This is a genomic window from Romboutsia faecis, from assembly GCF_014323405.1.
Taxonomy (GTDB): domain Bacteria; phylum Bacillota; class Clostridia; order Peptostreptococcales; family Peptostreptococcaceae; genus Romboutsia_E; species Romboutsia_E faecis.
Genome location: NZ_JACRWE010000008.1, coordinates 57,672 through 115,342, shown reverse-complemented (window position 1 = coordinate 115,342; position 57,671 = coordinate 57,672). Strand labels below are relative to the sequence as shown.

Annotated in this window: 71 protein-coding genes and 1 riboswitch (2 of these 72 cut by a window edge); of the genes, 12 read left to right on the top strand and 59 right to left on the bottom strand. The window is 29.2% G+C overall.

Annotation, left to right across the window (positions count from 1 at the left end):
- From H8923_RS14500 to H8923_RS14370, 27 genes are all read right to left on the bottom strand, one after another.
- A protein-coding gene (locus tag H8923_RS14500) for a hypothetical protein (protein ID WP_153972652.1) crosses the window boundary here: on the bottom strand, positions 1 to 26 show its beginning. The gene continues 283 nt to the left of window position 1, outside the view; the window shows 26 of its 309 coding nt (coding positions 1-26); it begins with the start codon at positions 24 to 26; the stop codon falls past the left edge of the window.
- On the bottom strand, positions 23 to 355 hold the full coding sequence (locus H8923_RS14495; protein ID WP_153972651.1) for a phage head-tail connector protein: 333 nt from the start codon (positions 353 to 355) through the stop codon (positions 23 to 25). The genes H8923_RS14500 and H8923_RS14495 overlap by 4 nt, the downstream gene beginning before the upstream one ends.
- A gap of 2 nt (positions 356 to 357) precedes the next feature.
- Positions 358 to 1,416 (bottom strand): phage major capsid protein, encoded by a 1,059-nt coding sequence (locus tag H8923_RS14490; RefSeq protein WP_153972650.1) that lies wholly within the window; start codon positions 1,414 to 1,416, stop codon positions 358 to 360.
- 12 nt (positions 1,417 to 1,428) lie between these two features.
- Entirely contained in the window at positions 1,429 to 2,178 is a 750-nt protein-coding gene (locus tag H8923_RS14485) for a hypothetical protein (protein WP_153972649.1), read from the bottom strand.
- 1 nt (position 2,179) lies between these two features.
- Positions 2,180 to 2,608, bottom strand: a complete 429-nt coding sequence (locus H8923_RS14480; RefSeq protein ID WP_153972648.1) for an XkdF-like putative serine protease domain-containing protein — start codon at positions 2,606 to 2,608, stop codon at positions 2,180 to 2,182.
- Position 2,609: 1 nt separating this feature from the next.
- On the bottom strand, positions 2,610 to 3,449 hold the full coding sequence (locus tag H8923_RS14475) for a phage head morphogenesis protein (RefSeq protein WP_153972647.1): 840 nt from the start codon (positions 3,447 to 3,449) through the stop codon (positions 2,610 to 2,612).
- A complete protein-coding gene (locus H8923_RS14470) occupies positions 3,442 to 4,980 on the bottom strand; it encodes a phage portal protein (protein WP_153972646.1) in 1,539 nt (512 codons plus the stop codon). The genes H8923_RS14475 and H8923_RS14470 overlap by 8 nt, the downstream gene beginning before the upstream one ends.
- A complete protein-coding gene (gene terL / locus H8923_RS14465) occupies positions 4,980 to 6,398 on the bottom strand; it encodes a phage terminase large subunit (protein ID WP_153972645.1) in 1,419 nt (472 codons plus the stop codon). The genes H8923_RS14470 and terL overlap by 1 nt, the downstream gene beginning before the upstream one ends.
- The gene (locus H8923_RS14460) at positions 6,391 to 6,849 is read right to left on the bottom strand and encodes a transposase (protein ID WP_334298850.1); all 459 of its coding nucleotides are present in this window, start codon (positions 6,847 to 6,849) and stop codon (positions 6,391 to 6,393) included. Before H8923_RS14460 ends, terL begins: the two co-directional genes overlap by 8 nt.
- A 17-nt stretch (positions 6,850 to 6,866) precedes the next feature.
- The gene (locus tag H8923_RS14455) at positions 6,867 to 7,019 is read right to left on the bottom strand and encodes a hypothetical protein (RefSeq protein WP_153972643.1); all 153 of its coding nucleotides are present in this window, start codon (positions 7,017 to 7,019) and stop codon (positions 6,867 to 6,869) included.
- 152 nt (positions 7,020 to 7,171) lie between these two features.
- Positions 7,172 to 7,660, bottom strand: coding sequence for a hypothetical protein (locus H8923_RS14450; protein ID WP_153972642.1), 489 nt, complete (start codon positions 7,658 to 7,660; stop codon positions 7,172 to 7,174).
- A 16-nt stretch (positions 7,661 to 7,676) separates the two neighbouring features.
- Complete coding sequence (locus H8923_RS14445; RefSeq protein WP_153972641.1) at positions 7,677 to 8,075, bottom strand: RusA family crossover junction endodeoxyribonuclease; 399 nt, start codon at positions 8,073 to 8,075, stop codon at positions 7,677 to 7,679.
- Positions 8,076 to 8,095: 20 nt separating this feature from the next.
- A complete protein-coding gene (locus H8923_RS14440; protein WP_153972640.1) occupies positions 8,096 to 8,521 on the bottom strand; it encodes a single-stranded DNA-binding protein in 426 nt (141 codons plus the stop codon).
- An 83-nt stretch (positions 8,522 to 8,604) separates the two neighbouring features.
- The gene (locus H8923_RS14435) at positions 8,605 to 9,012 is read right to left on the bottom strand and encodes a hypothetical protein (RefSeq protein ID WP_153972639.1); all 408 of its coding nucleotides are present in this window, start codon (positions 9,010 to 9,012) and stop codon (positions 8,605 to 8,607) included.
- Positions 9,013 to 9,023: 11 nt separating this feature from the next.
- Positions 9,024 to 9,194 carry a hypothetical protein gene (locus H8923_RS14430; protein WP_153972638.1) on the bottom strand — a complete coding sequence of 57 codons (171 nt, stop codon included), beginning with the start codon at positions 9,192 to 9,194 and terminating at the stop codon, positions 9,024 to 9,026.
- The gene (locus H8923_RS14425) at positions 9,191 to 9,484 is read right to left on the bottom strand and encodes a hypothetical protein (RefSeq protein ID WP_153972637.1); all 294 of its coding nucleotides are present in this window, start codon (positions 9,482 to 9,484) and stop codon (positions 9,191 to 9,193) included. The genes H8923_RS14430 and H8923_RS14425 overlap by 4 nt, the downstream gene beginning before the upstream one ends.
- The gene (locus H8923_RS14420; protein ID WP_153972636.1) at positions 9,465 to 9,623 is read right to left on the bottom strand and encodes an aspartyl-phosphate phosphatase Spo0E family protein; all 159 of its coding nucleotides are present in this window, start codon (positions 9,621 to 9,623) and stop codon (positions 9,465 to 9,467) included. The genes H8923_RS14425 and H8923_RS14420 overlap by 20 nt, the downstream gene beginning before the upstream one ends.
- A gap of 11 nt (positions 9,624 to 9,634) precedes the next feature.
- The gene (locus tag H8923_RS14415; RefSeq protein ID WP_153972635.1) at positions 9,635 to 10,135 is read right to left on the bottom strand and encodes a dUTP diphosphatase; all 501 of its coding nucleotides are present in this window, start codon (positions 10,133 to 10,135) and stop codon (positions 9,635 to 9,637) included.
- An 81-nt stretch (positions 10,136 to 10,216) separates the two neighbouring features.
- Positions 10,217 to 10,354 carry a hypothetical protein gene (locus H8923_RS14410; protein ID WP_153972634.1) on the bottom strand — a complete coding sequence of 46 codons (138 nt, stop codon included), beginning with the start codon at positions 10,352 to 10,354 and terminating at the stop codon, positions 10,217 to 10,219.
- A gap of 3 nt (positions 10,355 to 10,357) precedes the next feature.
- Positions 10,358 to 10,990: a hypothetical protein gene (locus H8923_RS14405; RefSeq protein WP_153972633.1), complete on the bottom strand. Its 633-nt coding sequence runs from the start codon at positions 10,988 to 10,990 to the stop codon at positions 10,358 to 10,360.
- 22 nt (positions 10,991 to 11,012) lie between these two features.
- Positions 11,013 to 11,873 (bottom strand): cyclic nucleotide-binding domain-containing protein, encoded by an 861-nt coding sequence (locus H8923_RS14400; protein ID WP_153972632.1) that lies wholly within the window; start codon positions 11,871 to 11,873, stop codon positions 11,013 to 11,015.
- A 100-nt stretch (positions 11,874 to 11,973) separates the two neighbouring features.
- Positions 11,974 to 12,849 (bottom strand): phage recombination protein Bet, encoded by an 876-nt coding sequence (gene bet / locus H8923_RS14395; protein WP_153972631.1) that lies wholly within the window; start codon positions 12,847 to 12,849, stop codon positions 11,974 to 11,976.
- Positions 12,842 to 13,108 carry a hypothetical protein gene (locus H8923_RS14390; RefSeq protein WP_153972630.1) on the bottom strand — a complete coding sequence of 89 codons (267 nt, stop codon included), beginning with the start codon at positions 13,106 to 13,108 and terminating at the stop codon, positions 12,842 to 12,844. The genes bet and H8923_RS14390 overlap by 8 nt, the downstream gene beginning before the upstream one ends.
- A gap of 92 nt (positions 13,109 to 13,200) precedes the next feature.
- The gene (locus H8923_RS14385; RefSeq protein ID WP_153972629.1) at positions 13,201 to 13,470 is read right to left on the bottom strand and encodes a hypothetical protein; all 270 of its coding nucleotides are present in this window, start codon (positions 13,468 to 13,470) and stop codon (positions 13,201 to 13,203) included.
- Between the two features lie 121 nt (positions 13,471 to 13,591).
- Positions 13,592 to 13,900 carry a hypothetical protein gene (locus tag H8923_RS14380; RefSeq protein WP_153972628.1) on the bottom strand — a complete coding sequence of 103 codons (309 nt, stop codon included), beginning with the start codon at positions 13,898 to 13,900 and terminating at the stop codon, positions 13,592 to 13,594.
- A gap of 9 nt (positions 13,901 to 13,909) precedes the next feature.
- The gene (locus H8923_RS14375) at positions 13,910 to 14,692 is read right to left on the bottom strand and encodes a phage antirepressor KilAC domain-containing protein (protein WP_153972627.1); all 783 of its coding nucleotides are present in this window, start codon (positions 14,690 to 14,692) and stop codon (positions 13,910 to 13,912) included.
- A 67-nt stretch (positions 14,693 to 14,759) separates the two neighbouring features.
- Positions 14,760 to 14,996, bottom strand: a complete 237-nt coding sequence (locus H8923_RS14370; protein ID WP_153972626.1) for a helix-turn-helix transcriptional regulator — start codon at positions 14,994 to 14,996, stop codon at positions 14,760 to 14,762.
- Between the two features lie 184 nt (positions 14,997 to 15,180).
- On the opposite strand from H8923_RS14370, the gene H8923_RS14365 reads away from it, so the two are divergent.
- From H8923_RS14365 to H8923_RS14345, 5 genes are all read left to right on the top strand, one after another.
- Positions 15,181 to 15,540, top strand: a complete 360-nt coding sequence (locus H8923_RS14365) for a helix-turn-helix domain-containing protein (protein ID WP_153972625.1) — start codon at positions 15,181 to 15,183, stop codon at positions 15,538 to 15,540.
- A gap of 2 nt (positions 15,541 to 15,542) precedes the next feature.
- Positions 15,543 to 15,860 carry a hypothetical protein gene (locus H8923_RS14360; protein ID WP_153972624.1) on the top strand — a complete coding sequence of 106 codons (318 nt, stop codon included), beginning with the start codon at positions 15,543 to 15,545 and terminating at the stop codon, positions 15,858 to 15,860.
- An 83-nt stretch (positions 15,861 to 15,943) separates the two neighbouring features.
- The gene (locus H8923_RS14355; RefSeq protein ID WP_153972623.1) at positions 15,944 to 16,453 is read left to right on the top strand and encodes an ImmA/IrrE family metallo-endopeptidase; all 510 of its coding nucleotides are present in this window, start codon (positions 15,944 to 15,946) and stop codon (positions 16,451 to 16,453) included.
- Between the two features lie 13 nt (positions 16,454 to 16,466).
- Positions 16,467 to 17,603, top strand: coding sequence for a site-specific integrase (locus H8923_RS14350; protein ID WP_153972622.1), 1,137 nt, complete (start codon positions 16,467 to 16,469; stop codon positions 17,601 to 17,603).
- Between the two features lie 718 nt (positions 17,604 to 18,321).
- Positions 18,322 to 19,359: a PTS sugar transporter subunit IIC gene (locus H8923_RS14345; RefSeq protein WP_153972621.1), complete on the top strand. Its 1,038-nt coding sequence runs from the start codon at positions 18,322 to 18,324 to the stop codon at positions 19,357 to 19,359.
- A gap of 114 nt (positions 19,360 to 19,473) precedes the next feature.
- Here H8923_RS14345 and H8923_RS14340 read toward each other — a convergent pair whose 3' ends face one another.
- From H8923_RS14340 to H8923_RS14330, 3 genes are all read right to left on the bottom strand, one after another.
- Positions 19,474 to 20,667, bottom strand: coding sequence for a pentapeptide repeat-containing protein (locus H8923_RS14340; protein WP_153972620.1), 1,194 nt, complete (start codon positions 20,665 to 20,667; stop codon positions 19,474 to 19,476).
- A 131-nt stretch (positions 20,668 to 20,798) separates the two neighbouring features.
- A complete protein-coding gene (locus tag H8923_RS14335) occupies positions 20,799 to 22,511 on the bottom strand; it encodes a Na+/H+ antiporter NhaC family protein (RefSeq protein ID WP_153972619.1) in 1,713 nt (570 codons plus the stop codon).
- A gap of 249 nt (positions 22,512 to 22,760) precedes the next feature.
- Positions 22,761 to 24,488 (bottom strand): Na+/H+ antiporter NhaC family protein, encoded by a 1,728-nt coding sequence (locus tag H8923_RS14330; RefSeq protein WP_153972618.1) that lies wholly within the window; start codon positions 24,486 to 24,488, stop codon positions 22,761 to 22,763.
- A gap of 144 nt (positions 24,489 to 24,632) precedes the next feature.
- Positions 24,633 to 24,808: riboswitch (Lysine riboswitch) on the bottom strand.
- 249 nt (positions 24,809 to 25,057) lie between these two features.
- Between H8923_RS14330 and H8923_RS14325 the strand changes: the two genes are divergently transcribed.
- The 3 genes from H8923_RS14325 (at position 25,058) to aspD (ending at position 29,010) form a co-directional block, all read left to right on the top strand.
- Positions 25,058 to 26,065, top strand: a complete 1,008-nt coding sequence (locus H8923_RS14325) for a lipoate--protein ligase (RefSeq protein ID WP_153972617.1) — start codon at positions 25,058 to 25,060, stop codon at positions 26,063 to 26,065.
- Between the two features lie 96 nt (positions 26,066 to 26,161).
- Complete coding sequence (locus H8923_RS14320) at positions 26,162 to 27,148, top strand: lipoate--protein ligase (protein ID WP_153972616.1); 987 nt, start codon at positions 26,162 to 26,164, stop codon at positions 27,146 to 27,148.
- 218 nt (positions 27,149 to 27,366) lie between these two features.
- On the top strand, positions 27,367 to 29,010 hold the full coding sequence (aspD, locus tag H8923_RS14315; RefSeq protein WP_330596680.1) for an aspartate 4-decarboxylase: 1,644 nt from the start codon (positions 27,367 to 27,369) through the stop codon (positions 29,008 to 29,010).
- A gap of 91 nt (positions 29,011 to 29,101) precedes the next feature.
- Here the strand turns inward: aspD and H8923_RS14310 are convergent, their stop codons facing one another.
- From H8923_RS14310 to pduA, 19 genes are all read right to left on the bottom strand, one after another.
- On the bottom strand, positions 29,102 to 30,124 hold the full coding sequence (locus H8923_RS14310) for a phosphotransferase (protein ID WP_172976745.1): 1,023 nt from the start codon (positions 30,122 to 30,124) through the stop codon (positions 29,102 to 29,104).
- 138 nt (positions 30,125 to 30,262) lie between these two features.
- Positions 30,263 to 30,811: a BMC domain-containing protein gene (locus tag H8923_RS14305; protein ID WP_153972614.1), complete on the bottom strand. Its 549-nt coding sequence runs from the start codon at positions 30,809 to 30,811 to the stop codon at positions 30,263 to 30,265.
- A gap of 26 nt (positions 30,812 to 30,837) precedes the next feature.
- Complete coding sequence (locus tag H8923_RS14300; protein ID WP_153972613.1) at positions 30,838 to 31,764, bottom strand: hypothetical protein; 927 nt, start codon at positions 31,762 to 31,764, stop codon at positions 30,838 to 30,840.
- 1 nt (position 31,765) lies between these two features.
- Positions 31,766 to 33,097 carry an SLBB domain-containing protein gene (locus H8923_RS14295; RefSeq protein ID WP_153972612.1) on the bottom strand — a complete coding sequence of 444 codons (1,332 nt, stop codon included), beginning with the start codon at positions 33,095 to 33,097 and terminating at the stop codon, positions 31,766 to 31,768.
- Between the two features lie 13 nt (positions 33,098 to 33,110).
- Complete coding sequence (locus tag H8923_RS14290) at positions 33,111 to 34,517, bottom strand: aldehyde dehydrogenase family protein (protein ID WP_153972611.1); 1,407 nt, start codon at positions 34,515 to 34,517, stop codon at positions 33,111 to 33,113.
- 16 nt (positions 34,518 to 34,533) lie between these two features.
- On the bottom strand, positions 34,534 to 35,502 hold the full coding sequence (locus H8923_RS14285) for a cob(I)yrinic acid a,c-diamide adenosyltransferase (protein ID WP_153972610.1): 969 nt from the start codon (positions 35,500 to 35,502) through the stop codon (positions 34,534 to 34,536).
- 13 nt (positions 35,503 to 35,515) lie between these two features.
- Complete coding sequence (locus H8923_RS14280; RefSeq protein ID WP_153972609.1) at positions 35,516 to 35,785, bottom strand: EutN/CcmL family microcompartment protein; 270 nt, start codon at positions 35,783 to 35,785, stop codon at positions 35,516 to 35,518.
- Positions 35,786 to 35,797: 12 nt separating this feature from the next.
- Positions 35,798 to 36,658, bottom strand: coding sequence for a flavoprotein (locus H8923_RS14275; protein WP_153972608.1), 861 nt, complete (start codon positions 36,656 to 36,658; stop codon positions 35,798 to 35,800).
- A gap of 11 nt (positions 36,659 to 36,669) precedes the next feature.
- Positions 36,670 to 37,482: an ethanolamine utilization protein EutJ gene (gene eutJ / locus H8923_RS14270; protein WP_153972663.1), complete on the bottom strand. Its 813-nt coding sequence runs from the start codon at positions 37,480 to 37,482 to the stop codon at positions 36,670 to 36,672.
- A 13-nt stretch (positions 37,483 to 37,495) separates the two neighbouring features.
- On the bottom strand, positions 37,496 to 38,143 hold the full coding sequence (pduL, locus tag H8923_RS14265) for a phosphate propanoyltransferase (protein WP_153972607.1): 648 nt from the start codon (positions 38,141 to 38,143) through the stop codon (positions 37,496 to 37,498).
- Between the two features lie 28 nt (positions 38,144 to 38,171).
- Positions 38,172 to 38,453 (bottom strand): BMC domain-containing protein, encoded by a 282-nt coding sequence (locus H8923_RS14260; RefSeq protein WP_153972606.1) that lies wholly within the window; start codon positions 38,451 to 38,453, stop codon positions 38,172 to 38,174.
- A gap of 17 nt (positions 38,454 to 38,470) precedes the next feature.
- Positions 38,471 to 39,265: a BMC domain-containing protein gene (locus tag H8923_RS17665; RefSeq protein ID WP_153972605.1), complete on the bottom strand. Its 795-nt coding sequence runs from the start codon at positions 39,263 to 39,265 to the stop codon at positions 38,471 to 38,473.
- 31 nt (positions 39,266 to 39,296) lie between these two features.
- Entirely contained in the window at positions 39,297 to 39,656 is a 360-nt protein-coding gene (locus tag H8923_RS14250; protein WP_153972604.1) for a glycerol dehydratase reactivase beta/small subunit family protein, read from the bottom strand.
- A gap of 1 nt (position 39,657) precedes the next feature.
- Complete coding sequence (locus tag H8923_RS14245) at positions 39,658 to 41,475, bottom strand: diol dehydratase reactivase subunit alpha (protein ID WP_153972603.1); 1,818 nt, start codon at positions 41,473 to 41,475, stop codon at positions 39,658 to 39,660.
- Between the two features lie 22 nt (positions 41,476 to 41,497).
- A complete protein-coding gene (locus tag H8923_RS14240) occupies positions 41,498 to 42,001 on the bottom strand; it encodes a diol dehydratase small subunit (protein WP_153972602.1) in 504 nt (167 codons plus the stop codon).
- A gap of 15 nt (positions 42,002 to 42,016) precedes the next feature.
- Positions 42,017 to 42,682, bottom strand: coding sequence for a propanediol/glycerol family dehydratase medium subunit (locus tag H8923_RS14235; protein ID WP_153972601.1), 666 nt, complete (start codon positions 42,680 to 42,682; stop codon positions 42,017 to 42,019).
- Positions 42,683 to 42,699: 17 nt separating this feature from the next.
- Positions 42,700 to 44,361, bottom strand: a complete 1,662-nt coding sequence (locus tag H8923_RS14230) for a propanediol/glycerol family dehydratase large subunit (protein ID WP_153972600.1) — start codon at positions 44,359 to 44,361, stop codon at positions 42,700 to 42,702.
- A 29-nt stretch (positions 44,362 to 44,390) separates the two neighbouring features.
- Positions 44,391 to 45,209 carry a propanediol utilization microcompartment protein PduB gene (gene pduB / locus H8923_RS14225; RefSeq protein ID WP_153972599.1) on the bottom strand — a complete coding sequence of 273 codons (819 nt, stop codon included), beginning with the start codon at positions 45,207 to 45,209 and terminating at the stop codon, positions 44,391 to 44,393.
- 27 nt (positions 45,210 to 45,236) lie between these two features.
- Positions 45,237 to 45,515, bottom strand: coding sequence for a propanediol utilization microcompartment protein PduA (gene pduA / locus H8923_RS14220; protein WP_147540568.1), 279 nt, complete (start codon positions 45,513 to 45,515; stop codon positions 45,237 to 45,239).
- A gap of 401 nt (positions 45,516 to 45,916) precedes the next feature.
- On the opposite strand from pduA, the gene H8923_RS14215 reads away from it, so the two are divergent.
- Positions 45,917 to 47,059 (top strand): 1-propanol dehydrogenase PduQ, encoded by a 1,143-nt coding sequence (locus H8923_RS14215; RefSeq protein ID WP_153972598.1) that lies wholly within the window; start codon positions 45,917 to 45,919, stop codon positions 47,057 to 47,059.
- 43 nt (positions 47,060 to 47,102) lie between these two features.
- Here the strand turns inward: H8923_RS14215 and H8923_RS14210 are convergent, their stop codons facing one another.
- Positions 47,103 to 48,164 carry a response regulator gene (locus H8923_RS14210; RefSeq protein ID WP_153972597.1) on the bottom strand — a complete coding sequence of 354 codons (1,062 nt, stop codon included), beginning with the start codon at positions 48,162 to 48,164 and terminating at the stop codon, positions 47,103 to 47,105.
- Positions 48,157 to 49,398, bottom strand: coding sequence for a sensor histidine kinase (locus H8923_RS14205; RefSeq protein WP_153972596.1), 1,242 nt, complete (start codon positions 49,396 to 49,398; stop codon positions 48,157 to 48,159). Before H8923_RS14205 ends, H8923_RS14210 begins: the two co-directional genes overlap by 8 nt.
- Before the next feature lie 302 nt (positions 49,399 to 49,700).
- Here H8923_RS14205 and H8923_RS17775 point away from each other — a divergent pair, with 302 nt between their 5' ends.
- A complete protein-coding gene (locus H8923_RS17775; RefSeq protein ID WP_317982883.1) occupies positions 49,701 to 50,255 on the top strand; it encodes a metal-dependent hydrolase in 555 nt (184 codons plus the stop codon).
- Between the two features lie 56 nt (positions 50,256 to 50,311).
- Here H8923_RS17775 and H8923_RS14195 read toward each other — a convergent pair whose 3' ends face one another.
- Together H8923_RS14195 and H8923_RS14190 are read right to left on the bottom strand one after the other, a co-directional pair.
- Positions 50,312 to 50,914, bottom strand: coding sequence for a TVP38/TMEM64 family protein (locus tag H8923_RS14195; protein ID WP_153972594.1), 603 nt, complete (start codon positions 50,912 to 50,914; stop codon positions 50,312 to 50,314).
- A gap of 218 nt (positions 50,915 to 51,132) precedes the next feature.
- The gene (locus tag H8923_RS14190) at positions 51,133 to 52,029 is read right to left on the bottom strand and encodes a mechanosensitive ion channel family protein (RefSeq protein ID WP_153972593.1); all 897 of its coding nucleotides are present in this window, start codon (positions 52,027 to 52,029) and stop codon (positions 51,133 to 51,135) included.
- Between the two features lie 265 nt (positions 52,030 to 52,294).
- On the opposite strand from H8923_RS14190, the gene H8923_RS14185 reads away from it, so the two are divergent.
- Together H8923_RS14185 and H8923_RS14180 are read left to right on the top strand one after the other, a co-directional pair.
- Entirely contained in the window at positions 52,295 to 52,492 is a 198-nt protein-coding gene (locus H8923_RS14185; protein WP_153972592.1) for a cold shock domain-containing protein, read from the top strand.
- Positions 52,493 to 52,694: 202 nt separating this feature from the next.
- Positions 52,695 to 53,132, top strand: a complete 438-nt coding sequence (locus H8923_RS14180) for a hypothetical protein (RefSeq protein ID WP_153972591.1) — start codon at positions 52,695 to 52,697, stop codon at positions 53,130 to 53,132.
- 104 nt (positions 53,133 to 53,236) lie between these two features.
- On the opposite strand, the gene H8923_RS14175 is transcribed toward H8923_RS14180, so the two are convergent.
- From H8923_RS14175 to H8923_RS14150, 6 genes are all read right to left on the bottom strand, one after another.
- Positions 53,237 to 53,584 carry a BMC domain-containing protein gene (locus H8923_RS14175; RefSeq protein ID WP_153972590.1) on the bottom strand — a complete coding sequence of 116 codons (348 nt, stop codon included), beginning with the start codon at positions 53,582 to 53,584 and terminating at the stop codon, positions 53,237 to 53,239.
- A gap of 28 nt (positions 53,585 to 53,612) precedes the next feature.
- Complete coding sequence (locus H8923_RS14170; protein WP_153972589.1) at positions 53,613 to 54,044, bottom strand: EutP/PduV family microcompartment system protein; 432 nt, start codon at positions 54,042 to 54,044, stop codon at positions 53,613 to 53,615.
- 4 nt (positions 54,045 to 54,048) lie between these two features.
- Positions 54,049 to 54,396, bottom strand: a complete 348-nt coding sequence (eutS, locus tag H8923_RS14165) for an ethanolamine utilization microcompartment protein EutS (RefSeq protein WP_153972588.1) — start codon at positions 54,394 to 54,396, stop codon at positions 54,049 to 54,051.
- Positions 54,397 to 54,506: 110 nt separating this feature from the next.
- Positions 54,507 to 55,046, bottom strand: a complete 540-nt coding sequence (locus tag H8923_RS14160) for a flavodoxin domain-containing protein (protein WP_153972587.1) — start codon at positions 55,044 to 55,046, stop codon at positions 54,507 to 54,509.
- A 126-nt stretch (positions 55,047 to 55,172) separates the two neighbouring features.
- The gene (locus H8923_RS14155) at positions 55,173 to 57,188 is read right to left on the bottom strand and encodes an FtsX-like permease family protein (protein ID WP_153972586.1); all 2,016 of its coding nucleotides are present in this window, start codon (positions 57,186 to 57,188) and stop codon (positions 55,173 to 55,175) included.
- Positions 57,178 to 57,671, bottom strand: the 3' portion of a protein-coding gene (locus H8923_RS14150; protein ID WP_153972662.1) for an ABC transporter ATP-binding protein. The gene runs 271 nt beyond the window's last position; only the last 494 of its 765 coding nucleotides appear in the window; its start codon lies off the right edge, out of view — the gene reads right to left on this strand; it ends in the stop codon at positions 57,178 to 57,180. The genes H8923_RS14155 and H8923_RS14150 overlap by 11 nt, the downstream gene beginning before the upstream one ends.

Genomic DNA, 57,671 nt, shown 5'->3' with positions numbered 1-57,671 from the left:
AAATCCACTCTAGTATTAAACCTCATATTAATCTCACCTTAACCTTGTCTAGTTGGGATTTCTTATATGCAATATATCTATCTAAATCCTTTTTATAGCCCTCCAATAAATTATTGCTGTACGAAAAACTTACTCCATCACTATTTTCACTATTAAGTCCCTCACTACCTATACGATTATACCTAGCTATAACCAACTCTACAACTATATACTCAAGCTCCAAAGGTACTTTTTGTTCTTTTATATAATTAATAACTGTTTGTGAATTTCTTTTTATTAAAGATAATAAAAGCTCATCCTTATCAGATGAGCTTAATCCTAAAGTTATTTTTACTTCATCAAGAATACTATCCATATTTATTTATCCTTTTTATTAGCTTTAGACTTTGTTTCTTTACTTTCTTCTACTTCTTTACTTTCTTCTACTTCTCTTATTAGCTTAGTTTCTTTTGTTACTGAAGATAAAACTGCTAATGGTTCTGTATATTCCATCCAAGCAACGCATTCTGGATTATTTATAACTGCATCTAAATAAGCAAATCCTATATGGTAAGTAGCATCTCTCTTAACACACTCTACGCCTGTAGATGTCATATTATATCTTACATCTCTAGTAAACACAGGTTGTAAGTTTGATAATGGAGTTAACGCTATAAAATTATCTGGATAAGTTGATACAACTTCTATAGGTAATCCAGCCACTTTAACTAACTCTCCATTTACTATAACACTGTCTGCCCAAGCTGTAGGCCTAGCTATTATTTCTCTCATTATATCTAACTTAGTATTTTCAGATATTATCCAGTTAAAGTTAAATTTTGGATGATTCCAGTATTTAGAAGGTATCTTTTTCTTTAATAATATGAAATCTTCTGGAGTTGGTAAATTAGCTTCCAGATTTATTTTTTTATTTGATTTTTTCATTTTTACTACAAAACCATCAAGTATCCTCAAGAAATCATCATGCCCTGTTGAACTAGCTGATTTATCACCATTAAATAATAAATCTTGCATATCTAATGCAAAAGCTTCTTGCATCATAGAAGTTAATGCTGTTTCCATATTTTGTCCTCTTTGACGTAATATGTACCATACATCATCATTGCTTAACCACATATCTAAGAATACTTTAACAACGCTGTATGGTATTTCTCTTTTATTTACATTAAATGCACCTTCTGGTACCTCTCCTGGTGTATAAGTAAATTTTCTAGTCTTTCTAGTTTGAGCTTCTAACGCTTCTATATTTCCACTTGTTTGGTCCTTATATTGGACGTTTAATTTCTTTAATGTGTTTGAGTTTTGTATTATATCGTATATAAAAGCTTCAGCTTGATCTGTTACTAATAAAGTTGATGCTGCATTAGCTTTTTGTAATTTTGATACCATTTCCGATTTTGTTAACGCTATAGTCATATGTATTCCCTCCTAGTTAAACATTCCTTCGAATGCACCTATATAAGATTTTTTTACTTCTTGTCCTGCTCCTAGATTAGTGTCTAATGATTGTGGAGCACGTCTTGATTTCTTTAATTCTGTTATCTCATTCATTAAAGGCTCTGTAGCTTCTTTTATAGCTTTAGCTATTACTTCTTCTTGTGTTGGTTCTGGTGGAGTTTCTTCTCCTTTTCCTTCATCAACTTCTGGAGCTTCCTCTTCACCTTTTAATACTTTTAACTCGTCTTTTATTGGAGCTAAAGCATCATCAAGCATTTTCTTTATATCTTCTGCTTTCATTTCCTCTTCCTCCTTAGATTTTCTTATTTCCTTTATCTGCTCTAAAGACTTTTGAATACCTACCGTATTAACAGTATTTAATACATAATTCTTAAAAGCATCAATTTGAATAGCCATATGCCCCGCTTTATCTGTTATAGTAGGTTCTAGTAATGTATTTTCTAACGAATCCATTAGAGCCCATCTAGCTTCTCTAATTCTTTCTTCAATAACGGCTTCACCAACTAATTGATTAAAGTCTGTAACATATGTACTTTTCTTGATATCTTCTTTTTTATCTTTAGTAAAAAAGCTTTTTAAAACATTAAAAAAACCTCTAAACTCTTCATCATCAGAATTTACAGGTTCTTCATCAGCTTTATAAATTTTTACTGTTTGCTTATTTGCTCCTTTATTAACTAAACTAATAAAGTCTATATCTAAATCTTTCATTCTAGGCATTTTACTCACCTCCCTCCACATATATTGCAGTTCCACCTATACTAAACCCAGTTATATTACCAAGTTTGATATCATTCCAAGTTATATCATCAGTAACTTTTATAGCAGCTACCCAATCGTCTTTTAGAACTCCTATATCAGGTATATCACATTTAGATATATAATTTTCTACAACATATCCATATCCACCTATCTCATTATGTTGCTTATCAACTCCAGCATTAGCTTTATTAACTGTGTTCATGAGCTTCTCCATAAATTTATGAGATGCTTTCTTAACATCCTCTACTGTAGCCCAATCTCCATGACTATCAGTATAATCAGTTGGATTACCATTTTCATCAAATTCCTTTGACGGTCTATAAACCACACCTTCTACAATTCTATTTTCTTCATCCAGTTTAGCTATTTTAACATCTAATTGTTTCATCCTATATCACCTCACCTTCCAGTATAGGTTTTAATGAACATCTACATTGAATAACATTAGAAGCTTTGGCATCATAGCTATTATCTCCAGGATAATCTAGTAAATCTCCATCAACAATAAATGGATTATCAAGTGCAACTCTTTGTCCTTCTACATCTTTATGATGATCTCTAGTTCTTTCATCCTTAGTAGAACTCCATTCTTTACCTATAACAACTCCACTTTCTTTATACCCTTGTAGTGTTCCTGCATTACTTGAACTTATTATTTCCGTTCTAGCAACTACTGTAGCTCTTTTCATATCAAACTCAGGCATATTCTTAATTCTATTAGATAACTCTTGTATACTTTCGCCCTTTTCAAATCCTTCTGCTAATTCATTTATAATAGCTTTATGTGTGGTATCTGCTACTTTTATTGCAAACTTAATCTTCTTATCTTCTAAAAATTTAAGTGCTTTTTCATTTAGTAAGTCAAACGTTATTGATACACTTGTTTGACCTAGTTCTGAAAGTATTTCTTGTTTAACCAAGTTCATTATATTTAAAAAGTTTTTATATACTATTTGCTCATATAAAACTTGCTGCTTTTCTATATTTTCTATATATATCTTAAGTATCTCATTTGTTACTGCCCCATTTTCGATACTTTCTATTATCTTCGATCTTTGAATTTTAAGAAGGTTATGAAACTCACTTTCCATTTCCAGGAATGCTTCGTAAGTAGCATCTAACCACTCATCAGATTGATTTATTTGATATATCCAAGTTTTATTCTTGTCATTATCTAATATAAACTCTTTCAATATCTCATTAATTATACAAAGTTTATCTTTATCCATTTAAAGCACCTTCTATAGCCTTTTGTAGTTCCTTTAAAGGATTTATTACATCTTGCATATCAAAAGCCTTAGATATATGATTCTGTTCTTCAAAAGTAGTTTTTAAATTTGTGTTTCTATTGGCAAGGTACACTTGCAAAGGAATATCTGCCCACTCGTCCGTTAATGGTTCAAATTCTTTACCTAATAACTTTCCTAAGCTATCTAATAACATATTAGGAGTAGCAACACCACCAGCTATATAAGGCGTTAGCGCTTTAGCTATTTCAGTATCATCAGTTGTCTTTGGTCCTTTAAACTTAAGTTCAACAAATTTTATACCTAATTCTTTCATCAACTTCTTATTTAATAAATCTGCTAAATCTTCTCTAAGAGGTTCAAATGTTTGTTCCTCAGTTATTTGTTTAGCAGTTTCTGCTGTAGCCTTATTATAATCTTGTGTATCTCCTGTATAAATAGGAGCTAACCTAAAAGAACCTCTTACAATATCTCTATTATTCTTAAGATATTCTAAAAATAAAGCATCATCTTGCATTATTTCTGCTAACTTCTCGAAATGTATTTTTACATTTGATTTACCTTCTTCCATGCTAAACTCATTGCTAAATGCTTCAGCTTCTAGAATTAAGTATTTATGTTGTGCATCTTGGCCTTTTGCTCCAGCTAACAAATCGATGCTATCTTGTGTAAGCTGTCCATTTTCAACAACTATAGCTAAAGGAATATGTCTCCCATCTTCAAAATATTTATAATTAAGTTCATCAGCATTCCTAGAACCCATCATCTTGACTAAAGCGCCTATATAACGTGGTAATCCATATGGTGTATAAGGACAATATATATTATCAAATATAATTGAGTTGGCTTCATCATCTATATTCATTTCTTGCCCATCTGCTAAATATTCTCCAGTAAGTCTATTTAACTTTCTAGGATCTCCTAACTCTTTAAAGTAAACTTGCTTAGATCCCACCATCTGTATAAACTTCTTAAATTTTTTCCAACGTTTAATTTTACGCTCATTACCATTTGAGTCAGTTATAACTTCCTCAACTTCTATTGGATCACTTTCTTTGCATAGCCTAACTGTATGAGATGGTATATGTTGAAGTTCTGATATTTCTCCAGTTTCATCAGCTATACACTCTATAGTTGCATATCCAAGTCTTTCTCTATCGTCTATAAACTTCTTAAGAACTCCTGTAAATCGTTCATCAAAGTTGCAATACTTTAGAAACATTTCATACTTGGACCAGTCAGTATCAGCTATATTTTGTTTTGATGTATCTTCTTTGTAATCAAAGTTATAGTCTAATACAGTCCCGAATCCAACTATATTATTTTTATAAGCTTCTATACAAACTTGCAATATATCACTGTTTTCAGATATTCTAGCTAATGCTTCTATATTCATTTCAGGCTGAATAATATATCCTTGACTGTAAAATTCGTTGAATATATCATCAATCTGCTTAGATTGTCCTATGCTGCTACCCATTATCTTTTTTATTCTTACCTGTGGTTTTGTCATTACCTTCTCACCACCTTCCTACGTTCTTTCTTAGTTGTTGTTTTTTCATCTAATGTATTACTTATAAATGCCTGTATAATCTCTGCTAATCCTGTAGTTGCATCAGGAGCATCATCATGCTTATTCTTACCTTTACGTTGGTATTTGTTCATATCTTTATAATACTCAGGCCACCTATCTCTCCAATTAACCGGAAAATGAAGTTTATTCATAACCCAACTACTTTGAGTTAATATTCTAGCTTCTTTATTTTTCCCTTGGAAAAACCACTTTACTATCGTTCTACCTTTTAGTGATTCTATTGTTGATTTTATATTTCTAGCAAAACTTTTACCACCATTATTACTTTCAACTATAGCTACATCTGTATTATTATTTATTAATACATGAGGTACTTCTTTTTCAGTAACTTCCATTGGATCATCATTATAATAAACATCAAGTACATATCCTTCACCTTTATAAACTCCACCTACAATAGTACAAAGCTTATCTTCTCCATCATCTGCGGTATCTGTATAACTTAATATTTGTTCAAAATAAGGCGGTAATTCTTCATATGTACTAAATCTAGTATATAACTTATTTTTAGCATCTATAGGCTCTTGTTGATAGTTAGCTAGTGCTATATCTTCTCCCATAGCTCTTACTTTCATTTCATAACTTTGTTTTGACAATACTTCTTCACAAAGCATACTTCCATCATCTTGAACAGCTTTCATAAGTATCTGTCTACATTTTTTATCTTTAAAATGTTCTAATGCTCTTCCTGCTAAGTCCATAGAAGCCCATCTAGTCATTATAATTATGATTTTCCCACCTTCTTCAAGACGAGATAGCATAGTATTTGTAAACCAATCCCAATGTTTTTCAAGAACATTTTCATTGTTAGCTTCTTCTGCATTTTTAATTAAGTCGTCAACTAATAAAATAGAACAACCAAATCCTGTAGCTGTTCCTCCTGGTGATGTCGCTAAGTAGCTATTATAAGCTCCTTCAAGCCCCCAAAGACTCCTAGCTCCATCTCCACGTTTTATTTTAGTTTTAGGAAATATGTCAGAATAAACAATAATATCTTCATCAGCTTTTTGTTCTTGAATTGCATTCCTTACAGCTTTTGAAAAAGTAGTTGATAGTGTTTCATTATATGATCCTGTCATTACTTTTTCATGAATATTTTTACCAAATACCCATTCAGTAAATAAAGATGCTGTTCTTGACTTTCCATGACGAGGAGGCATATTAATAAGTAATATATCATCATCACTATAATAAAAATCCTGCATCTCATTACAAAGCTTAACTATATATTCTCTATCTTCTCTATAGAAGTCAGGAGCCATTGCATTACAAAAATAAAAGAACTCACGTCTAGCAAGTTCTTTCTTAGCTTCTAATTTAATTAATTCTTTATCCATCTCTTATCAACTTCTTTAGCTCTTCTGTACTTAATCCCTCTAATGGATTTTTAACTTCTACAGTATTATTAGACTCAATAACCTGCTTATCTCTCCATTTATCTGGCCTTCTATTCTTTAACCAGAATATTTGTGCTGTAGTATCTGGAGCAACTTGTTTAGTTACTCTTTTTACTTCTTTTCCATTTTCATATGTTATTTCATCATACTCATATCCTAGAGCTCTTTTTAGTAGAGCATTCTCTACTTCATAGTCAACAACTTCCTTACCCTTTTTTAAGGCCTGTAAAAACTGTAGATAATTCTTTTTATATTCATAAAATGTTTTTGTGCTTATTCCTAAATTCTTTGCTATTTGTTCATCAGTGAGCCCATCCCTAGCCCATCCTTCAACTAATGTAAGCTTAGGCTCAACGTGAGTGAAGTATTTGGACTTTGCCAACGAGCTCACCTCCTACTTTATATGCTTCAATAACAGTCGTTATATTTTTTCTTTTTCCTCTTACCTTCTTTAATATGTTCAAAATTAGGTTTCTTCTTCATTTCTTTTTCATATTCCCATAACTTCTTAGGAACTTCCGTAGGTTTAATTACTTCATCTATATCTTTATAAACTTTCATAAAATCACCTTTTCTCAAAATAAAAAATACCAGGCGGGGAAACCTGGTATTTTCATATATATAGGGGTATTAGAGAGAAATACAAATTTCTATACTACTATTATCTCACCTTTTTCCCCCTAAAAAATCTTCATTTTGTAGTAAAAATGTTGTTAAAGTGTTGTTTTTTCATTTAATAATGGTAATTCTTCATAATCGGGATATAACATTCCCATAACTTTATAAACTAAATTTTGTCTTATCGTATAACAATAACTTCTATCCCTATGCATCTTTATAGCTATATAAGTCATAGTGTTTTTATTTCTGCTATTATAAAAATATTCAAATAAAGTATTTTCATCACTATTTAAAGCTGTAAGTGCATTCTCGATACTTTGTTTTTCTATTTCTAAATCTATCTTTTCTTTAGCTAACTTAGCAATATCTTTTTCTCTTTTCACAACTTCTTTTTCTACACTTCTACTTATGTTATATGTAACCCCAGTACGCTCATCATATGATATAGATCCACAACCTCTATAATCATTTTTCTTTTTCTCTATTTGTAATTCTTTATTCTTTATTTTTATATCTAAATCTTTGTAACTATATAATCTCGCCTCTACCTCTCTAAATAACTCTTTTTTGTCTTTACTCATGTTAGTCCCCCACTTTCTAAATACTTTCTATTGAAACTTCTATACAAGCTTCTTCAGCAAATTCTTTTTCTGCTAATATTCCTACTATATTTCTATCATCCTTAAAAGCCTTACCATTTAATCCATCAAGTACTGCTTTGATATAATTATCAATATCAGCTTTCGTCGGTCTTATTTTACCTTCTATAGCCTCCTTGTACTTTTTCTTACTATAACTTTTAGGTACTTTGAATTTAAATTTTAATTTAATTCTTATATATTCATCATTAAAGTAATGTCGATTCCCATAACTGAGTGCTACAAAATTCTCAAACATTTTTGTTTTAGCAGGTGTATATGCTTTACCTGTTCTTGTATTCATTCTTGGTCTAGCTTTTGTTATAGGTTCTGAATGAATTTTAAATTGTACTTTCATAATCTTTCCCCTTTTATTGTCTAGAATGGTATGTCATCATCTTCTATCGCTTGAAAACCTTGTGGATCTAATCCTTGTGGTTCAAAACTTGGTGTAAATGTTCCACTCTCTTTAGCTTCTTTTGCTTTACTACTTTCTAATGACTGTATGTTCCTAACTGCTATCTTAGTAAATGTTTTATCTTGTCCTGCTTGGTCCTTATATCTATCAACTCTTACTGATCCTTGTATCGCAACTAATCTTCCTTTACTTAAGTAATTAGCCGTATATTCTGCAGGTTTACCCATAACTTCAAAAGGTATAAAGTCTGTTTCTTTTGTTCCATCTTTTTTAGTGTAATCTCTGTCTACTGCTATCGAACAACTAGCCACTGCCGTTCCTGCTCCTGGTATATATCTAAGTTCTGGATCTCTTGACAACCTACCTACTATTACAACATTATTCATTTATCCCTCTCCTTTTTATTTTATTGTCATTCGAGAATAAGAAGTTAGTTTTATAGCAAAATTACTTCTTATTCTCTTGTTGCCTATCCTAAAAGCCTTGCTAAATTATAAACTTTATCTCCTGGTACCTTATCTTTTACAAGTACTGATTTACCTTCTATTATTCGTTTCCCGCTCTTACCATCTTTTAATTCTGTTAAGTCACTTAATTGTTTTTTAACTATATTTGTAAGTTTTAACTTTTCTATCATTTTCTTATTTTCGTACTTACAATCATTTAAACAAAACTCTAACTCTTTTATCTTAGTTTCTAACTCTTCATTCTTAGTTTCTGCTGCTATTAACTTAGTATTAAGCTCACAATTCTTATTTAGTATCGTATCTGAATACTCACTAGCCAATTTTAATTGTTTATCTTTATCTTTCATTAACTTCATATTCTTATTTTGTATAGCATCATATTTTTTTCTTAGTACAAATGGTAATTTCATCTTTATTCCCCCTAGTAATTTATATTTTCTAATGATTCTAAATCTATATTTAATGGTGTAAATGTAGATGATCCACAATCACATTGATACATTTGATTTTCTTCATTTACATAAGTTTTTAATACTGTGCATATTGCTCCAGTTTGAAATTTTACTAAATCTTTTCTCTTTAGTTTGCTCATTTTAATCCCCCTTGTAATTTGTCTGCATATCTATTTTTAAATGTATTAATCAATGCATCCCGTTCTAATATGCTTAGACTTTTTCTATCTTTGCCAGTTCTTATCTCATACATTTTTACAAATGTTTCAAACATTGGTACTAACTCCATAGCTTCGTTAATCATTTTTCGCTCTGTTTCTATATCTTTTTTTATAACTCTTATATATACAGACTTAATCAAATTAAATCGTAATTCTTTTTCATTTACTATTCTTTCAATATATTTATCTTTAGTTATTTGCTTTAGCATTAGCTAACCTCTCCCTTTGCGCTTCAACCATATATTTATCTAAAATTTGGCTTATAGCAACTGTTGTTTCATTATGACCATATCTTTGGTACATTTCTTCTAAAAAAGCTCTTAAATCCGCTCCTATTCCTTCACTCATATATCCCACCCCTAAAATCTTGTATAATTTACTTTTAATTTCTTATAATACGCTTCTTTCAATTCTTCTATGTTAAATCCTAGTGCATAAACTAATTGAATATATTTAGTCAAAATAACGAATATACGGTGTCTTATAAAAGCTTTATTGTTAGAGTTAGATAAAAGTATTACATCTTGTACAAAAGCTAATACAATTCCTTCTATCGACTTTATTTGAAGTTCTTCTACTTCATGTATCAAGTCTATATCTAAATAATTAGCTATGTTACATATATGAGCCATTAAATCTGCTAACTCTTCTGCTACATTGTCCTTATCTATATTTGATTTATCCCACCATTTTTGTACTTTAGCTGCATTGCAAACTTCCATTAACTCGCTTAGCAAATCTATTGCTTGTCCTTTTGTAACTCCAAATTTAGATTTTGGATTAATTGCACCTGGCTTACTTTCTAAGTAATTAATAAACTCCACTTGTTCAGCCTGTATATTTCTTAAATCTATAATCATTTTTCATCCCCCATATGTTTATCCGTATTTTTATTATCTTTAAAAATATCAGCCCAAATTGTTCCTGCTATAAAACCTAAATCAAATATTAGTAGTAGTGCTAATGTTTTCATCGTTAAGCTCCTTTTCAGCTTTTATAATTGCATCTAATTCTGTAAACCCTATTTGCATATATGTTCTTGCTAACTCTATTAATTCTTTTACTCTGTATAGCTCCATAACTTAATCCTCTATATATTCAAATTTCCATCCGTCTCTACTAACTCTTTTATCTCTAGCATTTACATATATCGCAGGTCCACTTAAACCAGTAATCTCTTTAGCTTCTTTTACCGTTTCACATTCTTTATTAAATCCAGTTTTTACATTAATTACCCTTACACTGGTTCTAGCATGTGCCCCTTTGACATAGTTAGGATTTAGATCAGCTTCTATTTTATATTTCTTATCTCTTATGTATCCTGTTGAAATATAAACATTCACTCTATTATCAGTAATTCCTAAAAAATCACTTGCTTCTGATACATTGTTAAATATTTTAAATATTTCTCCATTGTTGATATCAATAAGTCTTATATTCATGTATTTAAAGCTTTTATTTGTTCTTGATTTTACTCTTTGTTTTTCTTTCGGCCTTTTCTCTTCAATATCTGAATTATCCTTGTTACCTGCTTCTCTCCCGTTTAACCCAAATATTTGTCTAGCTTTCCTTAAACCTATTTGTTTCCATCTTCCACTAGGAGTCTTAACTCCACAAACTGTATATGCTAATGCCATATATCCTCTGTAAGTTAAATCATCTGTTACAGGATTAAATGCTATCGAATTATTTATACTACTTTTATTTTCAATCAACTTAACTCTCCCCCTAATTTAATTATTGAAATTTACCTTTTTGACTTTCTCGTAAAAGTCTTTCTAGTTCATCCGGATCATAATTCATAAAAGTTTGATTTATGTTGTGATATCTAGTTTTAACTTGAGGTATAAAACACTTAGCATTGTTAATACTAGATTTATAATCATTTGTTATAGCTGATATTAAGTAACCTGCTGCGTTATTTGTATTAGCTTTTTTTGTTATATCTATCTTTTCTAATAAGTAATTTATATCTTTTCCTTTTTTCTTAAATGAATCTTCTATTGATTTAATAGTTTTATCATCAAAAGAATTAAAAGCTTTTTTTATTTCATCAACAACAACATTTCTTTCTTCTTTTTCTTGTTGTTGTTCTTTTTCTTGTTGTTGTTCTTGTTCTTCTTCTTGTTCTTGTTCTTCTTCTTGTTCTTCTTCTTGTCCACTCCACGTTGGCGTTACGTTCACGTTACGTAAAAACAATTCTTTTATAGATTCATTAGGTATAGATTTAGCTACATATTCTATTAAGGTTTTATCTTTAACTTTTGCTAATTCACCTTTTATACAATCTAATACTGGTTTTCCACCTCTTTTAAGGTTATACTTGCCCCAATTTTTAATAGCTATTTCTCTAGTTTCACGGTTATATTTAATCAATCCTAATAGTTTTTCAAATCTTTCTAATATAGCTCCAACACTTTCAGTAGAGTAACCAAGATCAAAAGCTATTTGTCTTTTAGTTATTTGATATATTCCTATTTGTGTTGTATGAGGATTAGTTAAAAGGTATAAAAGAGTATATCTATCTTCAGCACTCATTTCTTCAGTAACTTTAGGATCTTTCCAAAACTCTATAAATATCTGTCTATAAAGCGCCATGTTTATCACCTACTATCTTTTGATTAAAAATTTTATACCTAGCCAACATCCTAGAATTACTAGAATGTCAGCTAATATTGTCATATATATTACTTGCATTTTAAACCTCTAAAGTTACTTGTCCATCATCTTCGACTACTTCTTTAAACTCTGTATCTATTACCACTTCTTCTTTAGGTTCATATTTAGAAAGTAAGTCTAGTATTATATCTACTTCATCAAATTTAAGTTCTTTTAAACAATATCCATTACTCTCACAAAATTCTTGCATCTTGCTTATATCCTTAGGATTTTCATAATCATATAGACCTTTCATACTTGCAAGTTTCATAATTCCTTGTTTTTGACCAGTTGTAGCGTACCCAACTTTTACTTCTTTTTCTAGAAGTTTATCAGGTGCATTTTTAATTTCTGCACTATCATACATCCCTGCTAAATCTTCTGGGAATGCTTCTCTTAATGCTGTAACTATTGCACATTTTCTAATCATAACCATAGGCATTTGTTTCCATGTTGCTTGCGATTTACTATACTCTTCTAAGCTAACCAGTGACTTTATAGGATGTTTTTTATTCTTAACATATACTTCGCACCAACCACCGATTAACTCCTCTCCTGGAGTTTTTAAACTACCTTCTCTTTCTTTTATTTCTCCATCTTTTGTTGCTACAACTATTCCAGCTCTCATACCTTCATAATCAGGGTTTCTATGTGCTCTTTTAACAAATACATCTTTACCAACTACTATATTTGCAGGAGAACTTCCAAACTTTATAAGATAAGCTTCTCTTATAAATGGATTAAGATGTTGAGCTTTACATAATTCTATAAACATTAATACCTCTTGATCTGTTACATTTCCATTTCCATTAACTAAGTAATTTTTTACTGTTTCAGCCGATAAAATTTGCCCTGTTTCAGTTTGGAACTCTGCTAATGCCAATGCGCTTTTATTTGCTACTTGTATATTATTCATTAGTTACACTCTCCTTATTAAGTTCTTCTATGTTTAGTTTAAGGCCATACATATATCCATCCTTATATGGTCCTTCAACGTCTTTATACTGTTCATCTAGTCGTTCTTTATTGTCTATAAACTCTTGTAACGACCATCCTTCTTCTCTTTTATCTAAACAAAATTGAATAGCAGACTTAAAACCCCAATTACTTTCATAGTCTGGTCCTGTATATCTACTTAACCATTTTGCTTTTAAAAGTTCATTTTCAATACTCACATTTATCACCAGTTTCTTTTTAGAGTTATTTGTGATATAATTTAATTGTCTATTTGTAAATTTTGATTTGGGCTATTGCAGTAGCCCTTTTCTTATATCTGCACTTCAATAGGTAAACCATCATCTCTCACGAAACTATGCATTTCAGCTTCATATTCCATTTGCTCATATTCTTCTAACTTAAGTTCATGATTAATTAAATTTAGAATATTTTCATTAGTACTTTTAATACCTTCAAAGTATGATATTGAACTTATCCATATACTTGGATTATCTTTGCTCATATACTTTTCTATTTGCTCAGTAGAATATTTGATATTATGTTCAACAACTTTCTTTATACTTTCTAACCCTTTAGACATTTAACTCACCATCTTTCTATATGCTTTTAATAAATCAAACCTGAAATTTAATTCATCTTTTCTATGCGAAAAATCTTTTACAAAAGATTGAAGTATAAGTATGTTCAATTGCATCACCTCCTTAAAAAACGCCACCATTCGCTACCCATTTTTCGTAACTAAGTCTATCTATCCTATACTCTCTTCCAACTTTAATTACTGAAAATAACTTATTTTTTTCAGCATACTTAGCTAGACCTCTAACATAACTTTCTGATGCTTTTATGTAATTTGAAAATTCTTTTATTGTTAGATACTCTCTAGGAGCATAATCATTGTTATCCCTAAACATTTGCATAACCTCTACTATATCTTCTCGTTCTGATATAGCTATTAAAAGTGAATCTATATCTATATTCTTAACTATTAATTTTTGTACTTCAGTTGCCATAATTCCCTCCTATGCCTCTGATATAGCTAACATTGGCTTTAATTTATTTATAAAATATACTTGCCCTTTTCCTGTTACCTTAGGTGTTTTACTTATGCTTATATGACCATCTGAATGATTTATTGTAGTTTCTTTTATTTCAAATAAACCTTGCTCCATAGACTTTTGAGTTGGCATATTGCAATCTGCACCTTTTCTTTTAATTAAGTATCCATTATTTCTTAACCATTCAAAGAATCTCTTTTGTCCTGTATCTATTCCATTTTGCTTTAGTATCTTTGCTAACTCTCCTACTAATATTGATGTATGACTAGCACTTACTGAATCTGCAAATATTGCTTTTGGTTTTAATTCCTTATTTTCTATTTGCAACTTTTCATTAACTAAATTTAAATTATCTATTTTTTTATTTGCTAATATCAATGCTCTTGCCATTACCTTTTCAGGACTATTCCAATCTTTTTCTATTTGTAAGAAATACTTTCTTGCTTGTTTTCCCTTTTCACTTCTTTGTATCATTGCTATTTCTTTTGCCATGTCTAGTTTGATAGCATGATTTATAACTTCCTGATATCCTCCATTAGCTATTGGACTTTTTTGTCCAACTGTACAAAAGTCGATATTTTCTTCGAATCCATATTCTTTCATTCTGTCAAACCATTTTTTATATGGCGTTTTGATTTCTAAAAACTCATGTAATTCTCTTCCACTTAAAATTGGTTCTTGGCTTTCATTTACCTCGATTTTTATCGGTATTATATTTTCATTTGTTGCTACTACTAAATTTGACATTATATTCCTCCTGTTTAATCTGTTTATTTATACATACTTACTTCAATTTTCATAAAAAATATATTAATTATATACTTTGTATATTTCCTTCAGTAAACTTTTTGTTGTCTATATCTTTAAAAAAAAGATCTACTACAGATACACCAAAATATTCAGCTAGCTTTTTAGCTTCAGATACTGTAAATTCAGTTTTGCCATTTTCTTTATTCCAGTATGTATTTGAGCTTATACCTAAGAATTTAGCTACATCTGATTGATTTACAGCTTTCAACTCTCTTTCTGCTTTAAGTTTACGATTCGGCATTTAACTCACTCCTTTCGTCAACATTTTGTTGTCTTAACAATTACAATTATAGACAACGATAAGTTTACTGTCAACACTATTTTTACATTTTTCTTTAAAAAATATTCACTTTGTTATACTTTTTACCAAAAAATCAACAAATAGTTTATAATAAATTGTGAAATTACTCAGAGGAGGTGTTTGTATGAAATTTCATGAAATACTTAGAAAAGAAAGAACTAGCTTAGGTTTGAATCAAGTCGAATTTGCTAAAATTTTTAACGTTACAAAACAGACGGTTTCAAATTGGGAAAATGGTAATAGAAATCCAGATAGTGCTACTTTATCTAAAATGGCAGATTATTTTGAAGTTACTGTCGATTACCTCCTTGGAAGAACAGATGAAAGAAACTTGCAGATAGAAAAACCTAAACTTGATGAAGGTATTACAACAATAAATGCTAAAAAAATAAATATAGATGAAGATTTGCCAGATGAGGCTATTGATAAAATAAATGAATATATAAAAATGGTTGAAATGATGTATAAAAATAAAGGGGAGTAATTATGAAAAGTTTTAATTTAAAATCAGGAACTATTGTTAATATTGATGATACAAAAATTAATATACTAAGAACAGATGGAAAAAGTGCATTAAAGGGATTGTTCGCTGGAAGAACTATGGGAGAAATGACTATTAAACTTTCAGCTGTTACAGGTGTAATACAATATGCAGATTATTTATTAATTTGTGCATCAGGACTTCCTACGCCTAATGATTTTAAAATTTCGAGCATTCCAGACATAAAACAATATCCAAACTGTATTGTCGGTAAAGAAAATGAACTAAAGGAAATTTATGATCATATAAACACTTTACTATAAATAAAAGTATATGAGCAGTTATACTGCTCTTTATTTAAACTCTCTATACGAACATAAGTTCGTTTTATAAAGGGGGATTGATAATGACAAAACTCGAACGCCTGTATGAGCTTGCTCATAATGAAAATATCAATATTCATTTTTTTAATTTAAAAGAAATTGGTTTATTAGGATTAAATGTCAGTAAAGAAAATATGCCACATATGATATTTTTAGATCATTCTATAAGGGAATATAAAAGACTTCACACTAATGTGTTAGCACATGAATTAGGACATTATTTCACAAGCTTTGGTAACTCTATAGCTGAAACTAACTATATTGAAAAAGTGCTTAACAATAAATATGAAAATAAAGCTGATAAATGGGCTTGTGAGTTTTTAGTGAGAGAAGAAGAGTTAATTAATGCTTTGAATAAAAATATTAATTGTATTCATAATCTTGCGGAATACTTAGATGTTGATGTTGAAATTTTATTAAAAAGGCTTGAATATTTAGCATTGCAAAAACCAACTCTAAGAATATCTGATACTAAACAATTAGTACTTACTAATCTTCCAAATATATATTTTTATGAAGATATTTACTTATAAGGAGGTGGTCTGATTGAACATCAACAGTGTTTTTATCAGAAAAAGAAATGAAAACTATAATGTAGTACTAGAATATTTAGATGAAGAAACTGGGAAAAGCAAACAAAGAAGCCAAGGATCTTTTAAAAAGAAAAAAGATGCAGAAAAACTTCTTATAGAAATAAAAAGTTCTATTAATAATAATAAGTTCCAAGTTCCAACGTCCAAAACATTCGTAGATAGATGTTATGAATATTATAATAATACCGCTAAGGATTTTTCTCCTACTACATTAAAACGCGCAAATGCAGTTATAAGAAATTACGTAAATTCTTTTTTTAGAGATAAAAAGTTAGTAGATTTGAGCGTTAAAAATTATCAAGATTTTATAAATCATTTATATACAACAAATCTAAAGACAAGCACTATAAAAGAAATATTAAATAAAACAGATGCAGTCTTACATGAGTGTTATAGGCTTAGGGAAATAAAAGAGAATATTCCAGACTTTATAATTTTGCCTAAGAGATCAGATATATCTAACATAGATATTTATACTGTAGAAGAAGCACAAAAAATACTTTCAGAGTGCTCTAACTTTCCTATTTTAGAAATACCTATGCATTTATTCTTATTAGGTGGCTTAAGATTCGGAGAGATGGCAGGACTACTTTGGGAAGATGTAGATTTTGAACATAACATATTAAGAATACGTAATAATTTAATATATGTAGATGGAGAATATTTCTTAAGGAAAACTAAAACAGATGGAAGTACTAGAGATATAACAGTTCCAATAGCTTTAATGAAACTACTTAAGAAAGAGAAAATTAAACAAAATAAACTTAAGATGCAAAATTTATTAAAAAATGATCACAATGTAGTTTGCTTGAATAGTAAATACAGATATTGGAATAATAGTTCTTTTACAGTTGCTTATAAAACTTTTTTAAAGAAAATAAATATGAGATACATTAAGATTCATTCATTGCGACATGCTCATGCATCCATGCTTATATTAGCAAATACAGATATGAAAACTGTATCTGAAAGACTGGGTCATACAGATATTAAAATTACCATGAACATATATAGTCATGTTTTAAAAGAAATGGATTTAACCGCATCAGAAAATATAGAAAAAATACTTTTATATAAAAAATCAAACTGACAATGCTGCACTTTTTTAAGTTGCAGCATTGTCAGTTTGATGTCAGTTTTTATAAATTGTCAGTTTGATGTCAGTGTATTTTTATAATAAATATACTAATTAAATCTGGCATTTCCAGCAGTTATAGTAATTATATTTTACCAAAAAATGTAAAATATCACTTCTCGAACAAGTCCTAGGATTTTTAAATACCTAGTGTTTTCAATCTTAATTAGATTATATTATTAAAATGTCAGTTTGATGTTGACTTTAACAATTTATCTACAACATCTCAAAACATTAAAGACTAAGAATCTTATTCTTAGTCTTTTTTATTTTAACTATATATTTTTAAAATGTAAACACTGTTAAATTATTTTTTATCAGGAAATTATCTTAGGGTTTCTCTAGCCTTATAATATGATAATACTAGTACAATTAACATTTAAATAAATTTTATTCTTATTTCAATAATTTCATTATACTTAATTTAGATTTAGCAAAATATAAGTTAAAATATAAATATTAAATTATTTAGAATTTATTTCATTCATTTCATAATTTCGACACTTTTCGATAATATTGTTATTTTTTCAACTTTTTTAAAAAAATATATTTACAATTCCAATTGTTTGTTTTATAATCATAATTAATCTAATTAATTCATTCACTCTTAATGAGTCGAAGGAAAACAGTATCATTAGGACTTATAAAAAACAAATTATCAGGAGGTAAAGTTATGATACAAATATTAACAGGTACTGCTTTATTATTAGTAGTATTAGCATTATTTACATTATTTAGCTACAAAGCGCCACAAGGTATGAAGGCAATGGGTGGACTTGCAAACGCTGCATGTGCTAGTTTCTTAGTTGAAGCTTTCCATTTTTCATTCTTTGGTGAAGTTTTAGGAATCAAATTCTTAGAAAATGTTGGAGCTGCAAACGGTTCGTTAGGTGGAGTTGCCGCTGCTACATTAGTACCATTAGCATTAGGAGTTTCTCCAGTTTATGCTGTAATGGTAGGTTTAGCTTGTATGAACTTTAAGATATTACCAGGTTTCATAGCTGGATATTTAATATCTTTCGTAATAAAATTCTTAGAAAAGAAAGTACCAGCTGGTCTTGATTTAATAGTAATAATAGTGTTAGCTACTCCATTAGCTTACTTAATAGGGGATGTTACTAGCCCAATAGTAAACGGTGTACTAGGAACTGTAGGATCAGTTTTAACTGAAGCTTCTTCTGCTTCTCCAATATTAATGGGTATAATACTTGGTGGACTTATAACAGTTGTTGCTACTGCTCCACTTAGTTCAATGGCATTAACTGCTATGATAGGTTTAACTGGTGCTCCAATGGCAATAGGTGCATTATCAGTATTCGGTTCTTCTTTCATGAACTTCGTATTCTTCTCAAAAATGAAGTTTGGTTCTAAGAAAGATAATATAGCTGTTGCTATAGAGCCATTAACTCAAGCTGACTTAATATCTGCTAACCCTGTACCAGTATACGTTACTAACTTCATAGGTGGAGCTATGTCTGGTGTTATAATAGCTTTAATGGGTCTTACTAACAACTCTCCAGGAACTGCTACTCCAATAGCTGGTCTTGCAGTAATGTTCGCTTACAACCCAGCAATAAAAGTTATAATAACTGCTGTAGGATGTGCCTTAGTAAGTATATTAGCTGGATTTATAGGACATGCTATATTCAAAAACTACAAAATAACTACTGCTGATGTAGTTCGTGGAACTGAAGCTAACGAAGTTGCTTAGTAGTTAAACACTTAGGTTTATCAAAAATCGCTGCCAAGTTTGTATGTAAATGGCAGCGATTTTTTTATTTTTTTATAATGATTGTCTAATTTACATATTAATACACACATCTTTTTAATTATTTTTAGCTTTTCTTACTAATGTAGATATACCTACTCCCATCATCAAAAGCCCTATTATCATTTCTATGTTTGATACCATATACGTTGCTGGCATAGGCTGTGAGTTGTCAATCCCAACTCCAGCAAACATCCCTACACTTAAATTTAATCCTTCATTTATATATCCCATTATAGTTTTAAAGTCACTATTTAAAAGTGTAAAAAATGTCACTATTTCATTTTCCCCAACTTTCATTCCCAAAAATAAATATAATATTGTACAAACAATTATTACTGCTAATGATGTAATTACTGGATACATAGCTCTTTGTCCATACCCACATGATATCCAGTAAAAATATGAAGCTATTTTAGGAAATATCTTTTTTAGTGATTTACGTTCTGCAACCTTGCCTAAATAGTAGTATTCTCCAAAGTTGTTAATTAAATTATTCTCTTTAAACTTATCTGCTATAGTTTCATACGTCATATATATGCCTTCATATTCTTGCTTTGTTTTTTCTACAGCTTCTATTTTACCAAAACATGTTTTCTCATCAAATTTAGTTTTATCTTTGTCATTAAAATCTAAATCTATAATATAACAATCTAAAGTCTTAAAACCACAAAGATTACAGTCTTCAAATACAATTTTATCTAATTTAGAATTCTTTATTATCCCCTTTGTAATATAGGTCATCTCAAATGATGTATTAGTTATATTACATTCTTCAAATAACGCCATTGATAAATCGCAATTTAAAAACTTAGCATAAATATTACACTTATAAAAGTAACATCCTAAATTGTCCTTATTATTTAAAGATGGTAACTGTTCTGTACCTTCTTTTATAAATATGCAATTTTCAAAAGTTACTCCACCATCATTAAATGTGCAGTTTTCAAAAAAACACCCTATAAAATTGCAATTTTTATATCTAATATTTTTAAAATTACAGTCAATGAATTTAGAACATACTATATCCTTGCTCTCCACTATTCTAAAATCAGATTCATCTAACAATCCATCTTTTCCAAATGTAGTTCCATTAAAATTCTTATAACTAAATTGTTTACATGGAGTGTAATCCTTTAAATCAGCTTTATTTTTTAGTATATAGCTTATAACTTTTGAATTATTTTTTTTCCTATTTTCAATTTGTTTATTCAAAGAATATCTTTCTTCTTTAAAGTTTATATATGCCATAACTAGCTCCTTATTATCTAAAATAATATAAATTAAAGGGCTTCTTTTAAATATAGTATCAAAATAGTAACTATATTTTAATAGATGCCCTTTTTATTAGTATTATTTGCTTTTTATTTTTTTATATTCCCTTATTCAACTTTCTTTCCAATAATTTGAAGACCTATAAATAAAGCTAACATTGCAAGTGGTAAACCTAAATATATAGGCATACCTAATCCAACAGGTATATATCCAAATAATATGGTTATAGCTGCCGTAAATAATGCATACGGCATTTGTGTCTTTACATGATTTATATGGTTACAACCAGCTCCCATGGAGGATAATATCGTTGTATCCGATATAGGAGAACAGTGATCACCAAAAATTGCTCCTGTTAAGACTGCACTAGTAACTACTATTATATATGACATTTCTGGATTTATTGAATAAGCCAATGGTATTGCCAGTGGCATAAGTATTCCCATTGTTCCATAGGAAGTACCTGTTGCAAAAGATATAATTGATCCCAGTACAAATATTATACTTGGTAATAAAAAAGCCGGAATTGTATCTGATAATAATGTTATTAAATATTTTGCAGTTCCTAATTCTTTAATAACTGAACTTAGCGACCAAGCGCAAACCAGTATAACGCAGGTAATTAGCAATCTTTTAAGCCCTTCCATCCATACCTCTATTGCTTCTGATAAAGTAAAAATCTTCTTAGCTACAGCCATAATTATTGCTACTATACCAGCAAGTAAAGATGATTGGAAAAGAGCTACCGATGCATCAGATGCGCTAAATGCTTCTCTTATAGCAAGAAATGATATTGGTGAGCTTTTCAACAATGATATTAATTCTTGATTATCTCCATTCACTATATTACTATATCCACTAAAGTAAAAAGAAATTAATGCCACAAATATAAGTACTCCTATAGGTATTATGGCATTAGACATACTTGGCTTTATACCTTTTTTAGCTAAATATCTAATATCTTCCTCTGAATCTGTATTTTCAATATTCAAATCATCAGTCAGTATACCTTCTTTTCTAGCTTTTAACTCCGATTTTCTCATAGGTCCAAAATCCTTTAGCAAAAGTGCACTTATTACTATAAAGAATAATATTAATATATTATAAAATCTATATGGAATTGTTTGAATAAATACCCCAAAAGCATCTGCACTCACACCTATTGTATTAAATGCATCTTTTATTAATCCTAATTCCATACCTATCCATGTTGATATAACCGCTATACCTGCTACTGGTGCTGCTGTTGCATCAACAATAAATGCTAACTTTTCTCTAGATATTCTCATTTTATCCGTAATTGATCTCATCATAGTACCAACAATCATAGCATTAGCATAATCATCAAAGAATATTATTAAACCTGATAGCCAAGTTATAATTTGTGAGCTTTTTCTAGTTTTAGCTCTTTTTGACAAACTTTCAGCTATAGCTTTGGCCCCACCCATTTTGGTTACTAAGTTTATCAAGCCACCAATAGCTAAAACTTGCAGTATAATACCTGCATTCCATGGATCAGCTAGTGATTCTACCATTCTATTTATTACATCTACAAATGCTAATATCAGTCCACTTAGTATATTATTTCCTGGTATTGTTAGTAATAAGCTTCCTGATATAATACCTATAAATAGCGATACTATTACATTTTTAGTTAAAAATGCAAGTATTATAGCTACTGCTGGTGGTATTAAAGTAAGCAGTTTATACTTATTTGCATTTATATATCCTACGTCAACTTCAGCAGCCAAACATACCGTCGGTATCGTTAATAAGATAAATATCACTACAAATAAAATTCTTAAAGGCTTTCTTTTCATTTAACCCCCTCTTTCATAAATTATCATAATATTTAGATAAATTTAATTTAATTCATTATATTCATAAAGGTATAATTAATGTTCCATTAATATCCTTATTATTAATGCCTCTTAAGGTTTATAGCTTTAGAAAATAGATGCTTAGAAACAAAGTTATAAAATAAAAATTCCACGGCATTTACAACGTCTTTTGTTGCATACCGTGGAATTTTTATTTTATAACTAATATTCTAGCAATGTGTTGATATTTTATAAAGCCTCTGATTCAACTCCATCTACTTTTTTACCAAATATTTGTACCCCTATAAATACTGCTAATATAGCAAGTGGTAATACAAAATATATTGGCATTCCTAATCCTGCTGGAATATATCCAAATAATATTGTTATAGCACCTGTAAATAATGCATATGGCATTTGAGTTCTAACATGATCTATATGATTACATCCTGCACCCATTGAAGATAATATAGTTGTATCTGAAATTGGTGAACAGTGATCTCCAAATATTGCTCCAGTTAATACCGCACTTGTACTTACTACTATAAATGACATTTCTGGATTTATTGAGTGTGCAAGAGGAACTGCTAGTGGCATAAGTATACCCATTGTTCCGTACGCTGTACCTGTAGAGAATGATATTATAGCACCTAATACAAATATTAAAGTTGGTAATAAGAATGCAGGAAATGATCCAGATAATAATTTAATTAAATATTTAGCTGTACCTAATTCTTTTATCACTGAACTTAATGACCAAGCTAGTATTAATATAACACCAGTTATAACTAATGTTTTCATACCATCTACCCAAGCATCTATTGCCTCTGAAACAGTAAATATTTTTTGAGCTACAGCCATTATAATTGCTACTATACCTGCAAGTAATGCTGATTGAAATAATGCAACAGATGCATCTGATGCACTAAATGCTTCTCTTATAGCCGTAAAAGAGAATGGAGAATTATTAAATAATTGTATTAATGTTGCATCTTCTCCACCCATTATTGAAGAATAACCACTATAATAGAAAGCTACTAAAGCTGCAACTATTAATGTCCCAATTGGTATTATAGCATTCCATATACTTAATTTTACGCCGTCTTTTGGCTCTAAATCTGAATGATCATTTGTTGAATCCATTGCTATTTCTGACTGAATATCTCTTCCTTTTCTAGCTCTTATTTCTGCCTTTCTCATTGGTCCAAAATCCTTAAGCAATACTGATGTTACTATAATAAATACTAATATTAATATATTATAAAATCTATATGGTATAGTATTTAAAAATACTCCAAAAGCATCAGCTTCTACTCCTATACCATTAAATGCATCACCTATTAAACCAACCTCAAGTCCTATCCAAGTAGATACTATTGCAAGACCTGCTATAGGTGCTGCTGTAGCATCTATTATAAACGCTAATCTTTCTCTTGATATTTTCATTTTATCCGCAACGGGTCTCATCATAGGTCCTATTATAAGTGCATTTGCATAATCATCAAAGAATACTAACAGTCCTGCAAACCAAGTTATTAACTGTGTACTCTTTGCCGTTTTTGCTCTTCTCGCAAGAGCTTCGGCTATAGCTTTAGCTCCACCCATTTTAGCAACTAAGTTTATTACTCCTCCTATTGCTAAAACTTGAAGAATAATACCTGCATTCCATGGATCCGCAAGTGACCCCACTGCTCTACTTACAACATCTAGAAATGCACTAACTAAGGCTAAAAATGGATTAGACCCACTTACATTAATTATAAAACTTCCTGATAAGATTCCAATAAATAATGATACAACAACATTTTTAGTAATAAATGCAAGAACTATTGCAACTAATGGTGGTATTAATGTTAATATTCCAAACTTACCAGCATTAATTGCAGCTATATCAATCTCCTCTGCAAATCCTAAAGTAGCAGACATCATAAATACCATAAGTGCCATAAGTATAATTCTTAAATTTTTTCTGTTCATAAAATTTCCCCCTTAAATTTATTAAGTGAATATATGAGGGTTTGTGGATAAATTATAAAATTATTATAATAAAAAAAGCCTTGAGTTTACACTCAAGGCTAATAATCATATTTTAGTAATTATATCAAAATAATACAATAATTCCTTAAATGTAGCTCACCACAAAATAAATTTGTGACAGTGATGCATATATTCTATACATCCCCAGTTATATAACCTTAAAGCATCAGTTATATACTTCGGCAATATTTCCTTTCCTAATAAGTCATCGTGCTTACCTCATTATTAGTACTGATAAATATCGCGCCTCTACCCTTTTTCTATTCACTTGTTTTTCTTAATTTGAATTATATGGTAATTTTATATTTTTTGCAATACTTTTCTGAAAATTTTTATTTTTAAATTTATTATAAATAGTTTTTATAATTATCAATTATTTATTGAATGTACTTAAACTACTAAACTTTGATATTACATAACTTTTTATTTTTAAAAGGATTTTTATATATTTTGTAGAATTTAAGCTTTTATATAAATAATTTGTTTGAATATAGTCTAGGAGGATCTATATGTTACTAATAAACAATAATAATACAAACCCTTATTTTAATTTCGCATTAGAAGAGTATTTATTAAAAAAAACTAACGAAGATTTATTTAGATTATGGATGTGTGACCCATGTATTTCTGTAGGAAAAAACCAAAATACAATTTCTGAGATAAATGCAGACTACGTTAAAGAAAACTCAATTCCTATTGTAAGAAGGCTGTCTGGAGGAGGAGCTGTTTTTCATGATTTAGGTAACTTAAATTTCACATTTATATCTTGTAATAACAACTCATTTAGTGATTTTAAAAAGTTCACTCAACCGATTATTAATTTGTTAAAAACTTTAGGTATAAACGCTGAGTTTTCTGGTAGAAATGATTTACTTATCAATGGTAAAAAATTCTCAGGAAATGCTCAGTATAATTATAAAAATAAAGTTATACATCATGGAACTCTTTTATTTTCGTCTCAAATTAGCAATTTGTCTAATGCTTTAAAGGTAAAACCTATAAAACTTGAAAGTAAAGGTATAAAATCTGTTAAATCCCGTGTCACTAATATTAGTGATCATTTATATACACCTATGGATATTTCTGAATTTAGAAGTCTACTTATGAATTATGTTTATTCCACGAATAGCAGTAATTTATATTACGAATTAACTGAGGAAGATATTAATAATGTAAATAAATTATCAGAAGAAAAGTATTCTACTTGGGAATGGAATTTTGGAAATTCACCTAACTATTCATTAGTTAATGAACTTAGATACACCGGTGGAACTGTTGAATTTCATTTAAATGTATCAAAAGGGTCTATTTCTGATATAAAGTTCTTTGGCGATTTCTTCGGAAAAAAGGATATATCAATTATAGAAAATTTATTGATTGCTACAAAACATGAAGAAAACTCATTAAAAGAAAAGTTAAACGATATAAATATTGATGACTATTTCCTAGGCTCAACTGTAGATGTGTTAGTTTCTGGGATTTTAGGAGCGAAACAACCTTTATTATTAACAAACTAGTTCTCCAATTACTTATAAAAAGGATTCTTTATATTTTTATAGAATAATAATTGTCATGAGTTTTATGTATACAAATACTACGAGGGGGAAAATAGCATGCTGCTAATATATAATGAAAATACTAATCCATATTTCAATTTAGCTATGGAAGAATACTTCTTAAAAAATACCAGTGAAGATTTATTTATACTCTGGAGAAATAAACCATCCATTATAATAGGAAAAAATCAAAATACATTATCTGAAATAAACTTAGATTATGTAAAAGAACATTCTATACCAGTTGTTAGAAGGCAATCTGGAGGAGGTGCTGTTTTTCATGATTTAGGTAATATAAACTTTACATTTATATCCTGTAAAAACAATTCCTTTAGTGATTTTAGAAAGTTTACACAACCTATAATAGATTTACTAAAAACTTTAGGCCTTAATGCAGAGTTTTCAGGTAGAAATGATTTATTAATAGACGGTAAAAAATTCTCTGGAAATGCACAATACAACTACAAAGATAAAGTTATGCACCACGGTACTTTATTATTTTCATCACAAATAGCAGATTTATCTAATGCTCTAAAAGTAAAAAGTATTAAGTTTGAAGGCAAAGGTATAAAATCAGTAAAATCTCGTGTTACTAATATAAGCGAGCATTTAGACAATAATATTGATATACTAGAGTTTAAAAATATATTAATGAATTATATATCTGCTATAAATCCAGAAAATAAATTTTATACCATTAATAAAAAAGATAAAGAAGAAATAGAAAAATTAGTTGAAGATAAGTATAGTACATGGGAATGGAATTATGGCAATTCACCTAAATATTCTCTTTTAAATGAATTAAAGTATCCAGGAGGAAATATTGAATTTAACTTAGAAGTTGATAAAGGTGTAATTACTAAAATAAAATTCTTCGGTGACTTTTTTGGAAAAGAAGATATATCTACACTAGAAATCTTACTTTGTGGTTCTAAGCATAAGGAAAATGAATTAAGAGAACTACTAAACCATGTGAATATAAATGATTATTTTTTAGGTGCAGATGTAGATATCTTAATTTCAGGTATATTGGGAGCAAAATAGATTCAAAAAGATATTTCTCTATTTTAAGTTTAGTTTCAACTTCTTTTTTTAAGTATATATTTTAAAATAACTTATTATATTAACTATTAATTCAATAATACAGTAATTTTTAAATTTTTCTACAAATAACACGTTATTTTTCATTTACTTTTTCTGAAAATTATATATAATTGAAATAGTAAGTAAATTTATTGTACGTTATTGTGGAGGTATTAATTTTGAAATATTCATATAAAGAATTAAAAATGATGCATGAAAAAATAAGCCCTTTTGAATTTAAGGATAAATTAATAAATTTAGCTAATTACAGCGCAAAAAAAAATAATAGAAATATACTAGATGCAGGCCGTGGTAATCCGAACTGGACAGCTGCAACTCCTCGTGAAGCATTTTTTACCTTTGGTCAATTTGCAGTTAACGAAACTCGATTAACATGGAATTTAGGTGACTTAGCAGGAATGCCTAAAAAAGAAGGTATTACAGAGAGATTTTATAAGTACGTAGATGAAAATAAAGATATTCCTGGTACGTCTCTACTTAAAAGTATAATTGATTATGGTATAAATGAACTTAATTTTAATGGTGACGAATACATATATGAATTAACAGATGCTATTATTGGAGATAATTACCCATTTCCTGATAGAATGTTACCTCATATAGAAAAAATAGTACACGATTATCTAGTCAAAGAAATGAAATACGATATAAATGCTGGTGGTAAGTTAAACGTATTTGCAGTTGAAGGTGCTACTGCTGCTATGTGTTATATATTCGATTCATTAATGGCAAATGAACTTTTAAGAAAAGGTGATAAAATTGCTATAATGACACCTATATTTACACCTTATCTTGAAATACCTCATTTACCTAGATATAACTTTGATGTGGTTTATATAAATGCGGATGAGGTTGATGAAAATGGTATACATACTTGGCAATATTCATCTAAGGAATTAGAAAAACTTAAAGATACATCAATAAGTACTTTATTCCTTGTAAATCCTAATAACCCTGCATCTATTGCCATGAATGAAAGTACTTTCAATAATATAATAGATGTTGTTGAAAATTATAATAAAGATTTAATGATTATATCAGATGATGTTTATGGTACTTTCGTTCCTGAATTTACATCTTTAATGGCTAAACTTCCTTATAATACCCTTGGGGTATATTCTTACTCTAAATATTTTGGAGTTACTGGCTGGAGATTAGGAACTATGGCATTGCATGAAAAAAATATTTTCGATAAGAAAATAAGCGAACTTGATGATAACTTAAAAGAATCTGTTAATGAACGTTATAAGGAAATGAGCCTTGATCCAAGTACAATTTCTTTTATGGATAGAATAGTTGCAGATAGTAGATTGGTAGCACTAAATCATACTGCAGGTCTTTCTACACCTCAACAAGTTCAAATGGCATTTTTCTCTGCCTTTGCATTAATCGATACTAATAATTCTTATAAATCTCTTAATATGAATATTTGTAATAGTCGTAAGAAATTATTATTTAAAGGTCTTGGACTAGAATTAAATGCCAATGAGAATGATGCCGCTTACTACTATCAATTTGATATTGAAAACTGGGCTAGAATATTTCATGGAGAGGAATTAGTTAATTATTTAAAATCTAATTATGAATTAGTAGATGTTTTATATAGACTCGCAAATGATTACTCCATTGTATTACTTGGTGGAGATGGATTTGCTGGACCAAGCTGGTCAGTTAGAGTTTCCTTAGCTAACTTAGAAAGTGAGTCTTATTATAAAATTGGACAGGCTATAAATGAGATACTAACTTCTTATGTTGATGAATGGAAAGAAAAATCACAATTAAAAGTAATAGCAGACTGTTAATTATATTAAAATAAAAATAAATCACTGATAATTGATATCAGTGATTTATTTTTTTATTTTAATATATTATTACTATATATTTTACATAATATTATCGTTCAATTTCTAAATCATCAAGTATTATTATCAAGCTTTCTATCCACCACTGCAAGTTATAGGTTGCAAATTTATCATCTAAGTTACTTCTACTAATAAGTGCTGCCAAAAACATTCTACATGCACATAATACTCCAATTCTTATTAATGTATCCCAAGTTTTTTTAGTAAATGCATATCCTAAGTATTTTTCTAATGATTCCTTATAATAATAAATAAGATCTATTTTATCTACTTTATTGTCTACTGAGCTCATAATATACCAAAATAAATCCAAGGTACATGGCCCGCAACCACTATTTGCCCAATCTATAAATCTTACATCATCCTTGCCAATATAAAGTGCATTATCTGGCCTATAATCTCCATGTACAAATGTCTTAGGATAATAAGAAAATTTTTGGTCTATATTTTTAAATTCACAATATTTTTTATAACGTTCTTCACCCAAAAATTCCTTTAACTTTTTCCATCCATAATAATTATCTTCTTTAAACTCTTCTACTTGATCAAGTTTTTCCTCTGTTAAAAAATAATAGTAATCTTCTACACTAAGTAAAGATTTATATTTTAAAATATCATATTCACTAAATTTAGCATGAAATTTAGCTAAATTATCTAAATATGCATAATAATCATCACTATTTTTTTCGGCTCCAATAAAACTTGACATATCATTCATTAAAATTGCATAACAGTTTCTATCTTCATAATATGCTATATAGATCCCTTTAATAAACTCCTCTATTTTAGCAAATATACTATCTTTAAATACAGTAAGCTCTCTTCCACTATCATTACTTACTCTTGCAAGCCAGTCCTCTTTCAAATTATTTACTTTTAAATATAAAATTTTGCTACTTTCATTGTTATATATTTTTAATTTATACATTTTAGATCCAGATAAACCACTTGTATCTATACGATATATTTTCATGTTTTTTATATCTCCAACAACATTACTTAACACTTCTTTACTTAAAAGTTCTTTTAATGATGATGCTTTATATACCCCCATATTATCTCCTCTCATTTGTAAATTTATAGCCCTTTCTTTATAGACATTCATTTAAATATTAATAAAGAAAGGGCCACAAATAGATTTTAATATAACCTACTTATAAGCCCATACTTTTAATAATTTAATTTATCAACCTTATCTAAGCTTCTCTATTAAGCTTTTATGAGGCGAAGATACTACAGAAGTGCTTATTATAGATCCAGATTCACCTAATTCATTTAAACAAGATTTCACTGCTGATTTAACAGCTGATACCTCACCCGTTAAAACTAAAAAACCTTTTCCACCTAATCCTTTAGCAATTCTAATTTCTATTAATTTTACATTAGAAGACTTCACAGCTATATCTCCTGCTTTTATAGCAGTCAATGCTGATATAGTTTCTATTGCTCCTATAGATTTTACATTATCTATTTCTGTAAAACCAGTAAGCGATACTAATACATCTTCATGTATATTATTTATTACATGAGATTCTACTAGAAATATACTCGCTACTTTTCTCCCTGATTCAACAGAGCTTTTTACTGCACCTACATCTCCAGTAATTAAAATCATATATTTGCCTGGACAAATAGGATTTGCCATAATCAATTCCACATTAGCAGCCTTTAACATTTCATCAGCTGTTTCTATACCAATAGGAATACTTTTTATCTCTACAAGACCTATTGCTTTCTTCAACGGTATCCCCTCTCTTCTATTTCTTATTATTTAAATATCATAAATATTATTAGTGATAATATGAATATTGTACATGCAGGTGGGTCAACGTGGCTATCAACATGACTATTTACAGTCTTAACAAAGAATTCACCAAGTAATGCAGCGACTATTGCTACTATAATACCTATAATTGGGCTTCCTGACCATACTAAAGCATATGCTGCAGTTATACTTATATGATGTGTAGTTGGTGATGTAAATCCAGTTTGTGCAAATATTAATGAAATAGCACTTATTGCAAATACAAATCCTGGATATGAAGCTTGCATAACTTCACGAGATACTCCAGCTTCTTCTAATAATGTTCCTGTATAACATACTACTAAACCAACAATTAAACCAAGTACTATATTATATATAAAAGCATTTCCTTTAGGGAAATATTCTCTAGGAGTACTACCTTCATACTTACCAGTTAATCCTGATTTACCTATAGCAAATCTTACTATCAAACCTGATGTTGCAACTGTCATTGCAACTGTATCTGTAGGTATAGCTAAAACATTTGCGTATAAATGATTTATTAATAAACCTAATACACCAAACACTCCACCGACTAGTAAAACAGATGCATCTCCTGTACCATGTAAACAATAAAGTATATCTGCTCCATTAGTTATTCCTGAAGGTGCGGCAACTGCTACATCTCCTCCGCCTAAACTACCATTAGCTATTGCATTATTTTTTCTTGCTGCAAATGCTGCTGCTGCAACACCACCAGCAAATGCTATGTGTGGACCAAAGAAAGAACCAAATGCAATATTACCAGTTACTACATCCATACCTGTACCTAATCCTATTGCTGTACCAACTACAGCTATGACACCTGTCATAATAAATGCAGGTAATGCACCTATAGCTGAACCAAAAGCGCCTCCACCGAATGCTGCAAGTACTGATAAAATACTCATATTACATCCCCCAATCAATTATAATTATATTATTTCTAATCTCTTTGATAGTTCCATCGATGCTTGAGTGAATATTGCTACCTAATTTATTATCTTCTACTTGCCCTAATAAATCTCCTTTAAAAACTTTGTCGCCTATTTGTACTACTGGTATTGCTGGTGCACCTATATGTTGACTTAAAGGAATAGCTACAGATTTTACATTTACTTTAACATCTGTCATTGGTGCCTCTACATCATATAAATTTAATCCTATCTTATTAATTAACTTATTCACCGGATACTTTTTATATGACCTAAATGGGTGAACATTTTCCGGCTGATTTTTACATGTATTTTTTATACCATTTGCTCCCATAGTTTTCTTAAGCGAGTTATGCAGCTTCCAAGGTTGTAAATCCATTACACATGCATATTCACATAATCTACACTCACAACATAAAAATGCATTTACTGGTGTTACTTTTTCATCACATAAATTACTATAACTAGCAAGTCTCATCATCTTGTCTGGATATATACTGTGCCCAATTAAATTCCTTGGGCATACCTCACTACAATGACTACAATGCATACAAGCAGCTTTAGCTTCTTTTATCATTTGATTTACATCCTTAGTTAGTGACCTTACAAGTGGATGATCAGATTGCAAAACTATAAGGCCTTTCGTCGTTTTAGTAATAGGATTTTTTATATCTGTAATTTTACCCATCATTGGTCCACCATTTATTACTACATACTCCTCTAAATAAGTTCCTCCAGCTAAGTTTATAGCTTCTTCTATACTTAATCCTATTGGCAATTTTAAGGTTCTAGGATATTTTACTGCACCTGTAACTGTTACATACTTTTCTGTAACAGGAGTACTATTATAATATGCATCATAGATGTTGGCTATAGTTTCTACGTTAGAAACTATAGCACCAACATTAAGAGGTATTCCACCTTCAGGAACTATTCTTCCTGTAACTTCATATACTATAATTTGTTCATCCCCTGCAGGATAAAAATTTTGTAGTTTATGAATACTTATTCCCTCATACTCTCCAATTATATCTTCAAAAGATTTTATAGCTTTTTTATATTTTTCTTTAAGAGCTATTACTGCATATTTTGCTCCTACATGATCTTTTATAAGTTTTAAACCTTCCAGGATTTTTCTAGATTCCATTGCCATAAGTTGCTGGTCTACTCTTAAAAGAGGCTCACATTCTGCACCATTTACGATTACATATTCAGCCTTTGCATTTAATTTTACGTGAGTTGGAAATCCAGCTCCACCTGCACCTACAATACCTGCATTTTTAACAAGGCTTATTAAATCTTTTTCCAATTAGCTCACCTCTTTATCTAACGTTAAACCCTTCTACAAGTACACATCTTCTTTTTCTAGTGAATGTTTTTGCTGATGTTAGACCTTCTCCAGTTGGACCTGCTATAGTAAATGTTGTATGACCTTCTCCACCAACACCAATTCCAGCATATGATGGTCCATTTTTAACAAATATAGTAGTTTGTATAAGTCTAGCCATTTTAGTTAATTTATCAACATTCTTAGAATGCATAATGGCAGTATGTCTATTTCCATGTTCTACTTCTACAGCTAAATCTATTGCTTCATCTACATCTTTTACTCTTACTATAGGAAGTATCGGCATCATCAATTCTTCTTGGACAAATGGATGCTCTTTATCTGTTTCCATTATAATTACCTTAATACTTGAATCTACTTCTATACCTAGCTTACTAAGTATGTATTTAGCACTTTTTCCAACAAACTCAGTTTTTATTTTTAACTTATCATTAAGTACTAATTTTACCAGTTTATCTAGAAGATCTTTATCAGTTATTTGATAAGCTCCATTTTTATTCATATTAAATATTAAGTAATCTGCAATTGAATCAACTGCAATAACTTCCTTTTCTGCTATGCAAGGTAGGTTATTATCAAAGCTACATCCATCTATAATATCTTTTGCAGCTTTTTCAATATCTGCAGTTTCATCAACTACAGCTGGTGGATTTCCTGCACCTGCACCTATTGCTTTCTTTCCTGATGATAGTACTAATTTAACTATTCCAGGTCCACCTGTAGCAACTAATAGTTTTACTTTATCATGTTTTATCATTATATTTGTATTTTCTATAGATGGCTCAGCAACTGAAACCACAAGATTTTCTGGAGCTCCTGCTTTTCTCAGAGCCCTATTTATAGTTTGTATAGTTAATGTTGAAACTTTTTTAGCTCTTGGATGAGGACTAAATACTACAGAGTTTCCTGCAGCAAGCATTCCTATGCTATTACAAAGAAGTGTTTCTGTTGGATTTGTAGTCGGTGCTATTGCACCTATAACACCAAATGGAGATAATTCTACTAAAGTAAGACCATCATCTCCTGATATAGCTTCACTTTTTAAATCTTCTATCCCTGGTGTTTTTTCTATTACGAGTTTATTTTTTATAATTTTATACTCTACTTCTCCCATTCCAGTTTCTTCGACAGACATTCTTGAAATAAGTTCTATGAGTTCATCATTATAAAACTCTTCTCTTATAGCCTTAATAAATCTATCTCTATCAGCCATAGTGCATTTCATATATTCTTTCTGTGCTATAAATGCTGCCTCTACTGCATCATTCATATTTTCAAATATTCCGTCTACACAATCTACGCAGTTTTCCTTTTCTTTTACATCTATACCTTCGATGACTTTTTTTACGACTTTTTCTATGTCTAGAGTACTTATATTCATACGACTCCCCCCTAACCTATAATGAATCTATTGCATATTGAGCAATTTTCATATCTTGTTCTACAGTACCTCCACTTACTCCTATTGCTCCTACTATCTTTCCATTAACCTCTATTGGAAATCCTCCACCAAATACTACTATTTTATTGGCATTTGTATTTTGTATTCCATAAAGCGAACCTGATTCTTTAGCCAAATCACTTACATCTGATGTTGGCATTTGAAGAGCAAGTGCAGTATATGCCTTATTCATAGATATATCTAAACTTGCTAATAAAGATCCTTCCATTCTATGAATCAAAATAATATTTCCACCTTCATCTACTGCTGAAAAAACCATTGGAACATTCATTTCTATAGCTTTTTCTTCAGCAAATTCTGCCATTTTTTTGATATTCTTTAGATTGAAATCCTTAGAAAACTTTTCTTTTAGTTTCTTTACAACTTTATTTTTTATATTCTCTACCTCTGAGTTATATTCTTCTACTCTTGCTAGAGCATATATAGTATCAGATAGTCTATTTATATATTTTAATAAGTCTTCTCTTATCTCTTCTTCTTCACTTAATGATATAATCTTTCTTTCAGCCCTTCTAATAATTGTTCTAGCTACATGTAAAGATGCCGATGCAGAATTTTTACCTGGAACTACAAACGCTGTTTGTTTTCCTACAATTTCAGTACATTCATCAACAATTTGTTCTAAAAAAGCTACGTCTTTTTCTGTTACCTTTCCTTGTAACATTTGAATTCCTTTTTCATCACTTGCTAATTCTGCACCTACACTAAATAATCTTTTTTGTATTGAGTTTACATAAATCTTTATATTTTTATTTTCTAGATGTGAGTAAGCAAGGCCTAGCATTGAATTAGCTTCATCTATAGTTCCATAACAGTCAACTCTTGCACTACTTTTTTTTACTCTTTTCCCACCATATAAACTTGTTTCACCCTTATCGCCTGACTTTGTGTATAAATTAGCCAATGAATTTCACTCCCTAACCATTTACTTCTACAGTATCAACAATAGCTACTACTGCTGAATCTATAGGCGCTTTTTCTCTTTCAAGTACATATCTTGCAGAGCTTCCTTTAGATACCAATACTATTTCCCCTACTCCTGCACCAACTGAATCTACTACAACCTCACTATTATCAGTCATACCTAAATGCTCATCTAGCTTTTTTATTACTAAAAGTTTAAAACCTACCAAAGCTTCATTTTTAGTTGTTGATACAACTGTTCCAACCACTTTCCCTAAATACATATTCATTACTCCTTATTCTTTTAGTAATTTAATATTTAATCTATGTGCTTCATCTCTTGCTAAATCTGTTATTAATGTATTTGGGTTTACAAAAATTTTATTATACATTTTGTTATCCCATATATCTCTTCTACTTAAGACCTTTTTGTTTATCTTTATAGATGAAGATATTTTATCAGCTTTAGGTTCAGCTTTCTTACTAATTTCTATATTACTATTTAATTTTGATATACTAGATGAATTTGATTTATCTAAATCAAAACTTTTTAAAAGTGTTTTGTTTACTTTCTCATATAAATTTTCAGAAGAAGTTAATTTAATATTGTATTCTCTTAAAACTTCAAGATTAGAGCTTAATCTTTTCTTATGAAAATCACTTAGATTATCTCCATATATACTTCTTCTTTCTTCATTTTCTGGACAACATCCATTAATTGATGCTACTACAGGTTTTCCTGACAATAGAGCCTTTGAAACGATATTAGTGACAAGAGTATCACTAATACAATTTGCAAGCTTTGCAGCTGAATTCATAGTTAAGGTAGGAATTATTATTATATTATTTTTTCGTAGTAACTCCTTAATAACTAATCCATCTGCATCAGTTATTATATTTTCTATACCCATAGATTTTCTTACAGTATCTATAGTAAGCACTTCTTGTGCTGATTTTGACATTACTACATCAAATTCCCATCCATCCATCTTCAATTTGTTTATTGACTCTATTGCTTGGCAGTATCCAATAGTTGCCCCAGTAAACAAAAGTAATCCTCTTTTACTTTTGTCTATAATTTTTTCTATTACTTTTTCGACAATATAATCTACTATGGATTCTTCTATTATGCTTTCTAATTGTTTTTTTTGATTCAACTTATCACCTTCTATACACTACAATTCATAGCTATACCAAGAGGTGTTACTAAAAGTGGCTCTATAGGTTTTATAGTGTCTACCTTAGTTTCCTTTTTAAATATTCTTTCAAATTCATTAAAACAACATGCACCACCTACTACGTAGATAGCATCAACATCATATCCTTGAATATATTTACTTACAATCGATGCCATTTTTTCAACTACTGGCTTAACTATAGTAAATACATCTCTTTCAAGAGATTTATCTTTTTTCATTTCCTCAGCTTCTTCAAATGATTTTTTCATAAATCCAGCTAAAACTAAAGTCATATGAGTACCACCAGTAGGCTCATCAGCAGTAAATACAACCTTGCCATCTTTTATTATACTAATTCCAGTAGTACCACCACCTACATCTACTACAGCTCCATCACGTATACCAAGCACACAAGATGCAGCGGTTGGCTCATCAATCACATTTATAACTTCTAAATCCGCTGATTCTACTACATTAGCAATTACTTTTGTATTCCCCTCTGTAATCCCTGGTGGTATTGCTGTAGCTGCTTTTGTAAGAGGTACTCCTATAATAGCTTCAACTTGATCCTTTAGGTCTCTTACAACTCTAGTTGCACCTATATAATCTACAACTATTCCATCTTTTACTACACTAGATGGATACATAGCACCAGCTATAGGTCTATTATTAGAATCTACGACTGATAAAACTATATTAGCTGTTCCTAAGTCTACTCCTACCTTTAACTCTCCTTCATAAGGATTGCACTTTTTATTCTTTATAAGTTCTGAAAACTCTTCTATTAGTTTGTTGCAATTCATTAAATCCAAGTTATCACCTATTTTCTACTATCTTAACTAAATCCCCATTCTTTACAAGACAAGCATTTGCTTCATCCATATCTAAGTGCATTTCAAGAGTATACTTATCAGATACTCTTACAAGCACGTTTCCAAGAACAGCTTTTCTAATTCCACTTATTTCAACACTTACTTCATCTTTATCTCTAATATTCAACTTATTAGCAGTTTCAGGAGTCATATGTATATGTCTTAAAGCTGCTATAGTTCCTTTTTTTACTTCTATACTCCCTTTAGGCCCAATAATTGTTATTCCTGGTGTATTATCTAACTTTCCAGATTCTTTTATTGGTGGATTTATTCCTAATTTAAAACCATCTGAAATTGAAATTTCAACTTGAGTTTCATCTCTTAAAGGTCCTAAGATTCTAACTTTTTTAAATTCACCTTTAGGACCTTTAATTGTCACAACTTCATCAGCAGCAAACTGACCTGGTTGTTTTAAATCTTTTATCTTAGTTAACTCATATCCTTTTCCAAAGAGATGGTTCAAATCTTCTCTACATAAATGTATGTGTCTGTTAGAAATACCTATAGGGATTAAAATTTCTTCATTCTCATTTAATTTTTCAATTACCTTTTGTGTTATTAGCTTTACTAAAGCCTCTTGAGATATATCCATTTTAATCACCTTACAATACTATATAATTTTATTGCTCTGAAGTTTTTGGTAATATTTTCTCAACATCTGTGTGAGGTCTTGGTATAACGTGTTTAGATACTAATTCTCCAACTTTTTCAGCAGCAACTGCACCTGCATCTACAGAAGCTTTAACAGCTCCAACATCTCCTCTTACCATTACTGTTACTAATCCTGAACCTATCTTTTCATATCCAACTAAAACTACGTTAGCAGACTTAGTCATTGCATCTGCTGCTTCTATCGCTCCTACTAATCCTTTAGTTTCTATTAATCCTAATGCTTCTCCCATGGTAATACCTCCTAAATTTATTTATTTTGATCTTCATAGTGAATACACGTAGTTTTTAAATCACCCTTTTGTCTTGGACATTTTGGATCTTTACATAAATTACATGTATACTCTACTTCAGTTGTATTTTTTTTCTTAAATTTATCTAATATATCATGCATTAAATTATAACTATCTTTAGAATCATCTTCACTATTATCTATTTGAGATAATTCTTGATTATTATCTTCTATATAATTCGATTCTTCTATTTCAGAATTATCTTCTTCTTCAACATTAACTTTATGTTCAATTACTTCTTGTAAAGGTTCTTTTTCCTCTATTTCAATTTGAAGATTATTTTTTTCTCTTGATGTTTCTACTTCTTCTGTGTTGATTTTATTTTCACCTATCTCTTCTAAAACATCTACATCTATTTTTTCTTGAGGATTTTCTTTATCTTCCTCAATATTTTCTTTATTTTTACCCTCATCACTGTCTTCGTATATTTCAACTAACTCTTCTACTGCTTTTTTACTTTCATATCCAACAGTATCACAGTTTCTCATTAAGAAATCTATACCTAAACTTGGACGAGGTATTACTTTTGTACTAAAAACCTTACTAACCTTATTTGCTGCAATAGTAGCTGCTTCAATAGCTGCCTTTACTGCACCTACATTACCTTCTATTTTTACAACAGTCATTCCGTTACCTTTAGTAAGTTCATAACCAATCAAAGTTACATTTGCAGATTTCAAGCAAACATCAGCAGCTTCTATTCCAGCAGCAAGGCCTACTGTCTCTATCATTCCTATTGCTAGCTGAGACATCTAAATACCTCCTTTGATAATAACTAAAGCTTTACATTTCTTTAAATGGCATCTTTACAACTAATCTTGCTGCATTTGCACCTAAAGATCTTATTTTAGTAGAATCACTATTTCTTTTTATAATGAAAAGAGGTGAATCTTTTTTTAATTTATTATAGTGAAGCACTATAGTATTATCATCAATTCCTATTCCCACTCCAAGAGATGATTCTACACTTGCTTTATAGCCACTATCAACTGCATTTTCAATGTTTACGGGTAATATTTCATAAGGTATGCCTTCTTCTTCTATCCCCCATAATACTTCTTTTATATCAGTTTCTTTTAATTTACTTTGATCAAAAAATACTTTTATAACAGGCTTACTATTAATCATAGACTCCATTCTCATACTAGTTCACCTCTTCTATTGAAGATAGTATAAGACCTGTTGCAACTGCATTTCTTGGCCCTTCTATGCCCCTTATATTGGCTCTACCAGCAACTACATTATATTGAGATAATGCATCTGTTACTAATTGTGGAACTTCAAAATCTAATGCTGATCCACCTACTAAAACAACGAATTCTATATCTCTAATATTATTTGTTGGACTAACCTCTGATAAAGCCCTTAATGCATTAGTAACAAATACTTTTTCTTTTGCTTGTTTTCTGACTAATTTAATCTTTTCTATAGATTTATTTCCATCTATAGGTATCATCATATCTTCCTTCAATATAACTACTTTTGCAAAGAATTTAGGATCTAGAGGTTCATTAAAAAATTTAACAGTTCCATCTTCATGTCTTAAGTTAAATAAACTCTCAACTTTTGCTAATGGATATTTTTTAATATCTTCCGCTAAATCAAAATCATCTAATCCTAGTTCAGATTGAATTAGCATAGTTACCATATTCCCTGCACCTGCTAGATGTATCGATTTTATTTCTCCACTTCTAGTGATTATAGATGCATCTGTAGAACCTGCACCCATATCTAGAATTGCAAGTGGTTTATTGGTACCAGGAGTTGTTAAAGCTCCTCTTATTGCCATATCAGCTTCTACTCCACCTACTTCAACAGGTACTTGTAATTTATCTGATAATTCATCTGCTATCATTTGCATTTGAAGTTTATCAGCTTTTACCATAGCTGCAATTCCTACCGCATTTTCTAAAGAGAATTCTTTTGCAAGACCTCCTTTAACACTTTGTGGTACAAAAGTATCTACGGCTAATAAATCTTGGATTTTTATAACATTAGGATGTTGATTAGTAAGTTGACTCATTACATGTCTTACCTTTTCTAACATGCCTCCTGCATTAGTTCCCGGTTCACCCTTTACATCGCATATCTCATTAACAGAGTTTACAGCTTGCATTATTTTTTCTGCACCTTCATCTACATTTACACAAGCTCTTTTATTTTTACCGATTACTTCTACTATCCCTGCTGGAATACGTCTTTCCTTAACATCTCCCTTAGGAGTTTTTATAACTACTGCAGATCTATTTCCAATTAATGCTCTAGCTATAGGAACAATATGTTTTGTTTCCTCTGAAGTTAAATCAAAAAGAGTTGCTATTCCATATGGATTAGAAAGTACTTCGATTACCCTACCTACTGGAGCAACTTCTATAGCAGCTCTCATCCCAATAGGTACTTTATCAACTAAACTCACTTCATCTACTATAGGAATTTTATTTTCTACTCTATTGTTAATTAAAACTCCATCATCTTTTTTAACTATTGCTCCTTTTATATTAAGTCTATCATTATGTTTATTTATTAGCTTTGCTGCATGTTCAAAATCCACTTCATCTGGTATTACTACTATTATATTTTCATTATCCTTCATTTTTGAAAGATCAGTTATAAGTGTAGTTATACCAACTCCTACTCCCTCACCTCCTGGAGTATTTGGATTATGACCTATCATGGTAGACTCAGTTATAATAGTTTCTGTTATAGTCTCCATAGCTACATCTCCAATTACGGGAGCTGCCTCATTAACGCGGATTCTATCTAAATCATCTACGCTAAGTCCTACTTTGTCTAAGGACTGTTTCAATGATTGAAACAGTCCATTAATATTTTTTTTAGTTCCCTTAATTCCTGTAGTTGGTACTATACCACTAGATAAAAACTCAATCTCTTTACCTTCTATTTTAGCTAGAGCCACTTCCGTAGTAGCATTACCTATATCTACACCAGCTACTATTTCCATAGCATACCTCCCTAGTTAAGTATTAAGCTTTAAGTCTTCCTCTTTTTTCATAAACATCAGCTGCTTCTCTAACGAAATCTGCATTTACTTTGCAACCATATTTTGTTTCTAATTCATCAGCTATAGCAAGTAATTCTACTTTAGTTGATCTGTATGGTCTTAAAGCATTGTATATTTCAAGTATCCTTTTATCCGGTACTGATATAAGCTCTGCTGCTCTTCTTAAGTTAGAAGCAAAAGCTCCTCTATTTACTGACTCAGCTACTTGAGCTTGCATTTCTAAAGTTTCTGGAGATATTCTCATATCTTCAGATTTTATTTGACCAGCTATGACTTTTTCTAAAGTTATATCTGCAAGATTCATTCCAGACTGAGATTTTATTTGATCAGGTATTTTTTCACCTAAAGGATAATTTTCTTTAGATACGCTACCTTGACAGCATTCTTTTTTAGCTACAGGAGCTTCTCCTCCCATAGTTTTTAAAACTTCTTCAACTATTTGTTTTATTAATACATCTTGGTTCATCTTGTCACCCCCGTTTTATTTAAACTCAATTTTTAATTCTTGAGGTTTCTTATTTCTATCTGCATACTCAGTTTCCTTTATATGAAGTAATGCAGCTATTGCTTGATATTTTGGTCTTGCCATTTGATCATTTTTTACTGGAACTGGTGCTGGAGATTCATTTTTAGCATATTTAGCAGCATTTTTACCTATAGCTCTAAATGTTTCTAAATCTATAAGTGGAGCTTGAGAGAATAATTCTAAGTTACTTAATGGGAATAAATCCTTTTGATGTATAACACTTGTTCCTTTAGATTGTATTCCTATACCTATTCCTGAACCACTAAGTTCAGCAGCATCATGAGCTATAAAACAAACATCTGATGTTCTGTATATTTTTACAAATCTATAGCTTAAACCTTCTTCTTCTATACCTGCTATAACTTCTTTTAAAACTTTAGCATGATCTATACCTATTATTGTTTTAGTTTGATGAACACCAAATGCTGGTGCTAAACCTATAACAACTTCATCCGCTCTATTACTTGGTACGAAATCACCTATTTCAGTTACAACAAGAGAACTTACTTCTTTGGGTATTTCTTCTTTTTTAGGCTCTACTGAATCTTCGCTAGCTCCACCAGCCATTTCTTTTAATACTTCTTCTATAACACTTTTTAACATTCTTTCATCTATTGCCATCTTTTATCACCTCTTTCTTAATAATCTTCTGGGCTTTTAGCATTAGTTATATTTTTAATTTCTTCCCATCTTTCACCTTCAACTTGGTATCCTGTTTTTGGACCATTGTAAGTGTTAGGACAGTTAACTGCACTGTGAACTTTAAAATCTTTATCAAGTATTGCAGCTGTATGTAAGTAATCTCCTGCTACTTTTTGTTTAGAAAGTTTAAATACGCTATCAGCTACATCTTCAAATCCCGCTCTGTAAAGAGCTTTTATTATATCTATACCAGTAACACCTCTTGCCATCATTTCTTCTGCAGCTTTTAAATCTTCAACTACATTTCTATTTGGCATATCCTTACTACCATGAGCATAAGTAGCCGCTTCAACTTCTTCGTCAGTTATTTCAGTAAGTCCAAGTTCTTTAAATAATCCTTGTATAGCTCTTGCAGCTTTATTTCTTACTCTTATTACATCTTCTTCAGTTACAGGTCTTAAACCACCATCTATTTTTAAATCTCTTTGGATTACATTCCAGTCATCATAATCATCTGCATCCCAGTTAGAACCTGCAAACATATTATCATAGTTAGGAGTTGCACTATATCCAGAGCATATAAAGTCAGTTCCTGGGACCATTTGCATTAACGAACGAGCAACTCTTCTTAAGTCAGAGTGAGTAAATGTTTGGTCATTACTTGAAGCACACTCTAGGTCAAGCATTGCAGCAATTAAGTTTTCTGCAAGTATAGCTCTTATACCACTTGGAACACCTGCTGGTACACCAACACAACTTACTGAACCATTTTGTATCCCTTGAACTCCGCAGCCTTTAGTTACATATAAACATCTAGCTTCTAAGTAAAGCATTGATTTACCTTCAGCATATCCCATTTGAACTTCAGAACCAGTTCCTGAAGTAAATCTCATTTTTAATCCCCTTGAAGCGTATGAAGATGCTAAAAATCCTTTAGACCAAGGAGTATCATCTCCATCCATAAATACTGGTTCAGTTCCATATACAGAAACTGTTTCTGCATAAGCAGTAAAACCTTTCATACCTAATTCAAGCTCTGTTGCTTCTTCAACAGCACACTGAGTAAGTATTCCTGGTCTACCAACTTGAGCACCAACCATTATAGCAAGTGCATTAAATGGAGCATATCTAACTATACCAACTGTAGTTTCTTGCTCATCAAATCCTCTAAGTGCAGCTTCTGCTGCATCTGCTGCTATTTGGATTGGATTATCTTTTACATTTGTAACGTGGCATTGATTTGATGGTGTTTGTCTTGCTCTCATCTTAGTCATAGACATCATCATTTCTAGTACATTCATTTGAGATACAACTTCAGTTATTTTAGCAGGAGTCATAGCAGTTGTTAGATTAACTATATCACTTCTTTTTACATTTATATCAACTAGCATTCTTGCTAACTCTAAAGAATCCATTTTCATAACTTCTTCAGTTTTATCTAAATTAATAGCATGATCAGCTATAAAATAATCAAGCATATCAAAATCTTTTCTTGCTTTTCCATCTAATTCTACAACAACTCCATTTTCTAATTTTATACTTGGAGTTGGATCATTTGGCCCTTCCATTGCTATTAAACCAACTTCTGGCCACTCTTTAACGAAACCATCTTGGTTTACTGGTCTATTTGCTAAAACTTCAAAACGTTTAGATTTCAAAACGCTCACTCCCCTCTAATTCTTAGTTTTTATATATATGGTACTGTTGATGAAACTATCTCATCATTAGATAAAGTTCCTAAAACTTGTTTTCCAACTTCTCTAGCAGCTATTATAGCCTGTCTAACTGCCCCAGAGTCTCCAGAGAATTGTAATATAACCTCATTTGAATGGCTAGTTCCACCATTTCCTGGTGTAGCATATCCAACTATATCAACATTAGCAGCTTTAACCGCAGTATCAGCTAATAAAACACCTATTGCAGCAGGAGCTCCAACAGTTATACCAAAAGATTTTCCTATTGGTGCACCAAATGCTTTATTTAATGCATAACTAGCTCTTGCAGTATATTGAAATTCTAAGTGACCTGCACTAGTTCCGTATACATCACCGAAAGTTCTATTTAATTCTTTTAATGTAACTTCAACAGCTCTTCTTGCATCTGAAACATCTTCAGCTCCAAATATAATTAAAGAACCGTGTCCAGCTCCACCTTCAGTATCTCTTGGAAGTTCTATTAATAATATTTCACTGTTAGTAGCCTTAACAGCTTCATCAGCAGCAAATATATGTGGTCCTGCACCTGTTCTACCACCAACTATTCCAATCGATCTAAATTTTTTATCTATATTCATTAATTCATGTAAATTATAATCTACATTTGCAATTACTAGTCCTATTGTATTTCCTATTGCAGTTCCTACAAATTCAGTTAATCCACAACCTGTTGTACAAAATCCTGAAGCATCTTCTACTTTAGCTTCTACAACAGCTGGTTCTTCAGCTGGAGTATCTCCCATTTTCTTCATTACTTGGTCCATTATTTTTGCCATTAAATCTTCATTCATATTAATATCCTCCTATAACCCAATAAATTAAAATTCTTTTGGTAATATTTTTTCAACATCAGTGTGTGGTCTTGGTATAACATGTATAGATACAACTTCTCCAACCTTCTCAGCAGCAACTGCTCCTGCATCAACTGAAGCTTTAACTGCTCCTACATCTCCTCTTACCATAACTGTAACAAGACCAGAACCTATTTTTTCATATCCTACTAATGTAACATTAGCAGATTTAACCATTGCATCTGCAGCTTCCACAGCTCCAACTAATCCTTTAGTTTCTATCATACCTAAAGCTTCCTTTTGCATGGTTCCCCCTTCCTAGGACTATCAAGGTTTAATATCCTAATCATATAAAATTTAATCTTATGTACATGAACAAATATGTATCACATACATCTTAATTAAATTTTATACTAGTCTTATGGCAAATTTATTAACTTATTAGTATACTTTTTAATCTTATTTGAGTAAAATAATAACTAAAAATTACTCTTGAAATCATTTTCCTAAACTGTGCTGTCTACTTTTTTTTAATAAATGATAAATTTTTATACGTTTTTAAAATATTAATATCGAATATTTAATTTAAATACACATTTTTAATCTGTAGATGCAAATTTTTGTTATTTAAAGTTTTCTTGTTAGCATTAAACTATAATATACGTATAAAATTTAATCTAAACATTTAGGTCGATGGAGGTGTCATAATGAATCAAATAAATAGTTTTTATATAAATCCTAAAATTTCATTTGGTGAAAATTCTCTTTTAAGTTTAAAAAATTTTGGATTCACAAAAGTTTGTATAGCCACAGATAAGTTTATGGTAGAAAGTAGACTTATAAATAAAGTTACAGATATATTAGATAATAATAATATTGATTATCATATTTTTGATGAAATAACCCCTGATCCATCTACAGAAATCATTGAAAAAGGACTTTCTCATATTGTTAATCTAAAACCTCATGCTCTAATTGCAGTTGGAGGTGGCTCTGTTATTGATGCAGCAAAAGCTATAATGTACTTTTGTATTCAACTTAAGAAAAACTTTATCGAAGAAGATAAGATAGATAAGCCTTACTTTATTGCTATACCTACAACAGCTGGAACAGGTTCTGAAGTAACAAACTTTTCAGTTATAACTGATGCTAATACAAAAAATAAATTTCCTTTAACTAACGATATTATGTTACCTGATGAAGCAATTTTAGACCCTATTTTAACAGTTTCTGTTCCAAAAAGTATAACTGCTTCAACTGCAATGGATGTTCTTACCCATGGAATAGAAAGTTATATTTCAACTAATAGTAATATATTTTCTCAAATGTATGCTTTAAAATCTATAGAATTGATTAGATTAAATCTTTTAAAATGCTTCAAAGATCTACATAATATGAAATATAGAAATAATCTTCAGATTGCATCTTGCATGGCAGGTATTTCTTTTAATAGCAGTGGCTTAGGTATTACACATAGTATCGCACATGGTTTAGGATCATCATTTCACCTACCACATGGACTTTGTAATGCTATTGTACTCCCTTATATTATAGAATTTAATGGTAGAGATGCAAAAACTCGTGAATGCTATGTTAAAATTTTAGAAATCATGGGTGCTTCTAATGTTAGCTCTAGTGAATCGGCTGCTATTTTAAAAGAAGTAATTATATCATTAAATAAAGCCTTAGAAATTCCTCTAAACCTTAGAAGTTTAGATATAAATAAAAAGCAGTTTGATGCTATAGTACCAAACTTAGCTCAAACTGCTTACAAAGATATATGTACTTCTACTAATCCTGTATCCGCTAGCATTAATGATTTAGATAGCATAATTAGAAGATTATATTAAGTATTAAATAAAATGGGTGTATAGATAATTTACACCCTTATACCTATTTAATTAAAGAACATAACTTCTTTTTTAAATATTGCTCTCTATATTCACTTGGAGTTAAACCAACTTTCTTTTTAAATACTTTACTAAAATAATTTGACTTACTATAACAAAGTTCAATTGCAATATTAGAAATAGGCATATTTTCATCTTCTAACATATCCTTAGCTACTTCAATTCTTCTATCAGTTAAGTAACTTATAAAGTTAACTCCAGTTTCTTTTTTGAAAATTTTACTTAAATAATGTGGACTAAGATTAACATAACTAGCTGCATCTTCTAAAGTTATATTTTTATTAATATTTCTCTTAATATAATTTTTTATATCTTTTACATAATTATTTGATGTGTTATCTTTTATTAATATTGAATCAAATATATTATTTACTAGATTTACGAACTCACTTAATAGCTCATTCTTTTGTAAATAATTATAGTTTCCTTTTTTCATTTCAACTATTTTATAATTTATCTTTGGATCAATATAAATATTCTGATTTTTACAAATTTCTTCTAATTTATTTATAAAATTATTTATATCATCAACAAGAACTTTTTCATCATTACTCTTATAAAGAAAATCTACATATTCTTTAAGCATTTCAACACTTTCTTTATATGAATTATTTAATATGTATATTTTAAGCTTATTTATATATATTTCACTGTAATTACTATTTAAATTTTTATTATTTATGTTTAATATTTTTTTCAAACTGTCTACAATTTTTTGTGGTCTAATTGGTTTTTCTAAATATTTACTAATATTAAGATTCATTATTTTATTTTTTGTTGCTAAATCATCATAAGCTGTAGTTACTATAATATGTATATCTGCATACTTTGATTTTATATATCTGCATAAATCAATTCCATTTATACCAGGGATATTTATATCCAATAATATGACATCCAAATTTTGTTCATCAACTATTTTTCTTGCTTCTATACCATTTGATGCTTCTAGTACCTTAATATCTTCTTCTAGTTCCTCTTGTATAATTGATTTTACACCTTTTCTAGATAAATATTCATCATCAACAACTAGAATATTAAACATATATAACCTCCTTGTCCATTGGTAAAGTAATTCTTACTAATGTCCCTTTATCTTTCTCATTTGGACTATGTATTTGAAGTTGGTACTCATCTCCATATAAATATGTCAATCTTTTATTTATATTGTAAAGTCCTATACAGTTTTTATTTTTTATATACTCAATACCTTCAAGTATACTTTTAATTTTATTTTTATCTATTCCATCTCCATTATCACATATATCTAAAATGAATTTTTTATTTTCTTTGTATGCAGTAATATCAATTTTTCCACCATGAATTCTAGGTTCAACTACATACTTAATAAAATTTTCAATTATAGGTTGAAGTATCATATATGGGCACTTTATATTATAGAAATTTTCATCTACATCTAGCGTATATTCTAGTCTATTCCCAAATCTAGTTTTTTGTATTTTTAAATAATTCTCTATATATGCTAACTCATCTTCTAGATACACTGTGTTAGAATTATCTTTTCTTAAGCTATACCTAATCATATCTGCAAAATTATATACAAACTCTTCTGTTTTATATGCTTTTTCTAATCTAGCCATATTTGCAATTGTATTTATTGAGTTAAACATAAAGTGTGAGTTTATTTGATTATGTAAAGATTTTAACTCAGCTTCTTTTAAGTCTCTTTCTAATTCGATTCTTTTATTTTCTTCTTCCATTAGCTTAGTAGATTTATTATTTAATTCTTCTCTAACTACCCTTAAGAATTCACTATCTACCATGTATTTTGACATTTGATAAATCAAATTAGCTGCATCTTCTACTTCTTTATACGTCTTAATTTTTATTTCTTTATATGCATTGTGTATTTCTTTATTGCAACTCCAATTTGTATCTCTTCCAAAATTCCCAATTCTCTCATCTTCTTTGTCTTTTATTTTGACTTGACCACAAAGTATAGCCCCAACATAGTTATCCTCAATCATTATTGGTACAGCAAAATCATATAATCCTGCATGACACTTGTAAATATGAGGTTTTCCACTTATTGCTGATTGGACTCCACCATAAGCATCACATTTATGACACATAGATGCCATTTTTTTATCTTTCCTAATCATATTACAAAAATTTGTAAAGTTACTTGGTTTAGTAATAGGCTCACCATTGTACTTTACTGTAATAGCAGATATTTTTGTAGTATCAGAAAAACTATCTTGTATATTTTGTAAAACCTTAACGTCAATGAGCTTATCTAACTGAATCATACTTATCATAAAAAACGCCCCTAACTATTTTTTATCCCCATTAGAAATACTAAAAAATTTATATTTACTATATTATAAAGTTTAATAAAATTACTTCATATAATTAATATAATAAAATTCTAGCATATTTTCTTTGATAATCAATTTATTTATTTAATTTTTAAAATATATTTTTCTATAAAAATCAATGAAACTCTTATCCTTCTATAATTAACATAATTTTTACATTTTCTTTATTGAAATTAAATATCTAATATAAATTTTTTTGAAAAATAATTTTATTTACTATATAATGTAATAAATTACATTATATGTCAATTGGAGGATTTATGACAAAAGAAACTCATATAAAGGGAGGATATATATTTGCTTTATTAGCTCTTCCTTTTATTTATAATGATTATTTATTGCAGTATAATTTATACTATCGAGTTATACTTTTACTTATATATATTTACTTTTCTTACTTTGGGTCTTTAATACCCGATATAGATATGAGAGGTTCATATATTAGTAAAAGATTTCCCACTATACATAAGAAAATTGGTAAAAAGCTTCGACATAGAAGTCTTACACATAGCTTAATATTTATATTAATTCTATCATTTTTAGGAGAACTACTTTTACAATATAGTGATAATAATATTGTATTTTTCTGCTTAGTCAGTGGTATTATTGTAGGAGTCTTTTCACATATTTGCCTTGACTTAATTACTAAAGAGGGCGTGGAGCTATTCTATCCAATTACTATTAATCTCTCAATACTATCAATAAAAACTAGTTCAAAACTAGAAAAAAGTATTTGCAAGATTCTTAATTTCATTATTATATTTCTTCTAGGATATAGATTTTATTTATTCGTCTAATATACATAAATTTATTAAAGTAAAAAACGGGTCATAGTTTCTCTATAACCCGTTCTTTACTTTAATTCATTATTTATTTCTAGAAATTCTTCTTCACTATGATCAAAACTTGAATTAACTTTATTACCTATCATCCATGCTAATAATACTATTAATGAAAATATTATTATTTTTATAGGATTTGTAATAAAACCTCTAATATCGCTACCTATATAACTTACAACCACAAACATTATAAACTTTCCGCTTAACATTGCTGTTGCAAAATGTTTAAATTCAGATTTACATAAAGCTGAGGATATCGTAACTAAACATGCTGGCATAAAAGGACATGCATAAGCTATGAATAATAATTTAAATCCCTTACTTCTAACTTTCTCTACTATTTTTTGTGTTTTTCCATTTCTATATTTATTAATAAATTTATTATCACTAAATTTACTTACTATTAAAAACAGCGCTAATGTCCCAAGTCCTGAACCTATCCAAGATACTACAAGCCCCATACCGAGACCGAATACAGCTGCATTTACTGTTACTATTGCAACTAATGGTAATATTGGCAAAAAACTTTCTATAAATGTACTAAATAATCCTACTATCATTGTAAGGAACCAATAATCATGTGCTAAATTAAATAATCCTTGAATATGCTCCATTTATTCTCTCCCTCTCTTAATCGCCTTTATAAATCAAGTATACCTTATTTACATTAAATATATCTTACTTTTTTCTTACAAATTTGTAACGCTTCTATTAAAATATAAAAGGCCATATTCACTTTTATAACCTCAAATTTATTAATAAAAAATTAAGCATAATAAATTCCCCCCAGTCTAATTAACAGGGGGGAATTTTGCTTTTTTTAAATTACTAATTATTTTTTGTTTTCTGTTTTATAATTTACATGTAAATCCATTTGAGGATATGGTATTGTTATATTTTCTTCATCAAATCTCACTTTAACTTGTTCTAGTAAATCATAATAAATAGTCCAATAATCATCTTTATTACACCAAACTCTAACCCCAAAGTTTACCGAGTTTTGAGCATGCTCAACTATACCGATAAATGGTTCTGGATCATGTGATATTAAAGGATGATTATCGATTATTTCTTTTAATACTTCTCTAACATGAATTACATTGTTCTCATAACTTACATTAAATATTAAATCAACTCTTCTATTTTCTTTAGCTGAGAAGTTTATCAAGCTATTATTTGATAATGTCCCATTTGGTATTAATGCTACCTTATTATCTATAGTAAGTAAATGGGTGTAAAATACACCAATTTGCTCGACAGTGCCTTCATATCCAGCAGCTTGTATATAATCCCCCACTTTAAATGGTCTTAGTAAAAGAATTATAAAACCTCCTGCAAAGTTGGATAGACTTCCTTGAAGTGCAAGACCTATTGCAACCCCGGCTGAAGTAAATAAAGCAACAAGTCCTGTAAGCTTAACATCCCATATAAGCGTAACTACTAGTAACACTAATATAGCTTTTAATCCACCTATTGAGAAAGATTTTAAAAATCTTCTTAATGTAACATCTACATCTCTTTTCTCCAAGAAATGCTCAAATTTGTTAACAACCTTTTTTATTATCTTAAAACCTATTGATATAATCAATAATCCAACTATTAATCTTACACCGCTATCTATAGACCAATTAATAAATTTATCCAATAGTGTAGATGTATCTAAGTTTTTTAAGTTTAAAGATTCTAGTTTTTCTAATACTGTCGCAACTTCTTTTTCACTCGTTGGCATAAATTCCTCCTTATTCTACATCTTTTTATAAAATAAATTATTTTTTTATATTTTTTATTATAATACACTATTTTTTTTATTATGTCCATAATTAGCAAACTTTCTTTTAGTTATATAATAGTCATATAAATTTTAAGTTTTCTAAATTTTTTTTAATTTTCACCTTGTATTTATTTTTTTTCTATGTTACTATAAATTAACAGACAAGATAAGGTAATTATTTATCTTATTAGTTTGTATTTTTTATATAATTTGGAGGTTCACGATGAACGGAATAGTAAAATGGTTTAACAGCGAAAAAGGATTTGGATTCATATCTGTAGAAGGTGGAGATGACGTATTCGTACATTTCTCAGCTATACAAGGTGACGGATTCAAGACTTTAGAAGAAGGACAAGCAGTTAGCTTTGAAATAGTTGACGGAGCTAGAGGTCCTCAAGCTGCTAACGTAAACAGAATATAATTTATTTTTAATATAGATATTAATATAATAGATTTATTCAGAAAAAAAGAAGCTTATGGCTTCTTTTTTTGTTACATACATTTATATAATCTAATATACTTTCCCACCATTTACCTACAGTATTCTTTTATAATAGATGTTAAAATGTTCTTAGGGTTTATTAAATAACTATTATAAACATACTTAATTGGGGGTTTAAACTGTGAACACTAACCATTTTATTTTATCAAATGATGCTTTTGTTTCAAAGGTACATAATTCTATATGCAGTAAATGTGGAAATAATGAATTAGTAAATTTCGAATCTAAAGCAAATGCTTTGTATTTATATTGTAATTCTTGTAAAGATAATAAAACTATTTCTATGAAACAATCTACTTTAGATATAATTTTATATGATATTAAAAATACATTAGAGTCTCTTAGTGAAAGTTTGCTATCAAACTTAAAAATTGAGATATTAAAAAACAAAGAAAGTAAAAATGTAAGTTTATTTGTTAATTATATAAAAATAAATGAACTAAGTTTTGAGTATAGTTTATCTGACAAAGAATGCTATCATCTTAAAAATACAATATTATACTTAATAGATGACTATACTGATACTTCTAATAAAGAAATTTATATCAATTTAAAGTAGTATCCTATTATTTATATAAATACTTATAAGCATATTTAAATTTCTAAAAGCCTACTAAAGATTATAAATATATTTTATAACTTAAAGTAGGCTTTTATCTTTATTTAAGATTTAGTTATTTTTGTAGTTGAAAAGTTTAAAGTACTTTCTAAAGTAATTAGTATTTGCTTAATTGCAGATTCAACTGATGTTAAGTCTCCAGTAATAACTAAGGATCCACTAAATCTATCTACAAATCCTAATGATACTCTTGAAGATTCTACTGCAGTATTTGCAGCAATCATTGCCGTTTCACTTGGTGTTATAGTCAATACTCCAATAGCCCCTCTTTTTTCAACTATAAGACCTATTTTTTGATATAATTCTTCTCTTGGGTTTGCTATTATATGAGCCAGTGTTACTTGCTTCCCAGGAACTGATTCTTGTATAATCCTTTGCCTTTCCTCAGTCATCTAAAATCCCCCCAATTCTAAGCCTTAATTAAATAATATTTAAATATTTTACAAGATCATCAATACCTATATTCTCTATTGTATCTACTTTAAATATTCTGCTAACACCTGCTAAATTTAATCTATCACAAGCTAACTTGATAGACTTTTCATCACCTTGCGAGATTTTAGTTATAATTCCTATTACATCCTTACAAAACATAGTAGCAAAACCCGGAGCTATGTAATTTTCATGCTGAGTACAGTCATAAACCAATGCTACAATTTTTGCATCTGCTGCTGTAGTTGCTAGTGATGTGTACATCCATCTATTTTCCATAAATTCCCCTGGAGTATCAATTGCATCATTATATATTTCTACTGATTGTGTCTTTCTATATTTCAACTCTAAATCATCTAGTTTTTGGCATAAAGTAGTTTTCCCACTACCAGTTTTCCCCATGAATATTATCTTTTTCATTATTTTATGACCTCGTTATATTTGTAGTTGTAAAGTTTAATGTATTTCCTAATATCATAATAACCTTATTTAATGCTGATTCTACAGAACTTATATCACCAGTAATAACTAATGACCCACTAAATCTATCTACAAAACCTAATGATACTCCAGAAGCTTTTGTCGCAACATCTGCTGCTATAATAGATGCTTCACTTGGAGTTATTGTTAATACCCCTATTGCATCTCTTTTTTCTACTACAAGCCCTATTTTTTGATATAGTTCTTCCCTTGGGCTTGCTATTATATGTGCAAGTGTTACCTGCTTGCCAGGAACATATTCTTGTATAACCCTCTGTTTATCTTCTCCCATTGTATTTTCATCTCCTTATCCCCTATCATCCTAGTAAATTACTTATATATTGTCATTGTAACACAAATAAGTCAAATAATTTAATGGAATTTACTTATATATATCTAACTTTATTCTTTATAATTTTGATTAATATATTCAACTAATGGCTTTAAATATTCTTTACAAGTCCAGTCTTGAGAATCTTCTGTACTTTCAATAAAAGCTTTTTCCCAATCTTCATAATCTAACTCATTTTTTTTACTAATTAATTTTTTCAATAATAGTATTAAGATCTTATCTCCTGATTTAATTTTTCTGTCATCAAAAGCTCCTCTAAAATAAAAACATGGTATATATTTCATTTCATTAGGAAAGTTATTTCCTTTTATTTCAAATATTATTCCTGTATCAAAAGGTGATGCTCCCACTGCAAATACAATAATTTTTTTATCTTCTAGATATTTATAATTATTCTTAATAAAAGAAAATCCTGCTATGCCTGTAATATATAATCCGCCTCCATAAATTATGGTATCATATTTTTTTAAATCATTTATAGATACATCCGATTTTTTATACAAATCTCCACCAATTTCTTCATAAAGCCACTTTGCATATTTTTCTGTACTTCCATATTTTGATTGATATATAATTGCAGTATTTACCATAAGATCAATTCCTCCTTATATACCTTTTTTCACTTCATTTTATTTATATTCCTCATACTATATAAATAAGTATACTTTTAAAATAAAAAAATTATAGGAAATTAATATCCTATAATTTTTTATTTTTTATGAGTTTTTAATTATATTTTTATAGCCTGTATAAGTAGCATAAAAATATCCCATGTATATTACTATAAATATACCTCCTGTTATAAGGGATGATAACCCTATGTCTGGCTTACCAAAAGCAGATATAAAATCACTAACTACCTTTATACCTACTACAGAATGTACAAAGGCTAAGGCCAATGGTAGAGTAAAATATATAAGTGTTTGAATAAATATTGTTTTATTTATCATTTTATCATTTGCACCTATTCTTTTAAGTGACTTATATCTATCTATACTATCACTAGCTTCTGAAAGTTGTTGCAATGATAAAACAGCCATACTAGAAATTAAAAATACTATTCCTAAATATATTCCTATGAATATTATTATTGTAGTCATCCCTTTATTTTGTGAATAAACTATATCCTTTGTGTTTCCTATTATAAACCCAATTTTTTCATTTTTTATTTTACCATTAAAGAAAGAGTTAAATAAACTCTCATACTTTTTCTCAGCTTTTTCTCTATTATTTTCATCATAATTTACATTAAGATAATTCGCTGATATTTTTGCATCTAGCATATTAAATATATCATCATTTACTACTATTGATATTAAGTTGTCTGTATAACCACTTGTTCTTGTTGAATCCGTTATTACCTTTTTATTTTTTACTATAAATGTTTTATTATTAAGATCTATTTTATTATTATTATTTAATATTGAATTAACATTATCTACAATTTGAGAGCTATTAGATGTAACTAAGACTTCATTACTTTTTAAACTTATTGTCTTTTTATTTGCTAACTCCATAATTTTATTATATTCAGATTCCTTTACTACATATAAAGAAAGTTCTCTATCTTTAGATAATTTATTTAATTGAGATTGGCTTATATGCTTTTTAAAAGCATTCTCTAGGTTTGTGCTTATACTGTATTCATTGTAATAAGCATATTTTTCATTATCATCAAATTTAAATTTTAATTCTTTTAAACTTTTCTCTATGTCTGTATTATCTTCAGGGCTCATATACATTATTGCAGTTGCATCAAATGGTGTAGTTTGTTCTAAGCTTTTTTCTAAAGCATCTTTAAAACTTAATCCAGTTGACAGCATTACTATAGTTAAAAATAACATTAAACATATTACTGACATAGACATAAAATTCGTATTTATTTTATTATTTAATTGTTTAACTATGAAAATATTTAAATTTTTAAAATAAATAGTTTTAGATTTTTTTATTATATTAAGTCCAAATCCTGCCAAACTAAAGAATAATAATATAGTTCCTAATACACCTAATAAAAATGTTATTGTAAAATCTAAATCTAATGTTATGCCATTAGTTAATATCATGCTATACGCTTTTACTATACATACCATTCCTAATATAAAAGTTATTATATATATAATCGGATTTTTTACTTTTATATCCTCATTTTTCTTTGAAGAGTTTAATAGGTCTATAATTTTATATTTTGATATTGTAAAAGTATTTAAAATAGTAACTAAAATAAATATTATTCCAAAGTAAAGTATTGTTTTTCCTATTGCTTTAGTTGAAATTACAAATCGATACTCACCCATTGAAACATCAAATAAATTACTTGTAAATACTGATAATCCTTGAGATAGAGCAATACCTAATATTAAACCTCCTAATAATGAGATAAAACCAACTAGCATAGTTTCAAAAGTTAATATCTTAGATATTTTTTGTTTTCCCATTCCTAATGTCATGTATATTCCTAATTCTTTTTTACGCTTTTTTATTAAAAAATTATTTGCATAAACTATAAGACAACCTAATATACCACTTACAAATACAGAAATATAAGAAATTATATTAAGAAGTAAGTCTAAATTTTCAGATTCATTTTGATTTAATTCAAGTATGGCTTTTTGAGATTCTATAGAGTTAAAGCTATAAAAAATACAAACTGCTAAGGTTAGCGTTAAAAAGTATATACTATAGTCTTTAAAACTCTTCTTTACATTGCCAATCGCTATCTTAGAATACATCCTCGTCACCTCCAAGTAATGTGACAACATCTATTATTCTATTGAAAAACTCTTTTCTTGTATCGTTTCCTTTTATAAGTTCATTGAATATTTTCCCATCTTTAATAAATAATATTCTATGAGCGTAACTAGCTGTAAAAGCATCATGAGTAACCATTAATATAGTTGCTTTTAAGTCTTGATTTAAATATTCAAATCTATCTAATAATAATCTAGATGATTTTGAATCAAGTGCCCCTGTAGGCTCATCTGCTAATATTAATGATGGGTTTGTAACTATAGCTCTAGCTGAAGCTACTCTTTGTTTTTGTCCTCCTGACATTTGGTATGGATATTTATTTAATACTTTCTCTATATCTAGATTTTTAGCAACTTTTTTTATTTTATCATCAATTTTTGATGAATCTTCGCCTTTAATAGTTAAAGATAAAGCTATGTTTTCATATGCAGTTAATGTATCTAAAAGATTAAAATCTTGGAATA

Coding starts and splice junctions, on each gene's coding strand:
- H8923_RS14335 (WP_153972619.1), bottom strand. CDS start 22,511: ATGAAAAGAAAGCCTTTAAGAATTTTATTTGTAGTGATATTTATCTTA.
- H8923_RS14320 (WP_153972616.1), top strand. CDS start 26,162: ATGCTGCTAATATATAATGAAAATACTAATCCATATTTCAATTTAGCT.
- bet (WP_153972631.1), bottom strand. CDS start 12,849: ATGAATAATATACAAGTAGCAAATAAAAGCGCATTGGCATTAGCAGAG.
- H8923_RS14455 (WP_153972643.1), bottom strand. CDS start 7,019: ATGAAAGTTTATAAAGATATAGATGAAGTAATTAAACCTACGGAAGTT.
- pduA (WP_147540568.1), bottom strand. CDS start 45,515: ATGCAAAAGGAAGCTTTAGGTATGATAGAAACTAAAGGATTAGTTGGA.
- eutJ (WP_153972663.1), bottom strand. CDS start 37,482: ATGAATTGCAACAAACTAATAGAAGAGTTTTCAGAACTTATAAAGAAT.
- H8923_RS14450 (WP_153972642.1), bottom strand. CDS start 7,660: ATGAGTAAAGACAAAAAAGAGTTATTTAGAGAGGTAGAGGCGAGATTA.
- H8923_RS14370 (WP_153972626.1), bottom strand. CDS start 14,996: ATGCCGAATCGTAAACTTAAAGCAGAAAGAGAGTTGAAAGCTGTAAAT.
- H8923_RS14470 (WP_153972646.1), bottom strand. CDS start 4,980: ATGACAAAACCACAGGTAAGAATAAAAAAGATAATGGGTAGCAGCATA.
- H8923_RS14365 (WP_153972625.1), top strand. CDS start 15,181: ATGAAATTTCATGAAATACTTAGAAAAGAAAGAACTAGCTTAGGTTTG.
- H8923_RS14210 (WP_153972597.1), bottom strand. CDS start 48,164: ATGTTTAATATTCTAGTTGTTGATGATGAATATTTATCTAGAAAAGGT.
- H8923_RS14290 (WP_153972611.1), bottom strand. CDS start 34,517: ATGAATATAAGTACTCTAGACATAGAAAAAGTCGTAAAAAAAGTCATC.
- H8923_RS14345 (WP_153972621.1), top strand. CDS start 18,322: ATGATACAAATATTAACAGGTACTGCTTTATTATTAGTAGTATTAGCA.
- H8923_RS14155 (WP_153972586.1), bottom strand. CDS start 57,188: ATGTATTCTAAGATAGCGATTGGCAATGTAAAGAAGAGTTTTAAAGAC.
- H8923_RS14240 (WP_153972602.1), bottom strand. CDS start 42,001: ATGAACCAAGATGTATTAATAAAACAAATAGTTGAAGAAGTTTTAAAA.
- H8923_RS14250 (WP_153972604.1), bottom strand. CDS start 39,656: ATGAGAATGGAGTCTATGATTAATAGTAAGCCTGTTATAAAAGTATTT.
- H8923_RS14215 (WP_153972598.1), top strand. CDS start 45,917: ATGAATCAAATAAATAGTTTTTATATAAATCCTAAAATTTCATTTGGT.
- H8923_RS14340 (WP_153972620.1), bottom strand. CDS start 20,667: ATGGCATATATAAACTTTAAAGAAGAAAGATATTCTTTGAATAAACAA.
- H8923_RS14175 (WP_153972590.1), bottom strand. CDS start 53,584: ATGACTGAGGAAAGGCAAAGGATTATACAAGAATCAGTTCCTGGGAAG.
- H8923_RS14280 (WP_153972609.1), bottom strand. CDS start 35,785: ATGTATTTAGGGAAAGTGGTTGGAACAGTTGTATCAACAACTAAAAAT.
- terL (WP_153972645.1), bottom strand. CDS start 6,398: ATGGATAAAGAATTAATTAAATTAGAAGCTAAGAAAGAACTTGCTAGA.
- H8923_RS14190 (WP_153972593.1), bottom strand. CDS start 52,029: ATGCCAACGAGTGAAAAAGAAGTTGCGACAGTATTAGAAAAACTAGAA.
- H8923_RS14475 (WP_153972647.1), bottom strand. CDS start 3,449: ATGGATAAAGATAAACTTTGTATAATTAATGAGATATTGAAAGAGTTT.
- H8923_RS14420 (WP_153972636.1), bottom strand. CDS start 9,623: ATGAGTGAAGGAATAGGAGCGGATTTAAGAGCTTTTTTAGAAGAAATG.
- eutS (WP_153972588.1), bottom strand. CDS start 54,396: ATGGGAGAAGATAAACAGAGGGTTATACAAGAATATGTTCCTGGCAAG.
- H8923_RS17665 (WP_153972605.1), bottom strand. CDS start 39,265: ATGTCTCAGCTAGCAATAGGAATGATAGAGACAGTAGGCCTTGCTGCT.
- H8923_RS14170 (WP_153972589.1), bottom strand. CDS start 54,044: ATGAAAAAGATAATATTCATGGGGAAAACTGGTAGTGGGAAAACTACT.
- H8923_RS14360 (WP_153972624.1), top strand. CDS start 15,543: ATGAAAAGTTTTAATTTAAAATCAGGAACTATTGTTAATATTGATGAT.
- H8923_RS14490 (WP_153972650.1), bottom strand. CDS start 1,416: ATGACTATAGCGTTAACAAAATCGGAAATGGTATCAAAATTACAAAAA.
- H8923_RS14495 (WP_153972651.1), bottom strand. CDS start 355: ATGGATAGTATTCTTGATGAAGTAAAAATAACTTTAGGATTAAGCTCA.
- H8923_RS14400 (WP_153972632.1), bottom strand. CDS start 11,873: ATGGCGCTTTATAGACAGATATTTATAGAGTTTTGGAAAGATCCTAAA.
- H8923_RS14195 (WP_153972594.1), bottom strand. CDS start 50,914: ATGGAGCATATTCAAGGATTATTTAATTTAGCACATGATTATTGGTTC.
- H8923_RS14380 (WP_153972628.1), bottom strand. CDS start 13,900: ATGGCAACTGAAGTACAAAAATTAATAGTTAAGAATATAGATATAGAT.
- pduB (WP_153972599.1), bottom strand. CDS start 45,209: ATGAATGAAGATTTAATGGCAAAAATAATGGACCAAGTAATGAAGAAA.
- H8923_RS14325 (WP_153972617.1), top strand. CDS start 25,058: ATGTTACTAATAAACAATAATAATACAAACCCTTATTTTAATTTCGCA.
- H8923_RS14445 (WP_153972641.1), bottom strand. CDS start 8,075: ATGAAAGTACAATTTAAAATTCATTCAGAACCTATAACAAAAGCTAGA.
- H8923_RS14410 (WP_153972634.1), bottom strand. CDS start 10,354: ATGGAGCTATACAGAGTAAAAGAATTAATAGAGTTAGCAAGAACATAT.
- H8923_RS14330 (WP_153972618.1), bottom strand. CDS start 24,488: ATGAACAGAAAAAATTTAAGAATTATACTTATGGCACTTATGGTATTT.
- H8923_RS14310 (WP_172976745.1), bottom strand. CDS start 30,124: ATGGGGGTATATAAAGCATCATCATTAAAAGAACTTTTAAGTAAAGAA.
- H8923_RS14440 (WP_153972640.1), bottom strand. CDS start 8,521: ATGAATAATGTTGTAATAGTAGGTAGGTTGTCAAGAGATCCAGAACTT.
- H8923_RS14435 (WP_153972639.1), bottom strand. CDS start 9,012: ATGAAATTACCATTTGTACTAAGAAAAAAATATGATGCTATACAAAAT.
- H8923_RS14235 (WP_153972601.1), bottom strand. CDS start 42,682: ATGGCAATAGATGAAAGAATGTTAAAAAGTGTTATAGAAGAAGTATTA.
- pduL (WP_153972607.1), bottom strand. CDS start 38,143: ATGGATATATCTCAAGAGGCTTTAGTAAAGCTAATAACACAAAAGGTA.
- H8923_RS14485 (WP_153972649.1), bottom strand. CDS start 2,178: ATGCCTAGAATGAAAGATTTAGATATAGACTTTATTAGTTTAGTTAAT.
- H8923_RS14205 (WP_153972596.1), bottom strand. CDS start 49,398: ATGATAAGTATGATTCAGTTAGATAAGCTCATTGACGTTAAGGTTTTA.
- H8923_RS14375 (WP_153972627.1), bottom strand. CDS start 14,692: ATGTCAAATTTAGTAGTAGCAACAAATGAAAATATAATACCGATAAAA.
- H8923_RS14480 (WP_153972648.1), bottom strand. CDS start 2,608: ATGAAACAATTAGATGTTAAAATAGCTAAACTGGATGAAGAAAATAGA.
- H8923_RS14415 (WP_153972635.1), bottom strand. CDS start 10,135: ATGATTATAGATTTAAGAAATATACAGGCTGAACAAGTGGAGTTTATT.
- H8923_RS14430 (WP_153972638.1), bottom strand. CDS start 9,194: ATGAGCAAACTAAAGAGAAAAGATTTAGTAAAATTTCAAACTGGAGCA.
- H8923_RS14425 (WP_153972637.1), bottom strand. CDS start 9,484: ATGCTAAAGCAAATAACTAAAGATAAATATATTGAAAGAATAGTAAAT.
- H8923_RS17775 (WP_317982883.1), top strand. CDS start 49,701: ATGTCAATTGGAGGATTTATGACAAAAGAAACTCATATAAAGGGAGGA.
- H8923_RS14260 (WP_153972606.1), bottom strand. CDS start 38,453: ATGGGAGAAGCATTAGGATTAATAGAAACTAAAGGATTAGTAGGAGCG.
- H8923_RS14385 (WP_153972629.1), bottom strand. CDS start 13,470: ATGTCTAAAGGGTTAGAAAGTATAAAGAAAGTTGTTGAACATAATATC.
- H8923_RS14185 (WP_153972592.1), top strand. CDS start 52,295: ATGAACGGAATAGTAAAATGGTTTAACAGCGAAAAAGGATTTGGATTC.
- H8923_RS14300 (WP_153972613.1), bottom strand. CDS start 31,764: ATGAGTATTTTATCAGTACTTGCAGCATTCGGTGGAGGCGCTTTTGGT.
- H8923_RS14355 (WP_153972623.1), top strand. CDS start 15,944: ATGACAAAACTCGAACGCCTGTATGAGCTTGCTCATAATGAAAATATC.
- H8923_RS14160 (WP_153972587.1), bottom strand. CDS start 55,046: ATGGTAAATACTGCAATTATATATCAATCAAAATATGGAAGTACAGAA.
- H8923_RS14245 (WP_153972603.1), bottom strand. CDS start 41,475: ATGGAAATAGTAGCTGGTGTAGATATAGGTAATGCTACTACGGAAGTG.